The organism is Stenotrophomonas sp. 21LCFQ19, from assembly GCF_056861425.1.
Genome location: NZ_JBSPUF010000010.1, coordinates 1 through 55,471, shown reverse-complemented (window position 1 = coordinate 55,471; position 55,471 = coordinate 1). Strand labels below are relative to the sequence as shown.

Genomic DNA, 55,471 nt, shown 5'->3' with positions numbered 1-55,471 from the left:
CCCGGCGCGGCGGCCGCTCCGGCCCGCGCCCCGGGGCCCCCCGGGCCCCGCCACTACAGGTGGGGCTCTCTGCCGAGCATGGCTCGGCACTACGCTCCCTCCCTTTGGCCGCAGGCCAAGGGGAGGGCTGGGGAGGGGTGGTTTTTTGCCGGGAAAGCCTCTGCCGAGCATGGCTCGGCACTACGTGGCTTATCTGTAGCCGGCTGCCTGCAGCTCGAACAGCTCCGCGTAGCGGCCGCCTTCGATCATCAGCTCTTCGTGGGTACCGCTGGCTTCGATGCGACCGTCGGCCAGCACCAGGATGCGGTCGGCCATGCGCACCGATGAAAAACGATGCGAGATCAGCACCGCGGTGCGGTTGTCCGACAGCTCCTTGAATCGCTGGAATACCTCGAACTCGGCACGCGCATCCAGGGCTGCGGTCGGCTCGTCGAGGATCATCACCTGCGCATCGCGCATATAAGCACGGGCGATGGCGATCTTCTGCCACTGGCCGCCGGACAGGTCCACGCCGGTCTTGAAGCGGCGCCCGATAAGCTGGTCATAGCCTGCGGGCAAACCATCGATCACTTCATCGGCCAGTGCACGTCGTGCGGCATTGCGGATACGCTCCTTGTCGCTCATGGCTTCGACCAAGCCAACGCCGATGTTCTCGCCAGCGGACAAGTGGTAGCGCACGAAGTCCTGGAAGATCACGCCCATGTTGGCGCGCAGGTCGTCGAGGTCGTAATCGCGCAGGTCGCGGCCATCAAGCAGGATGCGGCCTTCGTCCGGGTCGTACAGGCGGGCCAGCAGCTTGACCAGGGTGGTCTTGCCGGCGCCGTTCTCGCCAACCAGGGCAATCACCTCACCGGCCTGCAGATGGAAGCTGAGGTTGCGGACGGCCCAGCGCTCGGCGTCCGGATAGCGGAAACCGACGTTGTCGAACACGAAGCCTTCGCGGATCGGCCGCGGTATGGCGATGGCATCCGGACGCGAGCGGATCTCCGGTTCGATGGCATAGAACGAGAACAGGTCATCCAGGTACAGCGCCTGCCCTGCGACCTGCGAGAAGCCGGTAAGCAGGCCCTCCAGCAATTGGCGCAGGCGTAGGAAACTGCCGGACAGGAAGGTCAGGTCGCCGATGCTGAAGTCGCCGCGGATGGTGCGCCAGGCGATATAGCCATAGGCGGCGTAATAGCCCAGGGTGCCCAAGGCGGCCAGCAGCGTGCCCCAGATCGCACGCTTGCGGGCCAGCGCACGGTTGGCCTTGTAGAAGCGTTCGGCCAGCAGCTTGTAGCGATCAATCAGGAAACGGTTGAGGTTGAAGATCTTCACCTCCTTGGCCGTTTCCACGCTGGCGCCGACCTGGCGCAGGTAATCAAGCTGGCGGCGCTCGGGCGTCCAGCTGAAGTTGAGCGAGTAGCCCAGGGTGTTGAAGTGCGATTCGCCGATGAAGGCCGGGACCAGGGCAATCGCCAGCAGCACGATCAACCAGGGGGCGTAGACGATCAGGCCGGCGGCGAAGCTGATGACGGTGATGGTGTCCTGCACCTGGCCGAAAAGCTGGCTCATCAGGCTCATGCGGCCCATGGTCTGGCGGCGTGCACGGTCCAGCTTGTCCTGCAGGTCGGGGTCCTCGAAATCCTCCAGGTCGAGCTCGGCGGCGTGCTCCATCAGCCGCACGCTGGTGGCGTTGGTGAACAGCTCGGACAGCAACGAATCGGCGTAGTTGATCAGTCGGCCAAGCAGGTCCGAGCCGATCGCGATGGCCAACTCCAGCAACAGCAGCTCAAGCAGGGTATTGAGATGGCCGCTGGAGAACGCCTCTGCCAGCGGCGGCATTGGACCAGCACCAGCCAGGCGCACCGCTTCATCGATGATCAGCTTGCCGACATACAGCATCGCCACCGGCATCAATGCACGGACCAGGCGCAGGCCGAGACTGGCGAGTGTCAGCCAGCGGCTGGTCTGCCACACCTGCCGCAGGAAGGGCGGCAGGTTGCGCATCGCATCGACGCGCTCGCGGAAGCTGGGTTTCTTGGCGGGAGCGGGCTCGGGGTGGGGCATGGGGGACTCAAGCGGCGAGGTGCGGGTTCAGGTTACCTGCAAATATGTTGAGTCCGCTGCCTCAAGGTGCTCAACCATCCTTGCCCAGGTCGATATCGCCCATCTGGGCATCGTCGCGACCGTCCGGGTTGTCACGGACAGCCTCGCCTGCGCTACCGAACGATCGCTTGCCGTTGTCGACATTGAGATGGCTGACCACGGTGCGCACGCCTTCGATGGCGGCGATGACCGCTTCAACCTTGTGCTTGACCTCGGTGCTGGGAACGTCGCCGGACAAGGTCACCTGGCCATCCCTGACCTGGGCCAGTACCTGCGAGGTCTGCGTTTGCTGGCCAAGGGTATGTACGACTTCATCGCCGATCAGGGTGTCGGAGCGTTCTGCGGCCATGGTTGGGTCCTTTTGATGCGGGACTTCCACGATGGCGGATGGGGTGTGAGTTTGTTGTTACTTGGGAGGCTTTGCTTCGCTCCCTCCCTTTGCCGAAGGCAAGGGGAGGGTCGGGGAGGGGGGCTTTGGCTTTGGCTTTGGCTTTGGCTCGCGCTTCTGCTTGTGCCGTCATTCCCGCGAAGGCGGGAATCGCTCTTGCTCTGCTTTTGCCATTGGAAATGGCAGGGACTGGCATAGAAGTGCAACAGCAACGGCAAATTCAAATGCAGGAGCGATTCCCGCCTTCGCGGGAATGACGGCATAAAAGCGGGGGGCGAAAAGCCCCAAAGCCCACACCGCTTACTTCAACTCCGCGGCCCTTCCGGCGGCGGGGGCTCCGATGACTGCAACGCCACCGGCAGATGCCAGCCAAAATGCATCGCCATCATCCGCAGGCCAAAACACAGTCCTGCACCAATCAGGGCACATGGCAACGGCGGCAAGCCCAGCCAATAGCCCACCGCAACCACCGCAGCACCTGCCAACGCCGCAACCGCATACAACTCGGCCTGCAGCACCAGCGGCACCTGCGCCAGCAACACATCACGGGCAATGCCGCCGCCAATGCCGGTCAACATGCCCAAGGCAGCCGCCATCGGCGGATCGATGCCATACGCCAAGGCTTTCTGCGTACCGGCTACGGCAAACAGCGCCAGTCCCATCGCATCAAACATGCGCACCGGGTACTGCATACGCTCGATCAGAGGCGCCCAGAAGAACGTGACGATGCCTGCAGCCAAGGTGATGGCCGGGTAGCGCCAATCGCTGATTGCCGCCACCGGGATAGCGCCGATCAACAGGTCGCGGGTGATGCCGCCGGCCAGTGCCGCCGCGAACGACAGCACCAGCACGCCGAAGATATCCAGTCGCCGGCGCACGCCCATCGTTGCCCCGGACAGGGCGAAGACGAAGGTGCCGATGAGGTCGAGGATCAGTACGAGGGTTCCCATGCGCCGTATTGTGCGGTGTGGTGCCGGCTGCGGCCATCAGTCCGGTCTGGATTGATGGCCTTGGGTTCGTCATTCGATCAGGGCAGCGGCGGCAGCAGGCTGGCGCCGAGTCGGTTCCAGGCGTTGATCACCGCCACGGCCATGCTCAGGTCGCTGATGCCCTTGTCGTCGAAATGCGGCCTCAATGCGTCGAAGGCGGCCTGCGAGGGCGCGCCGTCCGGCAGCCGGGTCATCGCCTCGGCCCAGCCCAGCGCGGCACGCTCGCGCTCATCGAAGAAGCGGCTCTCGTGCCAGGCCGGCAGCGTGTCGAGCTTGCGCGGTTCGATGCCGGACTTGCGCAGTGCGGTGGCATGCATGTCCATGCAGTAGCCGCAGCCGTTGATCTGCGATACGCGCAGGAACACCAGCTCCTGCAGCTCGTGCTCGATGGAACTGTCATGCACGGCCTTGCTGGTGGCCAACAGGCCCTTGAAGGCATCGGCGGCGAGACGGGTGTAGGGCACGCGGGGGAAGGTGGTAGCGGACATCAGGTTTCTCCAGACAGCCACGATGGCCGTCTTTCGTTACAAGGACGCAGCAGCGGCTTCGTGCGTGACAAGTGGGGGCAACTTTTCTGGATTGAGCACGCTGTAGAGGGCAGCGATGCGCCCATCCACCACTTCGATGGTGGTGAATGAGGCCAGCCTGCCTTCGGCGAAGCGCAGGATTGCCGGTTCGCCGTTGACGTAGCCAAGTTGGGCGGGCAGGGCAGCACCGCGGCGGGCGATGGCCCAGTACAGGCGGCCGATGCGCTCGGCGCCCCGCAGTGGGCGGATGGCAGCGGTGACGATGCCGCCACCGTCGGAGAACTGGGCAGCATTGGCATGCAGCAGGGCCTGTATGGCGGGGCTGTCGCCACGCTGGGCCGCTTCCATGAAGCGCTGCAGCAGCTGCCTATGCTGTGCCGGCGCCGGCTGGAAGCGTGGTGCACCGGCCTGCAGGCGCTGCTTGGCCCGACGCACCAGTTGCCGGCAGTTGGCCTCGCTGTGGCCAAGTAGGCTGCCGATCTGGCGGTAGTCGTGGTCGAAGGCTTCTTTCAGCAGGAAAGCGGCGCGCTCGTCCGGGCTCAGTTGCTCCAGCAGGGTAAGGAAGGCGACGGAGACTTCATTGGCGACGGCATGGATCTGTGCAGGGTCGGTCGCGGTGTCGGGCGACAGTTCGACCTGCAATGGTTCCGGCAGCCACGGGCCGGGGTAGTGCTGGCGCTCACGCTTGGCCGCGCGGAGGCGGTCCAGGCTGAGTCGGGTGGTGGCGGTGACCAGCCAGGCCTCGGCGTCGCGGATCTCGGCAGTGTCGCTGCCCGCCCAGCGCAGCCAGGCGTCCTGCAGCACGTCCTCGGCATCGGCGCGGCTGCCCAGCATGCGGTAGGCCAGTGCCAGCAGGCGCGGGCGATGGGTCTGGAAGATGGATTCGGCGTTCATGGAGGCAGGACGACGCAGGGAGCGTTGGCGTGACAGCGCTACTTTGCCTGAACCCAAGCCTGGCTGTGATTGCGGTTGTGGGGGGGGGGGGGGGGGGCCCCCCCCCGGGGGGTTGTGGGTCACGCGGAGGGGGGGGGCCCGCCCCCCCCCCCGTCGCGCCCCCCCGGGGGGGGGTGGGGGTTTACCTATAGATTCAAATGCCGACCATGGGTCGGCACTACAGGATCAATGCGCCGGGGTGCCCTTGGCGTCCATCTTGCTCAGCTGGTACAGCTCCAGGCCAATACGCTTGATCAGACCCAGCTGCTTCTCCAGCCACCAGGCATGGTCTTCCTCGGTGTCGCGCAGTTGCAGCAGCAGGATGTCACGGCTGACGTAGTCACCCTGCGCTTCGCATAGCTTCACACCGGCGGCGAGGTTGGCGCGCACCTGGTACTCGACCTGCAGGTCCTTTTCCAACATCTCCATCACGGTCACACCCGGCTCGAAGGCGTGCGGACGCATGTCGGGGTTGCCGCCGAGGAACAGGATGCGGCGCAGCAGCGCATCGGCGTGCTGTGTCTCTTCTTCCATCTCGTGGCCGATGCGCTCGAACAGCGCCAGCAGGCCCTGGTCCTCATAGCGACGGGAATGGATGAAGTACTGGTCGCGCGCAGCCAGTTCGCCGCGCAGCAGCTCCTTCAGGCACTCAATGACTTCGGCTTTGCCCTGCATGGGGGGTGCTCCTGATGATTCGATGGTGCATAGGGTGCCCCATCTGAAAACCCAATGATCTAATCGGAATCACTTTCAGTTGCGATTCCCTCTCTTTCGGCTTCACAAGCTGTCTACAATCGCGACAGAACCGCTACCGGGGGTAGGCCTGTGCTGCGTTGGCTGCTGCGTTCGCTTTGGGTTGTATTGGGGCTGTTGCTGGTCTTGCTACTGGTCATCTGGGGACTGCTGCGCGGCAGCCTGCCGCAGTTGGACGGGGAACTGGCGCTGCCGGGGCTGTCGGCACCGGTCAGCATCCAGCGTGACGCACTGGGGGTGCTCACCGTCGAGGCCGCCAACGAGACCGACATGGCCCGTGCGCTGGGCTATGTACACGCGCAGGAACGCTTCTTCGAGATGGACCTGATGCGACGCTCGGCGGCCGGGGAGCTGTCCGAGCTGTTCGGCGCCAAGGCCTTGCCACTGGACAAGCGCATGCGCGTGCACCGGCTGCGCGCCCACACCCAGCAGAACCTGGGCGCCGCCCTCGGCGACAAACGCGGCGTCATCGAGGCTTACCGCGACGGTGTAAATGCCGGCCTGGCCGCGCTGCCGGTGCGGCCATGGCCGTATCTGCTGCTACGCCAGCAGCCACGGCCGTGGGAACTGGAGGACTCGGTGCTGACCGGGCTGGCGATGTACGCCGACCTGCAGGACCCGACCAACACCCGCGAACTGGCGATGGCGCGCATCCGCAGCGTGGTGCCGCCCGCGCTGTACGCAATGCTTGCCCACGACGGCAGCAGCTGGGATGCACCCTTGTTCGGCGCGCCCCGTGGTGATGCGGTGTTACCGGATGCGGCAACGCTGGACCTGCGCAAGCAGACCGGCACTGCGCCGGCCCTCACTCCACCGCCTGCTTCGCAAGCGGTCCCCCTCTCTCCCGCTGCGCGGGAGAGAGACGTAGGTGGGTCGCCTGCGGCGACCGGTTCTTTTCCGGGAAGCAATAACTTCGCAGTAGCCGGCGCTCTGACCGAAGATGGCCGCGCCATCATCGCCGACGACATGCACCTGGGCCTGCGAGCGCCAAATATCTGGTTCCGCGCACGCCTGCGCTATGCCGACCCGACCGCGCCGGAAGGCAAGGTCGATGTCGCCGGATTCACCCTGCCCGGCCTGCCCGCGGTCATCGTCGGCAGCAACACGCGGGTGGCCTGGGCCTTCACCAACAGCTATATCGACACCGCGGACTTCACCGCCCTGCCCGCCAACGCGCCGCTGCGCAGCTACAACGAGGCCATTGCCGTTGCCGGTGCCAACCCGGAAATGCTGCTGGTGCGGGAAAGCGATTGGGGCCCGGTCCTGCACGACGAACCCGACGGTCAACTGCTCGCACTGCGCTGGGTTGGTCAACAAGCCGGTGCGGTCCGCCTGGATTTCGCCGACATGGCCAAGGCCGCCGACCTGGATTCCGCATTTGCGGTAGCCGACCGCTCGGGCATCCCTGCTCAGAACCTGCTGGTCGCTGACCGCAGTGGCCGTATCGCCTGGCGCCTCATCGGCGCGCGCCCTGCGCGTGACCCGAGTTGCCATGCCGACGCAGCGGCGCAGGCCAGCTGCTCGCCGTGGCCGATCCGCACCGACCACGCACCAGCACTGGTCGACCCACCGGACCATCGTTTGTGGACGGCCAATGGCCGCGTCCTCGACGGTGCCGCCCTGGCCGAAGCCGGTGATGGCGGCTATGACTTCGGTGCGCGCGCCAAGCAGATCCGCGACGGTCTGTTTGCCCACGAGAGCTTCAATGAAAGTGACCTGCTGGCAATCCAACTGGACGACCGCGCCCTGCTGATGGAACGCTGGTGGAAGCTGCTGCGGCAGACCATTGAGCATAGCGATGATCCTGCACTGAAGCGTCTGGAAGCCGCCAGCCGCCAATGGCAGGGCCGCGCTTCCCCCGACTCGGTCAGTTATCGGATGGCACGCGGGTTCCGCGGCATCCTGATGGACAACATGGAAGGCGCGCTACTGGCCCCGGCCAAGGAACACCTTGGCGAGCGCTACATCCCACCCAAGCTTGCCCAGTTCGAAGGCGTGCTGTGGCCCTTGCTCAAGGAACGTCCACCGCATCTGCTGCCGCCACCCTATGAGAGCTGGGATGCCCTGCTCGCCGACAGCGCCCGCCAACTTGAGAAGGATCTGGCCGCACAGGGCCCGGATCTGGCGCAACGCAGCTGGGGCGAGCGCAATACTGCAGCGATCTGCCATCCGGTCTCGGCAGCGCTGCCGGGTCTGTTCAAGCGCTGGCTGTGCATGCCGGCCCAGCCCTTGGCCGGCGATGACAACATGCCGCGCGTGGTCGGGCCTAAGTTCGGTGCCTCCGAACGCATGGTGGTGTCACCCGGTCACGAAGCCGATGGCATCGTGCACATGCCCGGCGGCCAGAGCGGCCATCCGCTGTCACCGTTCTGGGGCGCAGGCCACGACGACTGGGTGGAGGGCCGACCAACGCCGTTCCTGCCAGGCAAGGCAGCGCATAGTTTGAGTTTGAGCCCTCGCTGAGCAACCAGCACATGGCTGCAAACTGCATGGCTGCAAACTGATTGTGGGAGCGGTGTAAGCCGCGAGGCAAGATTTACCGGAACCATCGGCGCGTCTGCAACCTGATGGTGTACCTGCTTCGCGGCTGACGCCGCTCCCACAAACAGCTGACCGGCTCGCCGTCACCAATGCACTACGCGCTTACTTCAAGCGCACCGTCCACTCCACTTCAAGCTTGGCCTCGGCGTCGAACAGGCGACTGATCTGCACCCAGCTCGCGGCTGGATACTTGCCGTCGGGGAAGAAGGTCTTGCGATCGGGAATCGCCTTGATCAAGCCATCCATATCCGTAGTGAACACCGTTTCCTTGACCACCTGACTGCTGTCAGCATCAAACTCCTGCAGGATTTTCGTCAGCTTTCCATAGCAATCGCGTACCGCGACATGCATGTCCGCACCTCGGCACGGGACACCGGAGATATGCAGCGTGTCGCCATCGCGCACCACGCCGGTGTAGCCGATATCTGCTTCCCAGCTGCCAAGTTGATGCCGCTCCAACGGTGCCTCGTTCGCGGTGGCGACCATCGGACTGCTCAACAACCCCAGCATCAACAACGGCAATACGCGCATCGGAAATCCTTTTGAATTGAGAGGAACAACACCTGCGAACTGCATTTGCGAATGCACTCAGCCCGTCTTTCCCTTGCCGCGCGCACTCCAGCTCAGCAAGGGGCCGGTCATCGCCGTCGTCACCAAAGCCATGATCACCAGTACTGCGAACAGGCGGTCGCCGAGCAAGCCAAGCTCATACCCAAGATTGAGCACGATCAGCTCCATCAAGCCCCGGGTGTTCATCAACACCCCCAGGCGCAGCGAATCGTGGGCCGGCATGCCCGCACTGCGCGCAGCGGCAAACGTACCAAGCAGCTTGCCAGCGCTGGCCACCGCTATCACCAGCAGGCACAGCCACAGATCACTGACCTGCAAGGCATCGGCGCGCAGGCGCAAGCCCGTCATGGCGAAGAACAGCGGCAGCAGCAAGGTCACCGCCAGGGGCTCGACCTTGTTGATGATCAATTCGCGCAACTGCACATTGGCGTTCGCGGCGACACCGGCGGCGAACGCACCGAACAGTGCGTGGATGCCCAAGGACTCGGTCAACAAGGCGCTGGCCAGGGTCAGCAACAGCATCCCCAGCAACCATGCCCCTTCGCGGCCGGCGGCAATCTCTTGCCGTGCAAACCATGGCCGCACCACACCCAACATCAATCCGATGAAAACCGTCACACAGGCCAGACTGAAACCCGCAGCGCCCCATCCGGCTGCCTGCGTGGCTGCAACAATCAACGCAAGCATGCACCAGGCCGTGGCGTCGCCCAGCGCTGCACAGGCAATCGCGGTCTGCCCCAACGGACTGTGGGTCATGTCGCGATCTGCAAGAATGCGCAGAAGCACCGGGAAGGCAGTAATGCTCAGTGAGATGCCGATGAACAGCGCAAACGAAGTGAAGCCCACGCCTGCCGGGCCATGGGCGGGATACAACCAGATCGCCAGCAATACGCCACACAGAAATGGCAGCGCAATACCGGCGTGACTCACTGCAATCGCAAAGCGTCGCCGCCCCTGCAGCCGCCCCAGATCCAGCTCCGCGCCGGCCACCAGCAGGAACATCAGCACACCGAGCTGGCTGACCAGTCCAAGCGGCCCCAGTGAGCTCGCCGGAAACAGCGCGGCCTGCAACTGCGGGAAGACACTGCCAAACAGCAGCGGCCCCATCATCAAACCTGCCGCCATCTCGCCGATCACCGCAGGTTGGCCAAACCAGCGCAGCACGCGCCCAGCGCCTTTGGCCACCAGCAGCAACACCAGCAGCTGCAGCAGGAACAACCCCAAGGGTGAGCTCGAATGCAGTGCCGCAGAACCGATCTTGACGGCCTGCTGCACCGGCGCAGGCACGTCCATCCCAGCGTAACGGGCCAATAGCAGCGCAGCCAACAGCGGCAGTGCGGCCCAAAGCAGATAGAGCCAGCCCCAATGCACCCGCGAGCCGGGGCGATGCGTTCCTGCGTCCATGATCTTCCCTTGCGTAAGCCGGCGATGATACGGCCCACGGCTGCGCTGCGGCAGCTTGAAACGCGCGACCCGCAACACTACGGGCCGCGCGTCCTCACTCAGCCGGCCAAGGCCTGCTCGTGCACACCGGCCACGGCGCGGCCGGACGGATCGGCCATGCTGGCGAAGCTGGCATCCCAGGCAATCGCCGCGGGTGACGAACAGGCAATCGACTTGCCGCCCGGCACCGTTTCCGACGCCGCATGGCTGGGGAAGAACTGCTCGAAGACGTGGCGGTAGTAGTACGCCTCCTTGGTCTGCGGCGGGTTGTGCGGGAAACGCTTGTCGGCGGCGGCCAGCACGCGGTCGCTGACCTGTGCTTCGGCATGCGCCTTCAAACCGTCGATCCAACCGTAGCCGACGCCGTCGCTGAACTGCTCCTTCTGCCGCCACAGGATTTCCTTGGGCAGGTAACCCTCGAAGGCCTCACGCAACACCGCCTTCTCGATGCGGCCGCGGGCCTTGTCGACCATCTTGTGGCGCGCATCCATCTTCATCGCCACATCGAGGAATTCGCGGTCCAGGAACGGCACGCGTGGCTCCACGCCCCAGGCCATCATCGACTTGTTCGCGCGCAGGCAGTCGTAGTTGTTCAGCGCATCCAGCTTGCGCACCAACTCTTCATGGAACTCACGCGCGTTCGGCGCCTTGTGGAAGTACAGGTAGCCGCCAAAGATCTCGTCACTGCCTTCGCCGGACAGCACCATCTTCACACCCATTGCCTTGATCCGTCGCGCCAGCAGGAACATCGGCGTGGATGCGCGGATGGTGGTGACGTCGTAAGTCTCGACGTGACGGATCACCTCCGGCACTGCATCGAGGCCTTCTTCGAAGGTGTACTCGAAGCCGTGGTGCACGGTGCCCAGCATTTCCGCCGCCACCTTGGCCGCGGCCAGGTCGGGCGAACCCTTCAGGCCAATGGCGAAGCTGTGCAGGCGCGGCCACCAGGCCTCGCTCTGACCGCCGTCTTCGATGCGGTTGCGCGCATAGCGCGCCGCAACCGCGGCGACCAGCGAGGAATCCAGTCCACCGGACAGCAGCACGCCATAGGGCACGTCGGTCATCAATTGGCGGTGCACGGCACGCTCGAAGGCCTCGCGCAGTTCGGCCAGCGATACATCCACACCTTCCACCGCCTCGTACTCGCGCCACGGACGCTCGTAGTACTTGCTCAGCGTGTCGGTGCTGCTGTCATACCAATGGCCGGGCGGGAACTGCGCCACGTCGGCACAGGTATCGGACAGCGACTTCATTTCCGAGGCCACGCACAGCCGGCCCTGCTTGTCGTGGCCCCAGTACAGCGGCACCACGCCGATCGGGTCGCGGGCGATGATCACGCGCTGTTTTTCGCGGTCCCACAACGCAAAGGCGAAGATGCCGTTGAGCCTGTTCAAGTAGGACGCAGGTTCATCTTCACGGTACAACGCGTTGATCACTTCGCAGTCCGAACCGGTCTGGAAGGCGTAGGACTGGGTGAGTTCCTTCTTCAGCTCCTGATGGTTGTAGATCTCACCGTTCACCGCCAACGCCAGCTGGCCGTCGTCGGACAGCAGCGGCTGCGAGCCGCCGGCCGGGTCGACGATGGCCAGCCGCTCGTGCACCAGGATGGCGCCGTCGTCCACGTAGACGCCGCTCCAGTCCGGGCCGCGATGCCGCTGGCGCTGGGATTGTTCAAGCGCCTGCCGACGCAGCGCCTGCAGGTCGTCACCGGATTGCAGGCCAAAAATGCCGAAGATGGAACACATGGGAAAGCTCCTGGGTTGTGTGGGGACAAACATTGGAAGCAACGGCTTGAAGACCTGCAGCCGCTCGGTGTTCCCGCCCGGCCACAAAAAAAACCCGCATCGGCCGATGCGGGTTTTCTGGTGTCCTGAGCGTGTTGCCTGTTCTAGCTCTGGTCGCAGTCCCGCAGTGGCCGCGCACGATTATTCGCGCGCAGATTATTGCGGTTGTTGTTGTTGACGGCGGTGGCCAGGAACGAGGACATGGCGCTGACCGTATCCCGCTTTCGGCGCCCGCGCAACTGTTGCTTTGGCAACCGATTCAGCGGCCGGGCCGGCGCACTCCGCGATAATCCCCCGCCACCTTGCCCGGACCTGCTGGATGCCCCGTCCCACTCCCCGCGTGCTGCTGTACGCCCTGCCCCTGTTCATCCTGCTCGGTTGCGCGACAACGCCCAACACCCGCCCTGCCAGCGACACCGAACGCGACGCGCTGTCCGCGGCCGCCGATGGCCAGTTCGATTCCGCACTGCGGGTGGCGAAGATGTATCAGGCCTGGAACGACCCGCGCGCACTGGACTGGTACGCGCGCGCCGCGGCGACAATACCGCGCACGCACCGCAGCACCGGGGCCGAGGAGCAATTGGGCAGGCTCCTTGAGCGCGGCCGCCTGGACAGCAGTGACGAACCGCAGAAGCCGGAGGATGTGCGCTTCAAGCCATCACCACGCAAGGCATTGCGCTGGTACCAGAGTGCCGCCTACCACGGCTCGCCGTATGCCATGTCCGATCTGGCACGTTGGTACGAACGCGAGGGCGACATGGCAGGCGCACTGCGCTGGCGCCTGCGCTCGGCGGTGTACATGCGTGAGTTGTACAAGCTGGACGCACTGCGCAAGGCAACCCATGCCTCAACCGAAGCTGCGCGCCTTGCCCCCGACCAGCCCTCCACCAATGCGACCATCGCCCGCATCCAGCGGCGTGCCGCGCGCGGCGATGCCGAGGCCCAGGTCGATCTTGGCGCCTTGCACGAAGCGGGCATCGGCATGCCAACGGATATGCGCGAGGCACTGCGCTGGTATCAGCGCGCCGGCGAACAGGGCAATGTCTACGGCCAGTACTTCAGCGGCTTGGCGCTCGGTCGCGGCAGCAAAGGCCTGCCGAAAGATGAGACTGAAGCGGCGGCATGGTTCGCGCGCGCCCAGGCGCAGGAGTTCTATCTGGCCGAGGAGTCGTACTGGCGCCGGGCCATCGCGCCACCCTTCTTCATCTTCGAATAGATCGAGCAGGTCTGTACACACAACGTCCTCCGCAACAAGACTGCATCAGCACAGCGATGTCGCGCAGAATGACGCGCAAGCACCTGCAGAGTTGGACATGACGAACACTCCGGTTTTCCACGAAGAAACCATCGACCGCGCGCGCATGCAGCAGATCATCCGCGCGCACCCGCGTGCAGCGGTGTTCGAATCCTGCACGCTGGACGAAGGCGATTTCTCGCGCCTGGACATGGACGGCTTCCAGTTCAAGCAGTGCTCGCTGAGCAGGGCGAACTGGCTAGCCGCATCACTGGAAGAAAGCCAGTGGCTGAAATGCCGCGGCAGCCACTGCGACTTCAGTTCCGCGCTGCTCAGTGATTCGCGCTTCGATCACTGCGACCTCAACAACAGCTTCTGGCGACGCGCCACGCTCTCGTCGGTACAGTTCAAGGACTGCAAGCTGACCGGCGCCCACCTGCAGGAAGTAAGCGGCTGGGCGCTGGAGTTCCGCGATTGCCTGCTGGTCAGCGCCGACCTGCGCGGCATGTCATTCCGCAAAGCGCAGCTGGAAGGCATGGATTTCTCCGATGCCGACCTCTCAGGCTGCGACTTCCGCGATGCGGTGTTCAGCGGCGGCAGCCTGCGCAACACACAGACCCGCCTGACCCGCTTCGAAGGTGCCGACCTGCGCGATACCGATATCAGCGGCCTCAACTTGATGGACGCAAAGCACTTCAAGAAGGCGGTGATCTCGCAGCGGCAGGCTGCGGCGGCATTGGCGGCGTTTGGGTTGATCGTCGCCTAGGGAAAACAGGTGCTTCGGATATGCACCAGTACGGGCTTCCCGCTGGCCCAGGTCATGCCCCTCCCGGTCACTCCGCATCCAGCGTTGCGATCTCAACCCGATTCCGCCCCTCGCGCTTGCCGCGATAGAGTGCCAGGTCGGCACAGCGTACGAGCGCCATTGGGTCTTCCCCAGGCACCGGAGTGCAAACCGCCACCCCGACACTGATGGTCACCCGTTGCCCCGCCGCACCGGTCACCTGTTCCACCGCACTGCGCAGACGCTCCCCAAGCGCCATCGCCATCTGCGCGTCGCAACCCGGCAGAATCAACACGAACTCCTCGCCGCCATAGCGTGCGACCAGCTCTTCGGCACCGGTCACCTGCGCGGCCAGGGTCTGCGCAACGCGGCGCAACTGCAGGTCACCGATGTGGTGGCCGTAGGTGTCGTTGAACTGTTTGAAGTGATCTACGTCGATCATCATCACCGCCAGCGGCTCCTGCTGTTCGACGCAGCGCTGCCACGCCCGTGGCAAGGCCTTCTCCATCGCGTGGCGGTTGGCGATGCCGGTGAGTCCGTCGGTCACCGCCAGGGCAGAGAGCCTGGAATTGGCGCTCTGCAGCTCGGCGGTGCGCTCGTTGATCTTCTGCTCAAGCAGGCGGTTTTGTGCATTGATGGCACGGGTGCGGAGCCGCACCACCGCGACCACGAACAACAAGCCCGCCACGCCAAAGCCCACCCGAACCCAGGGCCGCTGGTACCAGAAGGGCGCAACCTGCAACGGGTAGCTCATCGCCTCGGTGGGTGCGCCGCCCAGCACCCTCGCCTGCAACTGGAAGATGTAAGCACCCGCTGGCAGGCGCTGGTAGGTCAGCTCACGCCCTGCCGTCCATGGCGACCATTCGTCGTGATGGCCCGGCATCCGGTAGCGGAACTCGACCTCCGGCTCCATGCTCTGCACGCCGAAGCGCAAGGCCAATCCCGCCCCCGCTGGCAAATGCGGCGTTGTCTTTGGCAACAGCGGCAACAGTACCGGCGGATGATTCGGACCTTGCAGCTCGATGCGATCCAGCCGCGCCTGCGCTGGTGCCGCGACGGACTCGATCGCAGCAGGATCCAACTGCAATACGCTGTCGCGGGTAACCACGCGCAGTTGCCCGTCGCGATGCAGGGCAACCGTCTTGAAGCCGGGCACGCGGCTATCACTGACATGCTGCAGTTGGAACGTGGTCGCACCGGGCTTGCGCCACCACAGCTGTCGCGCCGTCCAGGCGAAGCTGCCCTTGGCGTTGTCCTCGCCTTCCAGCTCCATGGGAGCCTGCAGCCCCGGCAACACGGGCAAAGCCGCGGCAACAAACCGCTCACCCTGCAAACGGTGCACCTGCTGCCCGGATATCGCGTACAGCACGCGATCACTCCGGAACAAACGAGTGCCCTTCCCTGCTGCCACAGGCAAGCCCTGCTTCGACCCAAAGCGCTGCTCAGCGAGCAATTGGCCATTTTCCGTAGCGAAGCGCCAGCGCCTAGCGCCACCGCCTGCATCGCCTGCCCACAACTCGCCGGCGACAACTTCATACACGCCCCCCGCAGCGCCCCCACCGATCTGCCACTGCCCCTGCAGCTGCCAGCGCCCGTCGTGTTGACCGAGCACGATGATCTTGGTGTTGGTCAACGCGAACATGCGCCTGGCGTCGAACGCCGAGGGCATCAGCCTGCTGACACTGTCACCCAGCGCTGGCGGCAGCAGCCGTCGTGGTTGCGTTTGCCCGGGATCGAGCACCGCCAGTCCATAGCGATCTCCGATCAGGAGACCGGCGTTTGTTCCCTCCAGCGCAAAGGTCTCCAGATCACGTCGCGGCCATTGCGAGAGCGAGAACATTGGCGTGCCCGCCGCAGAGGGTTGCGTGCTCCACACCCCCATGCTTGCCACCCACAGGCGACCGTCATACCAGGTGCTGTCGAAGATGCGTCCGCCCAGGCCATGCAGGCGCCCATAGCGCGTCCATGGCAGCGACCAGCGCAGGCGCGCGATGCCGTTCTCGCCTGAGATCCACACCGCGCCCTCGCGATCCTCCACCAGGTCGTGCATCTCACCCGCACACGCGGCAAAGCTGTCGAGCAGGTGCAGATCGGGGGAGAAACGCATGATCGTGCCGTCGAAGCTGCCGATCGCGAAGCCACCGTCGGCAAGGGCAATACCGGTGTACGGTTCGTGCAGACGGAAGGCCGCATCGGCCTCCGTGTCGAGCTTGCGCACACGCGCACCATCGCTGAAATGGAAGCCATCGGCCGCGGCAAACAGCAAGCCGCCCCGGTACGGCCAGGCCACTGGAACACGCAGCTTGGCGAGCGACTCCATGCCTTCGACCAGCACCATCGCCGCCTTGTCAGCGCGGTAAAGACCTTGCCCCGGAACCCGGAAGAAGACCTCGTCGCCAGCCACCAGCGGACGCGTACGTGCGCCGGCGGGAAGCTGCATGCGCGTGGTGCTGCCGTCCTTCTCAAGCACGAACAAGGCGCCAGCGCTTACCGCGTGCACGCCACGCGAGGTCTCCCCCAACGAGAAGACCTCGACCGGCCCTTGCAGCAGACCCGCACTGGCCAAGCGTGGCAAAAGGTCAACGAATTTGTGGGTGCCATCAGGCTGTCGCAGCAAGCGTCCGAAAACCCCTGCGCCGGCGACAACGATGCTGCCGTCGCGCGCCAGCATGATCGAGTACACCGGCGCTTCACCAGACGCCTCCAACAGCTCCCATACCCCGCTACGGAAGGCCATCACGCCTTCGCCACTGGCAGCATAGAGGTTGCCCGCGCGGTCGACGACCACGCCGGGATAGGTTGGCGCGGCAGGCAATTGGCTTGCCCCGAACTGACGTAGCAGCGGCAAGCCGTGCAGTGTTGTGCTGGCGTGCGCGAATGGCAGCAGGCACACCAGCAGCAGGGCCATCAGCCCTTTACGGAACCGCATTTGAACACTGTCCATCTCGCCCCCCCGGCAAGATTGTGCACTTGCACCGTAACAGCTTAGTCCAGCAGCTTTTCGATCAGTTTCCTGTACAGGTCAGGCAGCGCCTGCAGATCGGAGACGCGCACGTTCTCATCGACCTGGTGGATGCTGGCATTCACCGGCCCCACTTCGATGCACTGCGCGCCCAAGGGCGCGATGAAGCGGGCGTCAGACGTCCCGCCGCCGGTGCTTTCTTCCGGCGCGGCGCCGGCGAATTCGGCCAGAACGTCGCGGGCAACGCTGCGCAGGCGCCCTTCCGGCGTATAGAACGGCTCGCCGCTGCGGTGCCACTGCAGGTCGTAGTGCAGACCGTGACGGTCCAACAACGCGCCGATCTCGGCCTCCAGCTTGTCCGCATTCCAATGTGGGTTGTAGCGCAGGTTGAACATCACCTGCAGCTCGCCCGGGATCACGTTGTTGGCGCCGGTGCCTGCGTTGATGTTCGAGATCTGCAGGCTGGTGGACGGGAAGCTTTCGTAGCCATCGTCCCAATGACGGGCAGTCAGCTCAGCCAACGCCGCTGCGGCCAGATGGATGGGGTTGCGTGCCTTGTCCGGATAGGCGACATGGCCCTGCACGCCCTTGATACGCAGCTTGGCCGAAAGGCTGCCGCGGCGACCGACGCGCAGCAGGTCGCCGAGCTTGGCGGTTGACGACGGCTCGCCGGTAATGCACCAGTCGATGCCCTGCCCGCGCTCGACAAAGAGTTTGGCAACGTGGCGGACGCCATCGATGGCATCCCCTTCCTCGTCGCTGGTCAGCAGCACCGCCAGCGTGCCGGGATGGTCCGGATGCGCGGCAACAAACTGCTCAGCGGCCACCACGAAGGCGGCAACGCTGCCCTTCATGTCGGCAGTGCCGCGCCCGTACAGCACGCCATCGCGCACCTCCGGCTTGAACGGGTCGCTGTTCCAGGCCTCGACCGGCCCGGTCGGCACCACATCGGTATGGCCGAGCAGCACCAGTACCGGTGCACCGCTGCCGTGGGTGGCCCAGAGGTTGTCCACTTCGCCCAGGCGCAGGTGCTCGCAGCTGAAGCCGGCGGTGCTGAGGCGGCCGGCGATCAGCTGTTGGCAGCCGGCGTCTTCCGGGGTTACCGAGGGGCGGGCGATCAGATCGCAGGTCAGGGCTAGTACGTCGTTCATTGCAGCCTTCTTGGGTCGGTGGCTTCGCGGCTTACGCCGCTCCCACGGTTGCTGGAGGACGGATCAGGCGATGTTGAAACGGGCCTTGAAGCCGTTGTCGCTGAAACCCTGGCTCAGGGTGCCATCGTCGGTGATCACCAACGGGCGCTTGATCAGCTGCGGGTATTCGCGCAGCAGCAGCTTCCACTCGGCATCGGACTCAGGCGACTTCCGGTTGTCCGGCAACTGTCGCCAGGTAGTCGAGGATTTGTTGATCATCGCCGCGAAGCCGCCGGCTTTGCCAGCCCATTCGAGCAGGGTTTCCGGGCTGGGCTTGTTGTCGCGGTAGTCGACGAAGGTGTAGGCGACATTGAAGCGATCCAGCCATTTGGTGGCTTTCTTGCAGGTGTCGCAGTTTTTCAGTCCGTAGATCGTGGTCATGGTTCAAAGCTCGCGGTGATGTAGCCCCTCTCCATTCGGGAGAGGGGTTGGGGTGAGGGTAAGGGCGAAGCCTCGCACAGGCTTGGCACTGCAGCGCTTCGCGCCAACCCTCATCCGCCCCTTCGGGGCACCTTCTCCCGAAGGGAGAAGGAAAAACTCAGTCCGCCAACCCACGCAGCAGGTCATTGACGCTGGTCTTGCTGCGGGTCTTGGCATCCACCTGCTTGACGATCACCGCGCAGTACAGCGAGTGCGTGCCGTCCTTGGACGGCAGCGAGCCGCTGACCACCACGCTGTACGGCGGTACATAGCCATACGTCACTTCGCCGGTGGCGCGGTTGTAGATACGGGTGCTCTGGCTCAGGAACACGCCCATGCCAATCACGCTGTGGTGGCCGACAACCACGCCTTCCACTACTTCCGAACGCGCGCCGATGAAGCAATGGTCTTCGATGATGGTCGGGCTGGCCTGCAACGGCTCGAGTACGCCACCGATGCCGGCACCACCGGACAGGTGGCAATGCTTGCCGATCTGCGCGCAGGAACCCACCGTGGCCCAGGTATCAACCATGGTGCCCTCACCCACATGGGCGCCGATATTGGTGAAGCTCGGCATCAGCACCACGTCCTTGCCGAAGTGCGTGCCGCGACGGGCAATCGCGCCCGGCACCACGCGCACGCCGGCCTGGCGGAAGGCCGCTTCGTCGTAGCCTTCAAAGCGCGACTCGACCTTGTCCCAGAACGGGGCCGGGGCGCCGTCCATCACTGCCATGTCATTGACACGGAAGTACAGCAGCACCGCCTTCTTCAACCACTCGTTGACCTTCCAGCCGCCGTTGCCATCAGGCTCGGCAACGCGGAATTCGCCGGACTCCAGGCCGTCGATGACGCGGTTGACCAGCGCGCGGGTCGAACCTTCGATCTCGTCCATGGTCAGCATGGTGCGGCGCTCGAATGCGCTCTCGATGCTGAACTTCAACTCGGCCACGCCCGGTGCCGGTGGCTTGCGCAGGCTGCGCGGACCTACCGATGGCGTCACCGGCTTGGTCGACTTCGGCTTGGCAGCGGCAACCTTCTTGACCGGTGCCTTGACCGTCTTCGCAACAGGCTTGGCGACCGGCTTGGTCGCTACTGCGGCTTTTTTCTTCGGCGCGGCCTTTGCAGGCGCTGCCTTCTTGGCGGTCTTCTTGGTCACGGTCTTCCTGGTTGCGGGCTTGCTTGCCATCAGTGGGGGTCTCCTGGCTTGTTGTCGGGATCCAGGCAGGCAAGCAATGCATCACGCAGGGCCTGCATGGAGGTTTCGGTAAGGGGGTGATCGTGGCGATCGGTAAGCTGGAACTGATCCTCGGCACGCTCGCCAAAGGTGGCGATGCGTGCGTCCTGCACGCGCAGGCGCTGGTCACGCAGCACATGCGCGACGTCGGCAAGCAGGCCGGGACGATCCGGCGCCACCAGGTTCAAGACGGTCCGGCCTTCATGACTGGCGTCGAGGAACTCGATGCGCGGGGCGAAGCGGAAATGTTTGAGCTGCCGTGGCATCACCCGCCGCGAGGGACGCAGGATCAGGATATTGCCGGCCAGCGCCTTGCGCAGCACGGACTCCAGGCGCGCGGCATCGCCGTCGGCGAAGCTGCCGGCCGGGGTCACCTCGAAGGTATCGAAAATGGTGTCGCCGGGGCCGTCGAGCACGCGCGCACGGTGAATGCCGTAGCCGGCACGGTCCAGTGTCATCACGATCGCGGCGAACAAGCCGTCACGGTCGGGCGAGTGCACGAACACTTCCAGTGCATCACTCTCGGGAGTGATCCGCCGCACTTTGACCAGGGTGCCGCCCTTGTGGATTTCCACCAGGGACGCAGCCTGCCAGACCAGCTGCTCCGGGCGGAAACGCACGAAGCTCTCATCCGGCATGGCCGCGAACTGGCGGTCGATCACCGCATCCTCATGACCAAGCAGGCGCATCTGCTCACGCACGTTTTCACGCGCTTCCTGCACCCGTTCGGCTTCCGGCAGGGGGTGCTCCAAACCCTCGCGCAGCGCGCGGCGGGTGGCGAAATACAGGTCGGCCAGCAGCCTGTCCTTCCATGCATTCCACATCTTGGGACTGGTGCCGGCGATATCGGCGCAGGTCAGCAGGTACAGGTAGTCGAGACGATCACGGTCGCCGACCAGGCCGGCAAAGCGATGGATCACCTCGGGGTCGGTGATGTCCTGCTTCTGCGCGGTCACCGACATGCGCAGGTGCTGCTCGACCAGCCACGCCACCAGTTCAGTGTCCGTGCTGCTCAGGCTATGTGCGCTGCAGAATTCACGCGCATCCACCGCGCCCAGTTCGGAATGATCACCACCACGGCCTTTGGCGATGTCGTGGAACAGCCCGGCCAGCAGCAGCAACTCCGGCTTGCGCAGGCGCGGCCAGACTTCGTGCGCGATGGAGAAACGCTCGTCGGCGCGGCCGCTGGCGAACAAGGCCATGTTCCGCAGCACCATCAAGGTGTGCTGGTCCACCGTGTAGACATGGAACAGATCGAACTGCATGCGCCCGGACACTGCGGCGAATGCGGGAATCCACTGACCGAGCACGCCAAGCCGCGCCATCCGCGCCAGCGTATCGACCGCACGCGGACCGCGCAGCAAGGCCATGAACTGTTCGCGTACGTCGTCGTCCACGGCGGTGTAGTCGGGGATCTCGTCCAGCATCTCGGCCAGACCGCGGGCCGTCATCGAATGCAGGCCGCGCACATCGGCGGTGCGTGCCCAGCACGCGAACAAGGCAAAGATGCTGCGGATGTCGCCATGCGGCCAGAACGGATCGTCGGCGGACAGATAGCCGCGGCGCAGCGAGAACCCATCACCTACCGGCTGCGGCGTCGCCTCACCGTCAAACTGTTCTTCAAAGCGTTGCAGCAGGCGGTCGCTGATGCGGCGGATCACCGTGGCACTGCGATAGAAGCCCTGCATCATCTTCTCCACGCCCAGGCTTTCGGCGTCATCGCCGAATCCCATGCGCGCGGCCAAGGTCTTCTGGTAATCGAAACGCAGCCGCTCTTCCGGCCGCTGTGCGACCAGGTGCAGGCCGAAACGCAGCCGCGCCAATACCTGGCGTTCGCGCTTCAGCGCGGCGGCCTCGTCCAGGCCCAGATGGCCCAGCCCGACCAGCGCATCGATATTGCTGACACCGAAGGCACGCAGCGCCATCCAGCCCAGGGTATTGAGATCGCGCAGGCCGCCAGGGCCGTCCTTGATGTCCGGCTCCAGGTTGTCTGCGGTATCACCGAAGCGCTGGTGGCGGGCAAGCAGCTCTTCGCGCTTGGCCAGGAAGTACTCACGCGGCGGCCATACCAGGCTGGGCGCGATCGCCCGCGCCAGACCGTGCTGGGCGGTTGCGTCCGCAACCAGCGGACGCGCCTCGATCAAGGCCGTCAACACCGTCTGGTCAGCCGCGGCGTGCACGCACTGCGTGGCCGAGCGCACTGCGTGGCTGGCCGGCAAACCGGCATCCCATAGCAGGGCGAACAAGCGCGCCAAAGCGGCTTCGTGGCGTTGCTGCACGTCGGTCTCGGCCAGCACCAGCAGGTCAATGTCCGAGCGCGGGAACAGCTCGCCACGGCCGTAGCCGCCGACCGCGAACAGCGCCAAGCCTGCTGTCGCCGGAATGCAGCGTTGCCAGGCTTCACTGATCAGCTGATCGACCGCACGCGCGCGCAGGCCGGGCAGACGTTCGACATTGTCGGTCTGCTCGAAGCGCTTGCCCAGGCGGGCATCGGTGTGGGCAAGTGACTGCCGTGCATCAGCAGCCCATTGCGCGTCACCGGCAGGATCTGCCGGCGTGTCCAGAATCGGGCCCGCCGGCAAAGAGGTCATGCCTGCGCGGATTCCGCCGGGGACAACGTCAATACCTCAACGCCATCCTCGGTCACCACAATGGTGTGTTCCCACTGAGCCGAGAGCTTGCGGTCCTTGGTCACCACGGTCCAGCCATCGGGCAGCACCTTGGTGTAGCGGGTGCCTTCATTGATCATCGGCTCGATGGTGAAGGTCATGCCCTGCTTGAGCACCAGGCCCTGGCCCGGACGGCCGTAATGCAGCACCTGCGGCTCGTCGTGGTAGACCTTGCCGATGCCATGGCCGCAGTACTCACGCACCACGCTGAAACGCTCAGCTTCCGCGAATTCCTGGATCGCATGACCCACATCGCCCAGCGTCGCGCCCGGCTTGACCGCACGGATACCGCGCCACATCGCTTCCTTGGTGGTTTCCACCAGGCGCTTGGCCATCACCGACGGCGTGCCGACGTAATACATGCGGCTGGTATCACCGTGCCAGCCATCCTTGATGACGGTCACGTCGATATTGACGATGTCGCCGTCCTTGAGCACCTTGGCTTCACTGGGAATGCCGTGGCAGATGACGTTGTTGACCGAGGTGCACACGGTCTTGGGGAATCCGCGGTAGCCCACATTGGCCGGGATGGTGCCCTGCACGTTGATGATGTGGTCGTTGCAGATGCGATCCAGCTCTTCGGTGGTGACACCGGGCTTGACGTGCGGGGTGATGATGTCGAGCACCTCAGCCGCCAGACGACCGGCGATGCGCATCTTCTCGATTTCTTCGGGGGTTTTCAGTTGGATTGCCATGTGCCGATTATCCCCCATTTGGGCTTTTTCGCTAAGTATTTCACATTAATGAACGCGGAGTCAGGCGCCACTCCAGGATCCGGCCGCCACCTTTGCGACCGGAAGCGCCGACGGGCGGCCTGCCTGTGTGCACTCATGCGAGTCAGTCCTGACAAGCGCCTGGTCGCAGCGTTCGCGCGAGTGTTCTGAGCCAGCGGGGAGACCACGACCGGTCAGCGCGGCGTCCCGATTGACCGAACTTAGCAAGATCCCCCGTTCAGGCAAAACTGCCAGCGTGAACACGTGTCAGCGCTGCGCTGCCGTGCTTTGCTCTGCGCGCGCCCCGGGGCCATGCACCATGGCCTCGCCGCTGCCGCCAACCGCCGGGAGAATCGACATGCTCACGCGCACGCTCTTGATCACCGCAGCCAGCATCGCATTGACGGGAACTGCAGGCCTCACCCAGGCAGCAACCCAGACCGCACAGTTCCAGGTCCGCATCGTCATTACCGAGTCCTGTGATATCCAGGCCGTCGCCGCCAGCGACATCGACTTTGGCAGCGTGGCCCGCGCCACCGGTACTCCGCTCGACGCCCAGGGCACGCTGGAGGTGAACTGCACCAACGGCACCCCCTACACCATCGGCATGAATCCCGGCGCCAATGCCACCAGCACCACTGCCGCCGCAGACAACCGGCGCATGAGCGATGGCGCCAGCAACTTCGTTGCCTATGGGCTGTACCGCGATGCCGGCCGGCAGAATTTCTGGGGTGAGGCAATCGGCACCGACACCCTGGCCGGCACCGGCACCGCCAGTGCGCAGACCATCCCGGTCTATGGCCGCGTGCCTTCCACCGATGCGCCAGCCGGCAGCTATGGCGACACGGTGATTGCCACGATCACCTATTGAGGCCTGACCAGATGCAGCCAGCCTGCCCACGCGCGCGCGGCACCGCTCCGCGCCCCTTGCGCCGGGCGCACTGGGGCCTGCTGTTATTGGCCCCATTGGCGAGCGCAGGCAACCTACAGGTCGCGCCGATCCTGTTGGAATTCAGTGATGGCGTGCAGGCGCAGGCACTGTGGCTGGAGAACAACGGCGATCAGCCACTGCATGCACAGGTGCGCGTACAGCACTGGACGCAAAGCGATGCAGCCGACGTGCTTGAGCCATCGGAGATGCTGCTGGCGCGCCCGGCCATCGTCCAGATTGGCCCCGGCCAACGACAATTGGTTCGCGTGCTGCGGCCGGCACCCGTGCCAACAGGCGACACGCAGGAGCAGGCCTATCGCCTGTTGGTGGACGAGCTCCCCGCCCCCCACGTCAAACCCAACCAGGGCTTGAATTTCCTGCTGCGCTACTCGATCCCGGCGTTCGTCCTGCCTAGGGGGGCGAGCCCGCGCGAACCGGGAAGCAAGGCCGCTGCCGACACGAGCGGACTGCACGCCCACTGGCAGCTAGACCCAGGCCTGCTGACCCTGACCGTACACAACACGGGCGCACAGCGCGTGCGCCTGAGCCAGCTGCGCTGGCTGCCCGAGAACGGCCCACCGATTGAACTGACACCCGGCCTGCTCGGTTATGTATTGGCAGGCCAACACATGCAATGGACGCTGCCGCTACCGCACCCCTTCCCCCTCACCGGCACTTTGCAGGCCAGGCTGAACGATGCCGCCATCCCGCAGCCGCTGCGCTCTGCTGACCTTTGATCTGGCAATGCTCATGGCGAGTAGCTCCTCCCTGTCTGCCGCGCCTCCTGCCCGCCCGCATACGGCACCCACCGGCATTGGCGAACAGCTGCCGCAGGAGCTGTATCTGGAAGTCCGGATCAACCAGGGCAGCAGCACCCATCTGGCACGTTTCATCGCTACCGGACAGCAACTGTCCGCCAGCGCGGCGACATTGCAGGAACTGGGCCTGCGCCTGCCGGAGGGCGTGGAGCCCAACCAGCAGTCGGTTGATCTTGCCCAACTGCCGGATATCGAGATCAGCTACGACGCCCGCAACCAGCGCCTCGCGCTGCAGCTGCCGCTGGCCGGACTGAATCGGCCACCCACTCAACTGCGTCCGGCGACGCCTCCCAGCGTACTCGCTGCAAGCGACAGCAGCCCCGGCCTCCTGCTCAACTACGACCTGCATGCGCAACAGCAACGCGGATACCGCCGTGCCAACAGCTTCAGCGAGCTACGCCTGTTCGGCGTCGGGGCAGGCATCTGGTCAACCACACAGAACACCAGCCTGGACGCTGACCGAGGCCACTGGCAGCACCGCAACATCCGCCTGGACAGCCGCTGGCAACTCGACCTGCCCGGCCCGATGCTCACCCTGGGCATTGGCGACACCCTGACCGGCGCGCTGAAATGGTCGCGCGCCGTCCGCATCGCCGGCGTACACCTGTCACGCGATTTTTCCCTGCAGCCCTATCGCGTAACGACACCATTGGCGTCGTTCAGCGGCGATGCCCTGCTGCCATCCACGGTCGACCTGTACATCAATGGCATCCGCCAGGCCAGCCGCAACGTGCAGCCAGGGCGATTCCAACTGGATGCCGTCCCCACCCTCAACGGCAGTGGCCAGGCGCAGCTGCTGGTGACCGATATCAATGGGCAGCAGCGCATGCTGGAGTTTGCGCTATACGGCACGCCCAGCCTGCTGCAGGCCGGCCTGAGCGACTGGTCACTGGATCTGGGCGTGTTGCGCGAGGATTACGGGCTGCGTTCCTTCGCTTACGGTGACAGGCCGATGGCCAGTGCCAGCCTGCGCCACGGCGTGCACCAGCACCTGACCATCGAAGCGCATACCGAGCTCAGCACGGACCTGCAGCTGGCCGGCATGGGTGCGGTGGCCCTGCTGGGCGAGCGCGGCGGGGTAGTGAGCGCCTCCTTCAGCAGCAGTCGCGCCGGCATCATGCGCGGACATCAACACGCACTGGGTTATCAATGGAGCGCGCATGGCTTCAGCGTCTCGGCCCGCACCCAGCGCAGCAGCAGCGACTTCCGCGATGCCCCTGCGTTTCTAGCCAATGCGCTCCTGCCCCGCCGTACCGATCAATTCTTCGTGGGCCTGGGCAATGTCCACAGCGGCCAGTTCAGCCTCAGCTACATCTCCCAGCATTACCCCGGCAGCCTCCCCACCCGCCTGACCGGGCTGGGCTGGTCACGCAACCTGCATGGCAATGCCTGGTTCAGCGTGCAGCTCCAGCACGACCTCGACAACCGGCGCACGGACAGCGCCAACCTGTATCTCTCCCTGCCACTGGGGCGGCTTACCCAGCTCAGCAGCGCAGTACGCCACGGCAGCGACGGCAACGCGCTTGCCCTGCAGGCAGGTCGCAGTGTGCCGGCGGATGCGGGCGGCTGGGGCTGGCGCGCGCAGGCAAGCCTGGGCACACGCCGCAGCGCCAATGCCGAACTGAGCCATCTGGGCGATGCCGGCCAGTGGCGTATCGGCATGGACTACGATCCCGACGCCGGTACCACCGGGTACGCCGATGCCAATGGCAGCATCGTGTGGTTCGGCCGCGGCATACGTGCACTGCGCCAGGTTGACGACGCGTTTGCCCTGGTATCGACCAATGGCGTGGCGCAGGTCCCGGTACGACTGGAGAACCGCTTGATCGGCAGCACCGATGCGCAAGGGCAGCTGCTGGTCACCCCACTGCGCGCCTGGCAACGCAACCTGATCAGCATCGACACCCTTGGCTTGCCAATGGATTTGTCGCTGGATGCCCCGCAGCAGCTTGTGGTGCCTGCATCGGGCAGCGGTGCAAGCGTGGTTTTCAAGCTGCAACCAAGCCGCCCGCTGCGCCTGCAGGTCCGCGGCGCGGATGGGAAATGGCTGGGCGTCGGCAGCACGATCGCAGTCGAACTGGCAAGCCAGGTCGTCGCAACCACCGTCATCGGCCATGCCGGCGAGGTGTATCTGCAGGACCCGCCTGCCGGTGCGGTGCTGCGCATCCCGGTGGACGACAGCCACGACTGTGTGCTCCCCCTGCCCACCATCGTGCAAGGCAGCGATCCACCCGGCATCACGACACTGCAGTGCCAACCATGAGCGACGCTGCCAAGCCATCGCCGCGAAAACTGCGCATCGCGACCCTGCATATCCTGCTGCTGGCGTTGGCAGGGCTCCCGTTCTTCGCGTGGGCACAAAGCTGCCAGGTGATCCGCAGCCCGAACATCGACTTCGGCGAAATCCGCGGCACGGCCACTACCGACACAGCGGCCACTGTCGTCGTCAGCTGCCAGGGCCTGGCGCCGTTCGGCAACCAGATCACCGCCTGCATCTTCCCCGGCGAAGGCGTTCCCGGCGGCGTGGCACCACGCCGCATGACAAATGACGCAGGCGCCCTGATGAACTACGACCTCTATGCGAACCCGGCGCAGACACAGCTGCTCGGCGCTTTGGGCGGCAGCCAGCCCGTTTATGCGATCTCGATCCAGGCAGGCGCCCTGGGCCCACAACAGATCCCGTTCAACATCTATGCCCGCGTCCCGGGAGGCCAGACGGTGCCAGCAGCCTACCGATACCAGGGCAACCCAGGCACCTCCATCCTCCGTTACAGCTATGGCCCACCACTACTCGCGCCACCAACCGCAGAGAACTGCCGCGATGGCACCTTTCCCTTGTTGGGTGGTGCTGGTCAATCGCAGTTCCTTTTTGGCACGGTCAGCGCGCAAGTGCCCAGCGCCTGCCTGATCACCATCGCCACCGACCTGGACTTCGGCAGCGCCAGCCGCCTCGACGCCCCCCGCGACCAGAGCTCGCTGATCCGCATACGCTGCGCTACCGGCACGGTATGGACCATGACCCTGAGCAACGGCAACAACCCTGCCAATGGGCAGCGCAGGATGGCCTCAAATGGCAACTTCCTCCCCTACGAGCTCTACCTCGACCCGGCGCTGCTCATCCCCTGGGGCGACTCGGAGGCGACCGGCGCCAGTGATGTGGGTGAAAACGAAGATGTAGCCTTCCCCGTCTATGGCAGGGTGTTCCCACAGCCGGCCCCCATTCCAGGCAGCTACAGCGACACGATCACGGTCACGCTTACCTATTAGGCCGCCCCCCTTTAGGCCGCTGCCCCTCGCTGATCCGGCAAATTGCGCGCAGCCCAGCCAGGGGCTATACTTCGCCGGCTTTTTCGGGCGCATGCCCGTTGGAGCGCGCTGACACCGGGCGTCAACCGGTGAATCCTCACCTGTCGCCCCCATCCGTGCCGGGGTGCCCTGTTCGTCAGGGTTCGGCCACGGAGGCGCCAGGGAAGCCCAACCCCGGAACTGTTTGCGCGCTCGACATGAAAGCCGCGCATCGCAGCACGACCCCAACAAACCGGGCGCGCGCGGTGTCAGTTCCACCATCAGGAGTTTTGCAATGCCCCAGATCACCATGCGTCAGATGTTGGAAGCCGGCGTCCACTTCGGCCACCAGACCCGTTACTGGAACCCGAAGATGGGCCAGTACATCTTTGGCGCCCGCGGCAAGATCCACATCATCAACCTGGAAAAGACCGTCCCGCTGTTCAACGATGCGATGAACTTCATCTCCTCGGTTGCCCAGAAGCGCGGCACCATCCTGTTCCTGGGCACCAAGCGCAGCGCACGCGAATCCATCAAGGAAGAAGCAGAGCGTTGCGGCATGCCGTTCATGAACCAGCGCTGGCTGGGCGGCACCCTGACCAACTTCGCCACCGTGAAGAAGTCGGTTGCCCGCCTGAAGGAACTGGAAGCCGGTGAAACCGACGGCAGCTTCGACAAGCTGGTCAAGCACGAAGTGCTGGGCCTGCGCCGTGAGCGCGACAAGCTGGAAGCCTCGCTGGGCGGCATCAAGGAAATGAACCGCCTGCCCGACGCCATCTTCGTCATCGACATCGGTCACGAAGACATCGCCATCAAGGAAGCCAAGAAGCTCGGCATTCCGGTGATCGCCGTGGTTGACACCAACTACAACCCGGAACTGGTTGATTACGCCATCCCGGGCAACGACGACGCCATCCGTGCCGTGCAGCTGTACGCTCGCGCCGCCGCTGACGCCGTGCTGGAAGGCAAGGCTGCTGCTCCGAACGCCGCCACCGTGCGCGAAGAAGAGTTCAGCGAAGCCGCTGCTGGCGAAGAAGCCAAGCCGGCCCGTCGCGCTCCGGCCAAGAAGGCTGGTGCCAAGAAGGGCGACGAGGCTTCGGCCTGATCCCCCTGGCGGGTGCAGCTACTGCACCCGCTCCCCTGCGCTGGCGCCCGAGGCGCCGATCGCTGACAGGGCTGCGTAACAACGGCCGGCCATCATGGCCGGCCTACCCCTTTCTATTGATGAGGTAATTCCATGGAAATCACTGCTTCCCTGGTCAAGGAACTGCGCGAGCGCACCGGCGCCGGCATGATGGAGTGCAAGAAGGCTCTGTCCGAGACCAACGGCGACATCGACGCAGCGGCGGAAGCCCTGCGCAAGTCCGGCGCTGCCAAGGCCGACAAGAAGGCCGACCGCGTCACCGCTGAAGGCCGCGTGGGCGTCGCCAGCAACGGCGGCAACGCCGTCCTGGTCGAAGTGAACTCGGAAACCGACTTCGTTGCCAACGACGTCAACTTCAAGGCATTCGTCGATGCCGTTGCCGCTGCCGCCCTGGCATCCGGCGCCGCCGACGTTGAAGCCCTGAAGTCGGTCAAGCTGGCCAGCGGCGAAACCGTCGAAGAGACCCGCGCCATCGCGATCCAGAAGCTGGGTGAAAACATCCAGATCCGTCGCCTGGTCAAGATCAGCGGCGACAACACCGTTGGCACCTACGTGCACAGCAACGGCAAGATCGGCGTGCTGGTCGAGCTGGCCGGCGGCAACGCCGAGCTGGCTTCGGGCCTGGCAATGCACGTGGCCGCGATGAACCCGCCGCACAACAAGGCAGCCGACGTTCCGGCCGACTTCGTTGCAAAGGAAAAGGAAATCGAGCTGGCCAAGATGACCGACAAGGACAAGGCCAAGCCGGCTGACATCCTGGAAAAGATCATCAGCGGCAAGATCAACAAGATCATCAGCGAAGTGACCCTGTACGGCCAGAGCTATGTGCTGGACAGCGACAAGACCGTCGAGCAGGCCGTCAAGGCCGCTGGCGGCGACGTCGTCGGCTTCCAGCGCCTGGCTGTCGGCGAAGGCATCGAGAAGGTGGTGGAAGACTACGCCGCCGAAGTTGCCAAGGCGATGCAGGTCTAAGTACCTGCCACCCGCAACACCTGAAAAAGCCGCGGTTATCCGCGGCTTTTTCTTTGCCACGAAGTACCCGCGACAACACACGTCCGGCACTGGACTGCAAGACCCCGTCTTTGCTTAAACCATCCTGTATGCTTGCGCCACTGCCGCCTGCTTCTTCGACATGTCCCCCGAGCTCACTGCAGCCCTGTCCCTCTGCCGCAACCTGCCCTCGCCACCGGCCATCGCCGTCCGTTTGATCGAGCTTGCGCAGGACCCGGAAACCGACATCGCCAGCGCCGCTGACGTGATAGCGCTGGATATGGGCTTGAGCGCACGCATGATGCGCATCGCCAACTCCCCTCTGTACGCGAGCCGCCGCCGCATTGAAAACCTGGGCCAGGCATTGACCATGCTCGGCCTCAACGCCACCTTGCAGCTGGCGCTGGGCTTCAGCCTGTCACGCGCACTGCGCGAGGACGAAGACCACGCACAGCTGCTGCAGGCAGTCTGGCGGCGCAGCATCCTCAGTGCCCTGGCCGCGCGCTACCTGGGGCTGGCACGCAACGTCCGCAAGGTGGAAGAACTGATGCTGGCCGGCCTGCTGCAGGACATCGGCATCCTCGCCCTGTTGCAGCTGCGCAGCGACAACTACCCCAGCCTGCTTGCCGGTGCCGGCAGCAATGAGGAACTGCTCGCCCACGAACGCGCCATATTCGAGTGCAGCCACGCCGACATCGGCGCCGAGCTGTGCGAGCAATGGGGCCTGCCGCCCTATCTGGTCGACGCCATCAGGCACAGCGAAGCGCCGGCCGAACCAACCGACCTGTTCGGCCGCTGCGTTGCCCTGTCAGGCAGCATTGCGGAGATCTGGCTGAGCAAGGACACCGACCAGGCCCGCGACACCGCCCTGCGCCTGGTGCATGCACAACTGGAAATGGACAGCAGCCAGTTCGAACTGGTGCTGCAACAGGTCAGCCAGATGCTGCCGGAGATCAGCGCATTGTTCGATGTGCCGGTGCCGTCCCCCGCCCGCATCACCTACCTGCTCGATCACGCCGCCGAGTTGATGGCCCTGCGCAACCTGCGCGAGCTGCAGGATGCCGGTGCCGCCAAGCGACGTGCCGATGATTTCGAGCAGCAGGCTCGCCGCTTGACCGAACAGGCGCACCTGGACGCACTCACCGGCCTGTTGAACCGGCGCCAGCTGGAAGTGGTGCTGGCGCAGGAGTTCGACCGCGCCGGCCGCGCCGACCGGCCACTGTCGGTGGCCTTCATCGACCTGGACGACTTCAAGAAGATCAATGACCAGCACGGCCACCTGGTCGGCGACCAGGTCCTGCAGGCATTCGCCAGCCAGCTGCAGGGCCAGCTGCGCGGCAGCGATACCGTGGCGCGCTTCGGCGGCGAGGAGTTCGTGGTGCTGTTCCCCGGCACCAATGAGCAGACCGCCCTGGACGTGATCCGCCGCGTACTGGTCGCCATCACCCAGTCCCCGATCGTCACTGTTGCCGACATGCCGCTGCATGTGACCTTCTCGGCCGGCGTCGCCACCCATGGTGCATACGAGCGCTTCACCGACATGCGCGACCTGCTCAAGGCCGCCGATGACGTGCTGTACCGCTCCAAGAACCTTGGCCGCAACCGGGTCATCGCCCGCGCCCCGGATCCCCACCCCACCGCCTGCTGAACCGGATTCCGATTGACCCGGGTTTTGTCGCTGCATTGCAACAATAGATGTCACCTGAAACTGCGGCATCCGTTAGAATCCCCCGCGTTTTCCAGCCATCTGAGGTCACCATGTCCAAGCTCGCCTACCGCCGCATCCTGTTGAAACTTTCCGGGGAGGCGCTGATGGGAGACGAGGACTACGGCATCGACCCCAAGGTCATCAACCGGCTGGCCCATGAAGTCATCGAGGCCCAGAACGCCGGCGTCGAAATCGCACTGGTGGTTGGCGGCGGCAACATCTTCCGCGGCGCCGGCCTGGCCGCAGGCGGCATGGACCGCGTCACCGGCGACCACATGGGCATGCTGGCCACGGTCATCAACGCCCTCGCCATGCAGGACGCACTTGAAAAGGCCGGCGGCAAGGCCCGGGTGATGAGCGCGATCAAGATCAACGACGTGTGCGAGGACTACATCCGCCGCCGCGCCATCCGCCATCTGGAAAAGGGCCGCCTGGTGATCTTCGCCGCCGGCACCGGCAACCCGTTTTTCACCACCGATTCGGGCGCCGCGTTGCGTGCCATCGAGATCGGCGCCGACCTGCTGCTCAAGGCCACCAAGGTCGACGGCGTCTATGACAAGGACCCGAACAAGCATGCCGATGCGGTCCGCTATGACAGCCTGAGCTACGACCAGGTCATCAACCAGGGCCTGGAAGTCATGGACACGGCTGCCTTTGCGCTGGCCCGTGACAGCGACCTGCCGCTGCGCGTTTTCGACATGAGCCAGCCCGGCGAACTGCTGAAAATCCTGCACGGCGAGCCCATCGGCACCCTGGTGCACGGCCGCGACGCACACTGACCCACGCTGCCGGCGCGGTGGGCAGGGGTAATCGCCTATAATCGGCCGGTTCTAGAAACATCCAGGATTCGGCCGATGATCAACGATATCAAGCAAGATGCGCAGGCGCGCATGACCAAGAGCATCGAAGCTCTGCGCCATACCCTCACCACCATCCGCACCGGTCGCGCTTCGCCGACCCTGCTGGACGGCATCAAGGTCAAGGCTTACGGCACCGACACCCCCTTGAATCAGGTGGCCAGCATCAGCGTGTCCGAAGGACGTTCGCTGGTGATCACCCTGTTCGACAAGAACATGATCAAGGACGTGGAAAAGGCCATCTATGCCTCCGACATCGGCATCACTCCCACCACCATGGGCACGGTGATCCGCCTGAACCTGCCGCCGCTCACCGAAGAGCGCCGCAAGGAACTGGCCAAGTCGGTGAGCAAGGAAGGCGAAGAAACCAAGATCGCCATCCGCAACATCCGCCGTGACGCCAACCAGGAAGTGGCCAAGCTGCTCAAGGACAAGGCGATCACCGAGGATGACGACCGTCGCAGCCAGGACGACATCCAGAAGCTGACCGACAAGGCGATCAAGGACGTCGACGAAGTGGTCAAGCTCAAAGAACAGGAACTGATGGCGGTCTGAGGCGTGTCCTCCGTCCTGCACGACGACACCGCGGCCCCGGCATTGCCGGGGCACATTGCCATCATCATGGATGGCAATGGCCGTTGGGCGCAGCAACGCCGGCGGCCGCGCATGATCGGCCACCGTGCCGGTGCGCGCGCGGTCAACCGCAGCATCGACTTCTGCCTCGAGCGTGGCGTTGGCGCACTCACCCTGTTTGCGTTTTCCAGTGAAAACTGGGGCCGCCCGCAGGAAGAAGTCGACTCGCTGATGAAGCTGTTCCTCGGCGCACTGGACCGCGAGGTGGATGAACTCCACCGTCGCGGCGTGCGCGTGCGCTTCATCGGCGACCGCAGCCGCTTCGCCGGCAGCATCGTCCAGCGCATGGACAAGGCAGAGCAACGCACGGTCGGCAATACCGCGATGACCCTGAGCATCGCCGCCAGCTACGGTGGTCGCCAGGACATCGCACAGGCTGCGCGTGCCCTGGCCGAACAGGTCGCCGCCGGCACCCTGCGCCCCGAGCAGATCGACGAGCAGGCCCTTGGCCAGCACGTGGCGCTGGCCGACATGGCGCCGCCGGACCTGTTCATCCGTACCGGTGGCGACACCCGCATCAGCAACTTCCTGCTATGGCAGCTGGCTTACAGCGAACTGTGGTTCACTGACGTGCTGTGGCCGGATGTCGATGCGGCCGTCCTTCAACTGGCACTGGATGACTATGCAAGGCGTGAGCGCCGCTTTGGTCTGACCAGCGCCCAGATTGCCGCCGCTGCGGCAGCGAGCGCACATTCATGACAAAGACCCGCGTGATTGCAGCGCTGATCATGGCCCCGGTGGCGATCTGCGCAATCCTGTTCCTGCCAAGCCAATGGCTGGCCGCCGCTGCCGCCCTGGTGTTCCTGGTCGGCCTGTGGGAATGGCTCAAGCTCACCGGCGTGGTTGGCCTGCCGCGTACCGTGCTGGTGGTGCTGAACCTGCTGCTGATGGTGCTGCTGGTCTGGGCCTCGGATGGCAGCATGGTGCTGTTCCAACTGGCCGCGCTGGTCGGCGTCGGCTTCTGGCTGCTGGCCTTGCTGTGGCTGCGTTTCTTCGATTTTGGCGCGCATGACGAAAGCAGCGCTCGCATGCTGAAGCTCGCCGCCAGCAGCCTGGCGATCATCCCGGCCTGGGCCTCGCTGGTCCTGATCCACGCTGGCAGCAATGGCCACCTGTGGTTGTTGACCGCATTGACCCTGGTCTGGGCGGCCGATTCCGGCGCGTATTTCGCCGGTCGCACCTTTGGCAAGCACAAGCTGGCCCCGCGCATCAGCCCCAACAAGACCATTGAAGGACTGCTTGGCGGACTGGTCGCCGGCCTGGTTACCGCTGGCGTATTCGGCTGGCTTGCCGGCGTACAGGCCCCGCAGTTCGGCTGGCTGATGCTGGTCACCGCGGTGGCAGTGTTGGCTTCGGTGCTGGGCGACCTGTTTGAAAGCCTGCTCAAACGCCACGCCGGTGCCAAGGACTCGGGCCACATCATTCCCGGCCATGGCGGCGTGCTGGACCGCATAGACGGCGTGCTCGCCGCGCTACCAGTATTCGCGCTGGGCAAGGAAATCTTCGGCTTCTAAGCATGTCCACCCCTTCAATACGTCAGGTCGCCATCCTTGGCGCCACCGGCTCCATCGGCACCTCGGCGCTGGATGTGATGGCCCGCCACCCGCAGCAGATGCGCGCCAGCGTGCTGGCAGCGGGCAGCAATGTGGATGGGCTGATAACGCTGTGCCGTCAGCACCGTCCGGATCACGCCGCGATTGCCGACCCGGCGCTGTTCGCGCGCCTGCGTGACGGCCTGAAGGACGCCGGACTGACGACCGAAGCACATGCCGGCCATCAAGCCATCGACGCACTGGCCGCCAGCGACTGCTGCGATACCGTTGTGGCCGCCATTGTTGGTGCCGCCGGCCTGTCTTCCACGCTCGCCGCCGCCCGCGCCGGCAAGCGCCTGCTGCTGGCCAACAAGGAATCACTGGTACTGGCCGGCGAGCTGCTGACCCGCGAGGCCGCCAACGCCGGCGCCGAGATCATTCCGATCGACAGCGAGCACAACGCCATCTTCCAATGCCTGCGCTCACGCGACGCGCGGCTGGAAGCCGGCGTCCGCCGCATCATTCTGACCGCGTCCGGCGGCCCGTTCCGGGGGCGCGGCCGCGCCGAGCTGGAAAAGGTGACCGTGGCCCAGGCCGTTGCCCACCCGAAGTGGTCGATGGGCCCGAAGATCTCGGTCGATTCGGCGACGTTGATGAACAAAGGCCTGGAAGTCATCGAGGCCCATCACCTGTTCAACGTGCCCGGTTCACGCATCGACGTGCTGGTGCACCCGCAGAGCCTGGTGCACTCGCTGGTCGAATTCATCGACGGGTCAACCCTTGCCCAGCTTGGCTTGCCGGACATGCGCACCACCCTGGCCGTCGGCCTGGGCTGGCCGCAGCGGATCGAGTCGGGCGTCGGCGGGCTGGACCTGCTGACGCAGGGCCGGCTGGATTTCGAGGCGCCAGACATGGACGCCTTCCCCTGCCTGCGCCTGGCCTGGCAGGCGATGGAGGCCGGCGGCAGCGCCCCGGCGATCCTGAATGCAGCCAACGAAGTCGCCGTTTCAGCCTTTCTTCAGGGGCGCATAGGCTTCCTGTCGATCCCGGCACTGGTGGAACACACGCTATCTACCCTGCCCTACGTGGCGGCCGATACACTGGACGCCCTGTTGGCAGCTGATGCCCAGGCCCGCCAAATCACCGAATCCGCCATTGCCCGCCTGCCGAATGTCTGATCCCACCCTACAACCGAGCTGTGCCCATGGCTGATTTCCTGGGGTCTGTGTGGTGGATGATCGTCAGCCTGGGCGTGCTGGTGACGTTTCATGAATTCGGCCATTACTGGGTGGCCCGCCGCTGCGGGGTAAAGGTCCTGCGCTTCTCGGTGGGCTTCGGCAAGCCACTGTGGAGCCGCCGCAACCGCAACGGCACCGAGTTCGCCATCGCCGCCATCCCGCTGGGCGGCTATGTGAAGATGCTGGACGAGCGCGAGGTCGAGGTCCCGGCCGGTGAACGCGCCGTCGCCTTCAACAACAAGACCGTCTGGCAGCGCATCGCCATTGTCGCCGCCGGCCCTGCTGCCAACCTGATCCTGTGCATCGCCCTGCTATGGGCGATGTTCGTGATCGGGCGCCAGGACTATTCGGCCACCATCGGCCGCACCACCGGCATGGCCGCACAGGCCGGCTTTGTCACCGGCGACCGCATCCTTGCCGTCGAGGACCGCAGCGTCGAGACCTGGGCCGAGGCCAGCATGGCCTTCACCACCGCTGCGATGGACCGCCAGGATGCGCACGTGCGCGTCCGCGACAGCCTGGACAACGAACGCACCCGGGTGCTGCCGCTGTCGCAGCTGCCGGCGGGGTTTGATGAGCGACAGGTTCCGACGCAGGCAGGCTTCATCTGGCAGTTCTGGCTGCAACCAGCCCGTGTCGACTCGGTTTCCGCCGACTCGGCCGCCGCCGGCTTGCTGCAGACCGGCGACCTGATCCTGGCCGTGGACGGCCAGCGCGTGGACAGCGCCGACCAGGTCACCCCGCTGATCCAGCAACTTGGCCAGCGCGGCGGTCCCGGCATGGTCGAGGTCGAGCGCAACGGCGAGCGGCTGGCATTGGAGCTGACCCCGCAGGCCGGCCAAGGGCCGGACGGCAAGCCACGCTGGCTGATCGGGGTTGGCTTTGCCACCAACCAGGCCCCCGCCTACGACGCCCGCCAGCAGTACGGCGTGTTCGCCGCGCTGCCGGCCGCCGTGCGCGAAACCGGCAAATTGGCGACAGATTCGCTGGGTATGATGCGGCGCATGCTCACTGGCCACGCCTCGGTAAAGAACATTTCCGGCCCGATCACCATCGCCCGCGTGGCCAATGCCTCGGCTGAACGCGGGCTGGATTGGTTCCTGTATTTCCTGGCTTTGCTGTCGCTGAGCCTGTGCATCATCAATCTGCTGCCCATCCCCATCTTGGACGGCGGGCACCTGCTGTATTACCTTATCGAGTTGGTCAAGGGCAGCCCGCTTAGCGAGCGCGCCATGGCTGCCGGCCAATACATCGGTCTGGCGCTGTTGGCGGGGTTGATGGGATTGGCGTTCTACAACGACATCCTCAGCCTGGTCCCGCGATGAACTTTTTCCCGTTGTCGTCGTCTTACGCCGGCACCCACGCATTATCGAAATCGACTCCAACCGGACGTGATATGACGCGACTTCCCAATCGCCGCTTGCTGGCCCTCGCACTTGCTGCCGGTCTGGCCCTGCCTGTGCTTGCACAGGCGGCCGAGCCCTTTACCGCCAGCGACATCCGCGTGGACGGCCTGCAGCGCATTTCCTCCGGCACCGTGTTCACCTACCTGCCGGTGGAACGCGGCGACACGGTGGACGACGCCAAGATCGGCGACACCATCCGCGCCCTGTACAAGACCGGCTTCTTCGAAGACGTGCAGCTGGACCGCCAGGGCGACATCCTGGTCGTCACCGTCAAGGAACGCCCGGCGATCAACAAGTTGACCGTCACCGGCAACAAGGACATCAAGAGCGAGCAGCTGCTCAAGGGCCTGTCCGACATCGGCCTGAGCGAAGGCGGCACCTTTGACCGCCTGAGCCTGGACCGCGTGACCCAGGAACTGCGCCGGCAGTACAACGACCGCGGCAAATACAACGTGGAAATCACCCCGACGGTGAGCCCACTGGACCGTAACCGCGTCGACGTTGCCATTGCCGTCAAGGAAGGCAAGGCGGCCAAGATCCGCCACGTCAACCTGATCGGCACCGAAAAATTCGAAGCCAACGACATTCTCGACACCTGGGAATCCAAGGAGCACAACTGGGCCTCGTGGTATCGCCGCGATGACCAGTACTCCAAGGAAAAGCTGTCTGGCGACCTGGAAAAGCTCAACTCCTGGTACCTGGACCGTGGCTACGTCGATTTCAGCATCGACTCCACCCAGGTCTCGATCAGCCCGGACAAGCGCGACATGTTCGTCACCGCCGGCGTGACCGAGGGCGAGCAGTACAAGATTTCCGAGATCAAGGTCACTGGCGACACCATCCTGCCGCAGGAAGACGTCGAGCGGATGGTCATCCAGAAGTCGGGCGATACCTTCTCGCGCGCCCTGCTGGAGTTCAGCGCTGATGGCATCACCAACAGCCTGTCCAACGTTGGCTACGCCTTCGCCAAGGTCAACCCGATCCCGACCAGCAACCGCGCCGACCGTACCGTGGCAGTGAACATGCAGGTGGTACCGGGCCCGCGTGTGGCCGTGCGCCGCATCGTATTCAAGGGCAACTCGCGTACCAGCGACGAGGTCTTGCGCCGTGAAATGCGCCAGTTCGAGAACAGCTGGTACTCGCAGGCTGCAATCGATCGTTCCAAGATCCGCCTGCAGCGCCTGGGCTACTTCGAGTCGGTCGACGTCGAGACGCAGCCGGTCACCGGCAGCAACGACCAGGTCGACGTGGTCTACAACGTCAAGGAAACCACCTCCGGCAGCTTCGTGTTCGGCCTGGGCTATTCGCAGTCCTACGGCATGACCACCTCGGTGCAGCTGTCGCAGAACAACTTCCTCGGCGGTGGTAACCGCGTGTCGGTCGAGGCCTCGCGCAGCAGCTACCTGCAGCGTTATGGCTTCAGCTACACCAACCCCTACTTCACCGATGACGGCGTCTCGCTGGGCTACAACCTGTCCTGGCGTGAGCTCGACTACTCCGACTTCAACACCGCGCAGTACAACAGCACCAACGGTTCGGCGCAGGTGGTGTTCGGCATTCCGATCACCGAGAACGATGCGTTCTCGCTGATGTTCGGCATCGACAGCAACCAGATCACCACGTACCCCGGTTACACGCCCGCCTCGATCATCGAGTACATCGATGCCGTTGGCACGCGCACCTTCCACTCCTGGCGTTCGGAGCTGGGCTGGGCACGCGACACCCGCAACGACTATTTCATGCCGACCCGCGGCACCTACCAGCGCCTCGGCCTGGAAGCCACGCTGCCTGGCTCGACCGTTGAGTACTACAAGCTCAGCTACCAGTTCTCCAAATACTGGCCGATCATCCCGTCACTGGTGATCAATACCCGCCTGGAACTGGGTTACGGCGATTCGTACGGCAGCGACAAGGTCCGTGACATCTGCTGGAATGTAATCCCCGGCACCCCCGGCACGCCAGCCAATGGCGATACCCCGGCGGTACCTGGCACCGCTGACACCACCCAGGTGGTTGACTGCGCCACCAACCCCACCGCCAACCACCGCCAGATCAAGGCGAGCGGCCTGCCGTTCTTCGAGAACTTCTACGCTGGCGGCACCAACTCGGTGCGTGGCTTCGAGGACAACACCCTGGGACCGCGCTCGGAAATCATCGGCGGCTACTACAATGGCCAGCCGCTGGGTGGCTCGGTGAAGACGGTCGGCTCGATCGAAGCCTATTTCCCGAAGCTGTTCGACAGCCCGTCGGCACGCGTTTCGGCGTTCTTCGACTTCGGCAACGTCTACAACGGCACCAGCAACTTCAAGGCCAACGAGCTGCGCGCATCTGCCGGTGTCGCCCTGTTGTGGCGCGCCCCGGTCGGCCCGATCTCCATCAGCTATGCCTTCCCGTTGAAGAAGGAAGACGGTGACGAGATCGAGCGTCTGCAGTTCACCTTTGGTGGTCAGTTCTGACGAACTGACCCGCTCATCCGGGGCTCTGCCCCGGATACCGGCTTTCATGCCACGGCATGAAAGCCGGGCGCGCTCTGGTCTGCCGGCTTCAACCTGCAAGTCCCCCGCGCCTATCGGCGCGCCCCCTTTACCAAAGGGGGCTTTCCACCAGAACTACCGCCTCAATCTGCCCCGGGAAGCAACACCGCCCCGGGGTTTGCTTTTATGGGACACATGGCTGCGCTCGGCGCAGCGGGACATTCCATCAACGCCATGCTGCCCCATTGGCCCCCACTTCCGGCCAACCCACCTATCCCGCTGCCCTTGCCCTGCAAGGGTGATAACGTCCGTTCGCATGACCGCCATCGGCGCACACGGTAAACTTGCTGCGTGAATACTCTTACCTATACCGCTCAGGAACTTGCCGACCGATTCGGCCTGCAGGTGCACGGTGACCCGTCGGTCGCCATCCACGGCGTTGCCACGCTGGCCCATGCCGGCCCCGGGCAGCTGACCTTCCTGGCCAATCCGCGTTACCGGGCACAGCTCGCCGACAGCAAGGCGTCGATCGTGCTGCTGCGCGCCGATGACGCCGAGGCCGCACCAGGCGCCGCCCTGGTCGCCAAGGACCCGTACACCACCTTCGCCAAGATCGGCGCACTGTTCGAAACCGTCCCGGTGCGCGAGCCCGGCATCCATCCCAGCGCGGTCATCGACCCCAGCGCGACGGTAGCCGCCAGCGCCCATATCGGCCCGCACGTCTGCATCGGCGCACGCAGCGTGATCGGCGAGAGCTGCATCATCGGCGTCGGCAGCATCATCGGCGACGACTGCGTGGTCGAGGCCGGCACCGAACTGCTGGCCCGCGTCACCCTGGTTGCGCGGGTCAAGCTGGGCAAGCGCGTGCGCATCCATCCGGGCGCCGTGCTCGGTGCCGAGGGCTTCGGCCTGGCAATGGACAACGGCCACTGGATCAAGGTCCCGCAGCTGGGTGGCGTGCGCATCGGCGACGATTGCGAGATCGGCGCCAACACCTGCATCGACCGTGGCGCACTGGAAGACACCACGCTGGACGAAGACGTGCGCGTGGACAACCTGGTGCAGATCGCCCACAACGTACAGATCGGCGCGCACAGCGCCATCGCAGGCTCCACCGGCATTGCCGGCAGCGCCAAGATCGGCCGCTACTGCCTGCTCGGCGGCGCCGTCGGCGTCGTTGGCCACCTGGAAATCTGCGACCACGTCGTCATCACCGGCAAGTCGGTGGTGCGCAACTCAATTACCGAACCTGGCGAGTACTCGTCGGGCACCCCTTTGACCGACAACCGCACGTGGCGCAAAAACGCCGCGCGCTTCAAGCAGCTCGATTCGCTGGCACGGCGCATCCTGGCTGTGAGCAAGGAGAAAGAATGAACGCACCACTGCAGATGCCCATCGACGTCACCACGATCCAGACGTTGATCCCGCACCGCTACCCGTTCCTGCTGGTCGACAAGGTTGTCGAACTGGATGTGGACGCCAAGCGCATCGTCGCGCACAAGAACGTAACCATCAACGAGCCCTACTTCCAGGGCCACTTCCCGGGCCAGCCGATCATGCCGGGCGTGCTGATCATCGAAGCCCTGGCCCAGGCAGGTGGCGTGCTGACCCAGCTCAGCCTTGGCCGCGACGCGCAGTCCAAGCTGTTCTACCTGGTCAAGGTCGACAACGTGCGCTTCATGAAGCAGGTGGTGCCGGGCGACGTGCTGGAACTGCATGTGCAGGTCAAGCGCATGATCCGCAACATGGCGGTCTACTACGGCGAAGCCAAGGTGGATGGTGAAATCGTCGCACACGCCGAAGTGCTCTGCGCCGGCACCCGCGAATAATCTGCCTGGAGCAAACGATGAGCGATAACGCACCCTTGATTCACCCGACCGCGGTCATCGATCCCTCGGCCAAACTCGGCCAAGGCGTGCGCGTGGGTGCGTTCACCCTGATCGGCGCCGACGTCGAGATCGGCGATGGCACCGAAGTGGGGCCGCATTGCAGCATCCACGGTCCGACCCGGATCGGTCGCGACAATCGCTTCATCGGCCACGTCGCGGTCGGCGGCGAACCGCAGGACAAGAAGTTCGCCGGTGAACGCACCGAGCTGGTGATCGGCGACCGCAATGTGTTCCGTGAATTCGTCACCCTCAGCCGCGGCACTGCCGGCGGCGGTGGTGTCACCACCATCGGCAACGACAACTGGATGCTGGCCTACGTGCATGTCGCCCATGACTGCCATGTCGCCGACCACTGCGTGTTCTCCAACAACACCACCCTGGCCGGCCACGTCTCGGTCGGCAACTGGGTGATCATCAGCGGCTTCGCCGGTGCCCACCAGTTCTGCCGCATCGGCGACCATGCCTTCCTCGGCATGGGTGCACTGGTCACCGGCGACATCCCGCCGTTCACCATGGTCGGCATCGACGGCCACGGTCGTCCACGCGGTATCAACAGTGAGGGCCTGAAGCGTCGTGGCTTCGACGCCGAACGCATCAGTGCGATCAAGCGCGCTTACCGCACCATCTACGTTGCAGGTGTGCCGCTGGCCGAAGCCAAGGTGGCGTTGGCCGAGCAGGCCCAGAGCAGCGATGACGTCAAGCAGATGCTGGACTTCATCGAGCACGGCGAGCGTCCGCTGCAACGATGAACGCTGTAACCCAGGACTCCGGATTGGCGCTTGGCCGCAAGCCGCGCATCGCGCTGGTTGCCGGCGAGGCGTCGGGCGACCTGCTCGGCGCCGGCCTGATCAATGCCCTGCGTGCGCGCTACCCCGATGCCGAATTTGCCGGCATCGGCGGCGATGCAATGCGCAATGCCGGCTGCGAAACCTGGTTTGATGCCAGCGAGCTGGCGCTGATGGGGCTGGCTGAAATCCTGCGCCATCTGCCGCGCCTGCTGAAGCTGCGCAAGGAATTCCGCCAGCGCGTGCTCGACTGGCAGCCGGATGTATTCATCGGCATCGACGCACCGGATTTCAATCTGGGTGTGGAAAAGTGGCTCAAGCAACGCGGCCTGCGCACCGTGCATTACGTCAGCCCCTCGGTCTGGGCCTGGCGCGAGAAGCGCGCCGAGAAAATCGGCGCCAGCGCCGATCTGGTGCTGTGCCTGTTCCCGATGGAACCGCCGATCTATGCCCGACACGGCATTGATGCACGCTTCGTCGGCCATCCGATGGCTGATGAAATTCCGCTGCACAGCGATCGCACGGCAGCGCGGCAAGCGCTGGGCATTCCCGAGCAGGCAAAGCTGCTTGCGGTACTGCCCGGCAGCCGCCTGGGCGAAGTGAGCCGGCTCGGCCCGCCGTTCTTCGCCGCCGCCTGGCAGCTGTGCGAACAAGACCGCGGCCTGCATATCGTCGTGCCCGCGGCCAATGCCAAGTGCAAGGCGATGATCACCGAACAGATCCGCAGCGCAGCGCTCCCCAGCGCGCGCCTGCACCTGCTCGATGGCAAGGCACGCGAAGCGATGATCGCCGCCGACGTGGTGATGCTGGCATCCGGCACCGCGACCCTGGAAACCATGCTGGTAAAACGGCCGATGGTGGTGGGCTACCGCGTTGCCGAGCTCACCTATCGCATCGTCAAGGCGCTGGGCCTGATCAAGGTCGATCGTTTTGCCCTGCCCAATGTATTGGCCGGCAAGGACCTGGCGCCGGAGCTGATCCAGCACGAATGCACGCCAGAAAACCTGTCCGCCGCAGTACGCAACTGGTTTGAGCATCCCGATTGCGTCAGCGGTCTGCAAGACGACTACCAGCAGCTGCACCAGCAGCTACGCCAGGACGCCTCGGCACGCGCCGCCGACGCTGTCGCCGGGCTGCTGCAGGCGCCGCGCAAACAAGGCCAGCCGTGACCGTCAAGCGTACTCCCAAGGCGGCGGATGTCTCGCTGTCCTTGTTTGACGACGCTGCTTTGCTCGAACGGCAGGCCCCACGCCTGGTCGCCGGTGTCGACGAGGCCGGGCGCGGCCCGCTGGCCGGCCCGGTCGCGGTGGCGGCCGTTGTCTTCGACCCCGAACGTCCACGCATCAACGGCCTGGATGACTCCAAGGCATTGACCGCACTACGCCGCGACCAGCTCTACGACCGCATCATCGAACGTGCATTGGCTTACAAGATCGTGATGGTCGACGTGACCGAGATCGACAGCCTCAATATCTTCCAGGCCACCATGCAGGGCATGCGTCTGGCGGTGGAAGGCGTGGCACATGTGGCCCAGTTTGCCCGCATCGATGGCAACAAGATTCCCAAGGGCCTGCCCTGCCCGGCAGAAGCGCTGGTTGGTGGCGACGCCATTGACCGCAGCATCATGGCCGCCTCGATCCTGGCCAAGGTCAGCCGTGACCGCTTCATGCTGGAGCTGCACCTGCAGCATCCCGAGTACGGCTTCGACCAGCACAAGGGCTATGGCACACCCTTCCATATGGCCGCGCTGCGCGCCCATGGCCCCTGCCCGCAGCATCGGCGCAGCTTCGCCCCGGTGCGTGCTTGCCTGGAAACCGCTTGAGTCACTCGCTGCCCCCATCGGGGCAAGCAATCGATTGCATATGATCATTGCCCGCCGCAAGCCAGCCACCCGCTGATCCCCGACACAGTCCCGCGCGTCGGCCAGCTGGATCAGGCCATCGTCATCGACACCGTCTGGCCAAAACTTGCCGGCGAAGTCGCCAACTTCCTCGACTACCAGCGCCTGCGCCAGATGGAGGCCGAACGCCAGGGCCGCGGCTACCATGACATCGCCTTCAACCGCCGCAGCTGGCTGGAACTGCATGAAATCGAAGCCCCCCTGCATGAACACCAGCGGCGGGGGCGTGAAATCAACTACGCACCTGAACCACTCAGCTACTTCCGCTTCCACTGACAGCGGCAACGGCGGGGCTCCAGCCAGGCCAAGCCAAGATCAGGCTGGAGCCGTGCCGGGCGTGGCATGGACGACCAAGCCCGCCGGGCCTGCGCCCGTCCTGATAGTGTGCACCTGCGGGCCGTTGGCCCGGGCCGGCGCGGGTCGCAGGCATGTCAAGCCTTGCCCCACCCCGCCCCCGTCGCTACCCTGCACCGGCATACTTCTGGCTCCGCATGTCTACTTCTTCCCGCTTCGTCCATCTACACGTCCACACCGAATTCTCGATGGTGGACTCCACCATCCGCGTACCCGCCAAACCCGACCAGGCCGACCCCAAGAAGGCCAAGCAGGCCAACCTGCTGAGTCGCTCGGTCGAGATGAAGGCACCGGCGCTGGCGGTCACCGACCTGAACAACATGTTCGCGCTGGTGAAGTTCTACAAGGCTGCCGAAGGCGTGGGCATCAAGCCCATCGCCGGCGCCGACCTGCTGATCACCGAGGACGGCCAGGACCCTTGGCGCATGACCTTGCTGTGCCGCGACCGCGAAGGCTACCTGAGCCTGTCGAGGCTGCTGACCCGTGCGTGGATGGAAGGCCATCGCAACGAAGGCGGCGTCGCCGTGCATCCGCAATGGTTGAAGGACGGCTGCAAGAACCTGTTCGCGCTGGCCGGCCGTCACAGCCTGGCCGGGCGCCTGGCCAATGACGGCCGCCATGATCTGGCTGAGCAGCAGCTCGCCGACTGGCAGCGCGTGTTCGGTGACGGCCTGCACCTGGAACTGACTCGCACCGGTCGCGATGGCGAGGAAGCCTTCAATCAGTTCGCGCTGCAGGCTGCCGGCCAGCGCGGCCTGGCGGTGGTGGCGACCAATGACGTGCGCTTCCTGTCGCCGGATGATTTCTACGCGCATGAAGCGCGCGTCTGCATTTCCACCGGCCGCGTGCTGGATGATCCCAAGCGTCCGCGTGAGTACAGCGCCGAGCAGTACCTGAAGACGCCGGAACAGATGTGCGAGCTGTTCGCCGACATCCCCGACGCGATCGACAATACCCTGGCACTGGCCGAACGCTGCAACGTCGAGATGCGGCTGGGCACCTACTTCCTGCCCAACTATCCGGTGCCGGACGACCAGACCCTGGACAGCTGGATCCAGAAGATCTCGCGCGACGGCCTGGAAGAACGCCTGCAGGTGCATCCAATTGCGGCCGGCATGACCCGTGAGGACTATGACGCGCGGCTGGAGTTCGAGCTCAACACGATCATCAAGATGGGCTTCCCCGGCTACTTCCTGATCGTGGCCGACTTCATCCAGTGGGGTAAGAACCAGGGCATTCCGATCGGTCCGGGCCGTGGTTCCGGTGCCGGTTCGCTGGTGGCCTGGGCGTTGAAGATCACCGACCTGGATCCGCTGCCCTACAACCTGCTGTTCGAGCGCTTCCTCAACCCGGAACGCGTGTCGATGCCCGACTTCGACATCGACTTCTGCATGGATCGCCGCGACGAGGTGATCGACTACGTTGCACGCAAGTACGGCCGCGAGCGCGTCAGCCAGATCATCACCTACGGCACCATGGCGGCCAAGGCGGTAGTGCGTGATACCGGCCGTGTGCTTGGCTTCCCCTACGGTCTGGTCGACGGCGTTTCCAAGCTGATTCCCAACATCCTCGGCATCCACCTGAAGGATGCGCTGGGCAAGGGCAAGGAAGGCACGAGTTCGGAAATGGCCTCGGCCGAGCTGATCCAGCGCTACGAGTCCGAAGACGACGTCCGCGATTTGATCGACCTGGCCCTGCAGCTGGAAGACCTGACCCGCAACGCCGGCAAGCATGCCGGTGGCGTGGTGATCGGGCCGGAACCGCTGAGCGAGTTCTGCCCGCTGTACGCCGAACACGACGATGGCGGCATCGGCAAGAACCCGGTCACCCAGTTCGACAAGAACGACGTTGAAGAAGTCGGCCTGGTGAAATTCGACTTCCTCGGCCTGCGCACGCTGACCATCATCGATTGGGCGGTGAAGGCGATCAACAAGCGCCATGAGCGTGCCGGCATTCCGCCGATCGACATCGCCCATATCCCGCTCGACGACGCCCCGACCTACAAGGACATCTTCGCCAACGGCAATACTGGCGCGGTGTTCCAGTTCGAATCCTCGGGCATGCGCCGCCTGCTGAAGGACGCGCGCCCTGACCGCTTCGAAGACCTGATCGCACTGGTGTCACTGTACCGCCCGGGCCCGATGGACCTGATTCCTTCCTTCAACGCGCGTAAGCACGGCCAGGAAGAAATCATCTATCCCGATCCGCGTACCGAAGTCATCCTGAAAGACACCTACGGCATCATGGTGTACCAGGAGCAGGTGATGCAGATGGCGCAGATCGTCGGCAATTACTCGCTGGGCGGCGCCGACCTGTTGCGCCGTGCGATGGGCAAGAAGGTGCCGGCGGAAATGGCCAAGCACCGCGAGATCTTCCGCGAAGGTGCGGCCACCGGCGGCGTCGATGGCCCCAAGGCCGACGAAATCTTCGACTTGATGGAGAAGTTTGCAGGCTACGGTTTCAATAAATCGCATGCTGCGGCCTATGCATTGGTCAGCTACCAGACCGCCTGGCTCAAGCGTCACTACCCGGCCGAGTTCATGGCCGCGACGCTGTCCTCGGACATGGACAACACCGACAAGGTGGTCGGCTTCCTGGCCGAGGTGAAGAACCTTGGCCTGACCGTGCTGCCGCCGCGCGTCAACGACTCGGCCTATATGTTCGAGGCGGCCAATGCCGACACCATCCGTTACGGCCTCGGTGCGATCAAGGGCGTCGGCCAAGGCGCCTGCGAAGCGGTAGTCGAGCAACGTGAACGCGGCGGCGAATACGCCTCGCTGCTGGATTTCTGCGCACGCGTGGAATCGGGCAAGCTCAACCGCCGCACGCTGGAAGCGATGATCAACTGCGGTGCCTTCGACGGCATCGGCAAGAACCGCGCGACCTTGGCACTGCAGCTGCCGGAGGTGATCAAGGCCACCGAGCAGATGGCGCGCGAGAAGGCCTCCGGGCAGAACTCGCTGTTCGGTGCACCGGACCCGGTCAGCACCGCCAGCCAGCTCGACCTGCCCGAGAGCAAGGAATGGCCGCTGGCACAGCTGCTCAATGGCGAGCGCGAGACGCTGGGCTTCTTCCTCAGCGGCCACCCGTTCGACCCGTATGCCGATGACGTCAAGGAGCTGGTCGGCACCGACCTCGGCGGACTCGACAAACTGATTGCCCCGGCCTTCCCCTCCAAGGATGGCGAGAAACGCGCATGGCGCCAGGAATCCCCGGTGATCCTGGCCGGCATGGTCATTGGCGTCCGCCGCAAGGGCGACAGCCAGGTCTTCGTGACCCTGGAAGACGGCAAGGGCCGGGTCGAATGCAGCGCGTTCTCCGATGGCTTGGCCGAATTCGGCCACCTGATGACCAAGGACCGCATCCTGGTGGTCAAGGGCGGCCTGCGCGAAGACGAGTTCAACGGCGGTTATGCCCTGCGCATCCGCCAGTGCTGGGACTACGAGCAGCTCTGCGCCGACCACGCCTTGCGCGTATCGATGCGCGTGGACGGCCGTGGCGGCCCGATCTGGCAGCGCATCGATGCCCTGCTCGCCACCGCCCGCCCGGGCCGTACCCCCCTGCGCCTGGACCTGCTGCTCAACGGCAAGCCCGGCAGCATTGCCGGCATGCTCGACCTCGGCAGCAGCGGCTCGGTGCGGGTCACGCCCAAGCTGCTCGATGCCCTGCGCGAGGACCCGGCCGTGCGCCGGGTCAAGGTCAAGTACAGCCCGCCCTGGGCCAATTGATTGTCCGGACGGACGCGTACGGGTTGATACGGCGCGTTCGGCTACACTTCCCCCCTTTCATTGCTGACGGTTTCCGATGAATCCGAACTACCTCGATTTCGAGCAACCCATCGCCGATCTGGAATCCAAGATCAAGGACCTGCGCAATGCCAGCGCCGGGCCGGCGGTCAATGTCGATGCTGAGGTCAAGGCGCTGGAAGACAAGCTGCGCCTGCGTACTGCCCAGATCTTCCGCAACCTGTCCTCGTGGCAGGTGCTGCAGGTGGCCCGCCACCCGTCGCGTCCTTACCCGCTCGACTACATCCGCATCTTCTGCGATGAGTTCCAGGAACTGGCCGGCGACCGCGCCTTTGCCGATGACAAGGCCATCGTTGGTGGCCTGGCCCGTATCGGTGGCCGCTCGGTGATGCTGATCGGCCACCAGAAGGGCCGCGATACCAAGGAAAAGGTGCGCCGCAACTTCGGCATGCCCAAGCCCGAGGGCTACCGCAAGGCCTTGCGCCTGATGAAGATGGCCGAGCGTTTCGGCCTGCCGGTGCTGACCCTGATCGACACCGCTGGCGCTTGGCCGGGCATCGACGCCGAAGAGCGCGGCCAGTCCGAAGCCATCGCCCGCAACCTGATGGAAATGGCCGAGCTGAAGGTGCCGGTGATCTGCACCGTTATCGGTGAAGGCGGCTCCGGCGGCGCACTGGCACTGGGCGTGGGCGACCGCACCCTGATGCTGGAATACAGCGTCTACTCGACCATCAGCCCGGAAGGCTGCGCCTCCATCCTGTGGAAGGACGCCGGCAAGGCCAAGGACGCCGCCGAGCAGCTGGGCATGACCGCCCCACGCCTGAAGAGCCTGGGCCTGATCGACAAGATGATCCGCGAGCCGATCGGCGGCGCCCACCGCAACCCCACGCAGATGGGCAAGCGCCTGAAGGCCGTGCTGCTCAATGAGCTGGACGCGCTGGAGAAGCTGCCCCTCGACGAACTGCTGGCGCGCCGCTACGCGCGCCTGCGCAGCTACGGTGCCTACGAAGCGGCCTGAGCCGCTTCCGCCACTGGGCACACGGATGAGTCCGATCATTCTGCTTTCGCTGATCCTGCAGGTCGCCTGCTGCGTGCACGTCGTGCGCACCGGGCGACCGCTGTACTGGATCTTCATCCTGCTGTTCTTCTCGTACCTGGCGGTGCTGATCTATGTGATCGCCGAAGTACTGCCCGGACTGCGCAACAACCCGACCGCGCGTCGTGGCTTGCGCAAGGTCCGCGACCAGATCGATCCGACGCGCGGCAAGCGCCAGGCCGACCAGCGGCTGCGCGCGTCCGACACCGCCGACAACCGCAGGCGCCTGGCCCAGGAGCACCTGGACCGCGGCGAATATGCCGAAGCGGCGACGCTGTACGAAGGTGCGCTGCGCGGATTGCACAGCGAGGACCCGGACCTGATGCTGGGCCTGGCCAAGGCCCAGTACGGCCTGCAGCAGCCGGCACAGGCGCGCAAGACGCTGGAAGCCTTGATCGCGGCCAACCCCAACTTCCGCTCGCATGACGGCCACCTGCTGTATGCCCGCACCGTGGAGGACAGCGCGGACATCCCTGCTGCCCTGCACGAGTACGAGGCGATGATCGGCGGCTACCCGGGCGAGGAAGCACGGCTGCGCTATGCACTGCTGCTCAAGCGCGCCGGCCGCGACGACGACGCGGCCAGGCAACTGCAGAACATCCTCGACCGCGCCGAGACCTCGCCGCGCTACTACCAGCAGGCACAGCGCGCGTGGATCGATGCCGCACGCAAGGAACTGCGGCAGCTGACGCCGGCAGGCTGAGCCGTCCTGTCTGATTGTGGGAGCGGCGTCAGCCGCGAAGCTGACCCTGCCAAAGCCCTTGGCACTCGCGCAATCTGATGCTGTACTGGCTTCGCGGCTCACGCCGCTCCCACAACCAAACCGACGCCTGCACGCTGGCAGCGGATTGTGACGACGCGATCCATCGATGGACTGTGTTATCTGCCTTCTCCCCCCCCCCGGCGAGGCCAAGCAGCATGATCACCAGCCTGAAAGTCCTGTTGATCGCCATCAGCGTGCTCGCCAGCATGTACCTGATCGCCTGCGCCCTGCTCGCCTTCAATGCCCGCAGCATGCTTTACCACCCGGCCCCGCGCAGTGCCGATGTACCGCACTGGACCATGCCGCGCGGCGATGCCGACATCATCGTCTCCAGCAACAAACAGCACAGCACGCAGCTCATCCTGTATTTCGGCGGCAATGCCGAAGATGTCTCGCAGGCGCTGCCGATGCTGCAGCAGGGCTTCCCGGCGGCCGCCATCCACGCCATGCACTACCGCGGCTATGGCGGCAGCAGCGGTGCACCGACCGAAGCCATGCTTGTTGGCGATGCCTTGGCGCTGTACGACAGCACCAGCAACGGCCAAGCCCAGGACATCGTCGTGATCGGCCGCAGCCTCGGCTCCGGCGTCGCCGTGCAACTCGCGGCTGCGCGGCCGGTTCAACGCCTGGTCCTGATCACGCCTTACGACAGCATTGGCGGCCTTGCGGCACGCATGTTCCCGGCCTTCCCGGTACGCCTGCTGCTACGCGACCACTACGACTCCTGGCGTCACGCGGCACAGATCACCGCTCCCACCACGCTGATCATCGCCGGCAGGGATGAGGTGATTCCGAATGCGAGTTCGCTGCGGCTACTGCGCGAATTCCGACCCGGCGTCGCGCAGGCAGTGACCATCGCTGATGCCGATCACAATGATGTGTTCGGCTATCCGCAGTTTGCGGAGGCGTTGCGGGGGCGGTAGCGATTGAAGCCACCCCCACCCAAACCCACCCCTGCGCTCCGCGCATGGGAGGGGGCAAGGCTCAAGCCCTCCCTTGCGCGTAGCGCAGGGGAGGGTTGGGAGGGGTGCCGTTGATCTTCGCAGCCCGCCCCAAAAGAACTCAGAACGGCTTCGCCAGCACCAAATAAACAATCGCAATGAACAGCACCAACGGCAGCTCATTGAACCAGCGCAGCGTGCCCGATGACGGCAGGTCCTTGCCCTTGATCGTGCCCTTCAACCAGCGCCCGGTGAAGGTGAAATACACCATCAGCAAGACCACCAATCCCAGCTTTGCATGCAGCCAGCCGGCAGCACCCGGCGCCACCATGGTCGGGAACTCCGGCAGCACCTTGTAACCCAGCCACAGCACCAGCCCAAGGATGAAGGCAAAGCCGAACATCACATGGCCAAACCGGTACAGGCGCGTGCCCATCAACTGCAGCCGCTCCACCACCGCCGGCTGCCCCGCAGCCTCGGCCAGGTTGACCAGGATCCGCGGCAGGTAGAACACCGACGCCATCCACGCCACCACGAAAACAAGGTGGAAGGTCTTTACCCAAAAGTACGACTGCATGCGCTGGCTCCATCGGCGGCGTAGGATGAGCGCCATTTTCGCCCATCCGCACAAGACACGCACATGCAGGACAAGCAGTACGACGCCGACTACTTCCAACGCTGGTATCGCCGCGACGATATCGGCGGCGCAGCGCGCTTGGCACGCAAGGTGCAACTGGCCGTTGCCGCAGCCGAGTACTACCTGGAGCGCCCGATCCGCAGCGTGCTCGACGTTGGCTGCGGCGAAGGCGCCTGGCGCGCGCCCTTGCTCAAGCTGCGACCCAAGCTGCAGTACATGGGTTTTGACAGCAGCGAGTACGCGGTGCGCCGCTATGGCCGCACCCGCAACCTGCATCTGGCCAGCTTCGGCGACTTCCAGTGGCTGCGTCCCTGCGCGCCGGTCGACCTGCTGGTCTGCTCGGATGTCATCCATTACGTGCCCAGCCGCGAGCTGCGCAAGGGCCTGCCGGGCCTGGCCGAGCTCTGCGGCGGGGTCGCCTTCCTGGAGGCGTTCACCGCCGAGGACGAGTTCCATGGCGACCACGACGGCTTCCAGCAGCGCCCTGCGCGCTGGTACAAGCGCCAGCTGCGTGAAGCGGGTTTCCGCGGCGTCGGCTCGCACTGCTGGCTGGCGCCCGCATTCAGCGAAGACATCGCCGCGCTGGAACGGGCCGACTAAAGGCCGATACCGGCTTAACGCCGCAAATGTCATAGTGCGCTATGCTGCACAGCATCATATGACTGTACATATTGGGACGTCATGCTTTATCAACTGCATGAATTGACCCGCAACCTGCTTGCGCCCTGGGTTCACCAGGCGCAGGCAAATGCGGCGTTCTTCAATAATTCGGGCCACTGGTGGTCGTCGATGCCGGGCGCTGATCGCTTCGCGGCGATGAACGAGCTGTTCCACCGCCTCGGCAAGGATTATGAGAAGCCCGAATGGGGCATCCACGAGCTGGAGCTCGATGGCGAGATCGTGCCGATCGCCCAGCTCACCGAAGTGGAGAAGCCGTTCTGCAAGCTGCTGCGCTTCAAGCGCCACAGCAACGAAACATCCAAGGTTGAAGCCCTGCTCGCCCAGCCCATCGTGCTGGTGGTGGCGCCGCTGTCCGGCCACCATGCCACCCTGCTGCGCGACACCGTGCGCACCCTGCTGCGCGACCACCGCGTCTATGTGACCGACTGGGTCGACGCGCGCATGGTGCCGGTGGAACAGGGCGAGTTCGGCCTGGACGACTACATCGAATACGTGCAGGAGTTCATCCGCCACCTCGGCGCCGAGAACGTGCACGTGGTCAGCGTCTGCCAGCCAACCGTGCCGGTGCTGGCGGCGGTGTCACTGATGGCCAGCCGCGGCGAAACCACGCCGCGCTCACTGGTGATGATGGGCGGCCCGATCGATGCGCGTTGCAGCCCGACCGCAGTCAACAACCTCGCCACCCGCAACCCGATGTCGTGGTTCGAGAACAACGTCATCCACACCATTCCGGCGCCGTATCCGGGCCAGGGCCGCCGCGTCTATCCTGGCTTCCTGCAGCACGCCGGCTTCATGTCGATGAATCCCAGCCGCCACTTGATGTCGCACTGGGATTTCTACACGGATCTGGTCAAGGGCGACCTGGACGACGCCAACGCGCATCGCCGTTTCTACGACGAATACAACGCCGTGCTGGACATGCCGGCGCAGTTCTACCTGGACACCATCCGCGTGGTGTTCCAGGAGTTCCTGCTGCCGCGTGGCGAGTGGTATGTGCGCGGTGAACACGTCGACCCGTCGGCGATCCGCGACACCGCCCTGCTGAGCATCGAAGGCGAGCTGGACGATATTGCCGGCCTGGGCCAGACCGAAGCGGCGCAGGCGCTGTGCACCGGCATCCCGGCCTCGCGCCGCGACCACTTCATCGTCGAAGGCGCCGGCCACTACGGCATCTTCAGCGGCCGCCGCTGGCGCGAAGTGGTGTACCCGAAGATGCGCGATTTCTTCAGCGCCCAATCCGCGCAACCGGCGGCAAAGAAGGCCAGGAAAGCCAGCAGCAACGTAACCCCGCTGCGCCGCCGCGCCCAGCGCTGAGCCTTGGCTTGAAGCCCCTCTCCTTGCGGGGGAGAGGGGCAGCTTGCGAACCATTGGTTCGCTGCCCATCGAACGCCCTTGCGCCAGCGCAAGGTCCGGGGCGCGGAGCGGGGGTTAGGGTGACGGTAAATCGAAGCAAGACGGTTTCGGCAATAGCAGTCCCGCCGAAGCTGACAAGAGAACCACAAGGCCCCGGCATTCCCGGGGCCTTCTGCATTCAAGAAACCGCCTTCAAGCCCACCACCCCAACCACGATCACGGCCAGGCTCAGCAAGCGCGCCGTGCTGCGCGACTCACCAAAGAACAGTATGTTCACCAGTACCGCAGCGGCCGTTCCCAGGCCAATCCACACCGCATAGGCAATGCTCAACTGGATGTAACGGAAGGATTGGTACAGCAGCACGAACGAGGCGCCGAACCCGCCGATGAACAGGATCGCGCTCAACAAACTCTTGCGCCCGCTGTAACGCTTCAGGCCAATCACGCCCACCGTTTCCATCAAGGCTGCGGCGAAAACCAGAAACCAGCCCATATCAGCCTCCCTGCCCGTTTGCGTCAGGCGCAGTGGCCGCCTTGTCATCGGCCAGTTTCAACGCGATCACGCCCGCCACCAGCACCGCCATGAACACCCCCTTGGCCAGGCTGAAGCTGCCGTCGAACAGGAAGATGTCCATCAGCGCCGTGCCCACCGTGCCAACGGCGGCAAACACCGCATATACCGTGCCGGTCGGCAATGATTCGCAGGCCTTGGCCAGCCAATGGAAGTCCACCAGGATCACCACGATGATCGGAATCCAGTGCCACCAGGTCGCTGCCACATTGAAGCCATACACCCAGACCAGTTCGAACAGACAGGTCAGGGCCACGTAGAACCAGCCTTTACCGGCCATGACGTTCTCCAGGAAAAACCGCAACCAGCATAGCGCGTGGTAGTGCCGAACCATGCTCGGCAGAGGCTTTACCGGCAGCGTCCCGCTCCGCCTTCTTGCGGGAGCGGCATGCCTCGAAGCTCCAACCGCATCCGCCAGCGAGAAGCCAACCCCTCCCCAGCCCTCCCCTGCGCTGCGCGAAAGGGAGGGGGCGTAGTGCCGAGCCATGCTGGGCCGGGGCTCTACCAGCAATCCAGA

47 protein-coding genes are annotated in these 55,471 nt (G+C 64.8%); 29 read left to right on the top strand and 18 right to left on the bottom strand.

Going from position 1 to position 55,471, the window contains the following annotated elements:
- Positions 1 to 189 precede the first annotated feature (189 nt).
- The 6 genes from AC13FW_RS12375 to AC13FW_RS12350 all read right to left on the bottom strand — a co-directional run bounded on the left by AC13FW_RS12375 (position 190) and on the right by AC13FW_RS12350 (position 5,600).
- Positions 190 to 2,049, bottom strand: a complete 1,860-nt coding sequence (locus tag AC13FW_RS12375; protein ID WP_482989246.1) for an ABC transporter ATP-binding protein — start codon at positions 2,047 to 2,049, stop codon at positions 190 to 192.
- A gap of 70 nt (positions 2,050 to 2,119) precedes the next feature.
- Complete coding sequence (locus AC13FW_RS12370) at positions 2,120 to 2,437, bottom strand: BON domain-containing protein (protein WP_482989245.1); 318 nt, start codon at positions 2,435 to 2,437, stop codon at positions 2,120 to 2,122.
- 344 nt (positions 2,438 to 2,781) lie between these two features.
- On the bottom strand, positions 2,782 to 3,426 hold the full coding sequence (locus AC13FW_RS12365) for a trimeric intracellular cation channel family protein (RefSeq protein ID WP_482989244.1): 645 nt from the start codon (positions 3,424 to 3,426) through the stop codon (positions 2,782 to 2,784).
- Between the two features lie 77 nt (positions 3,427 to 3,503).
- Positions 3,504 to 3,953 carry a carboxymuconolactone decarboxylase family protein gene (locus AC13FW_RS12360; RefSeq protein WP_296246569.1) on the bottom strand — a complete coding sequence of 150 codons (450 nt, stop codon included), beginning with the start codon at positions 3,951 to 3,953 and terminating at the stop codon, positions 3,504 to 3,506.
- Between the two features lie 36 nt (positions 3,954 to 3,989).
- Positions 3,990 to 4,886: an RNA polymerase sigma factor SigJ gene (sigJ, locus tag AC13FW_RS12355; RefSeq protein WP_482989243.1), complete on the bottom strand. Its 897-nt coding sequence runs from the start codon at positions 4,884 to 4,886 to the stop codon at positions 3,990 to 3,992.
- 225 nt (positions 4,887 to 5,111) lie between these two features.
- Positions 5,112 to 5,600, bottom strand: coding sequence for a bacterioferritin (locus AC13FW_RS12350; RefSeq protein WP_282273472.1), 489 nt, complete (start codon positions 5,598 to 5,600; stop codon positions 5,112 to 5,114).
- Between the two features lie 150 nt (positions 5,601 to 5,750).
- On the opposite strand from AC13FW_RS12350, the gene AC13FW_RS12345 reads away from it, so the two are divergent.
- A complete protein-coding gene (locus AC13FW_RS12345; protein ID WP_482989242.1) occupies positions 5,751 to 8,141 on the top strand; it encodes a penicillin acylase family protein in 2,391 nt (796 codons plus the stop codon).
- A gap of 180 nt (positions 8,142 to 8,321) precedes the next feature.
- Here the strand turns inward: AC13FW_RS12345 and AC13FW_RS12340 are convergent, their stop codons facing one another.
- The 3 genes from AC13FW_RS12340 to asnB all read right to left on the bottom strand — a co-directional run bounded on the left by AC13FW_RS12340 (position 8,322) and on the right by asnB (position 11,977).
- Complete coding sequence (locus AC13FW_RS12340; protein WP_482989241.1) at positions 8,322 to 8,750, bottom strand: RidA family protein; 429 nt, start codon at positions 8,748 to 8,750, stop codon at positions 8,322 to 8,324.
- A 57-nt stretch (positions 8,751 to 8,807) separates the two neighbouring features.
- Positions 8,808 to 10,193: a cation:proton antiporter domain-containing protein gene (locus tag AC13FW_RS12335; RefSeq protein WP_482989240.1), complete on the bottom strand. Its 1,386-nt coding sequence runs from the start codon at positions 10,191 to 10,193 to the stop codon at positions 8,808 to 8,810.
- A gap of 98 nt (positions 10,194 to 10,291) precedes the next feature.
- The gene (gene asnB / locus AC13FW_RS12330) at positions 10,292 to 11,977 is read right to left on the bottom strand and encodes an asparagine synthase B (RefSeq protein ID WP_482989239.1); all 1,686 of its coding nucleotides are present in this window, start codon (positions 11,975 to 11,977) and stop codon (positions 10,292 to 10,294) included.
- Between the two features lie 358 nt (positions 11,978 to 12,335).
- On the opposite strand from asnB, the gene AC13FW_RS12325 reads away from it, so the two are divergent.
- Both AC13FW_RS12325 and AC13FW_RS12320 read left to right on the top strand, forming a co-directional pair.
- Positions 12,336 to 13,232 carry a tetratricopeptide repeat protein gene (locus AC13FW_RS12325; protein ID WP_482989238.1) on the top strand — a complete coding sequence of 299 codons (897 nt, stop codon included), beginning with the start codon at positions 12,336 to 12,338 and terminating at the stop codon, positions 13,230 to 13,232.
- A 97-nt stretch (positions 13,233 to 13,329) separates the two neighbouring features.
- Complete coding sequence (locus tag AC13FW_RS12320) at positions 13,330 to 14,016, top strand: pentapeptide repeat-containing protein (protein ID WP_482989237.1); 687 nt, start codon at positions 13,330 to 13,332, stop codon at positions 14,014 to 14,016.
- Between the two features lie 67 nt (positions 14,017 to 14,083).
- Here AC13FW_RS12320 and AC13FW_RS12315 read toward each other — a convergent pair whose 3' ends face one another.
- From AC13FW_RS12315 to map, 6 genes are all read right to left on the bottom strand, one after another.
- Positions 14,084 to 16,963, bottom strand: a complete 2,880-nt coding sequence (locus tag AC13FW_RS12315) for a GGDEF domain-containing protein (protein ID WP_482989236.1) — start codon at positions 16,961 to 16,963, stop codon at positions 14,084 to 14,086.
- A gap of 56 nt (positions 16,964 to 17,019) precedes the next feature.
- Complete coding sequence (dapE, locus tag AC13FW_RS12310; RefSeq protein ID WP_482989235.1) at positions 17,020 to 18,147, bottom strand: succinyl-diaminopimelate desuccinylase; 1,128 nt, start codon at positions 18,145 to 18,147, stop codon at positions 17,020 to 17,022.
- A gap of 63 nt (positions 18,148 to 18,210) precedes the next feature.
- Positions 18,211 to 18,567 (bottom strand): Spx/MgsR family RNA polymerase-binding regulatory protein, encoded by a 357-nt coding sequence (locus tag AC13FW_RS12305; protein WP_313272720.1) that lies wholly within the window; start codon positions 18,565 to 18,567, stop codon positions 18,211 to 18,213.
- 157 nt (positions 18,568 to 18,724) lie between these two features.
- The gene (gene dapD, locus AC13FW_RS12300) at positions 18,725 to 19,792 is read right to left on the bottom strand and encodes a 2,3,4,5-tetrahydropyridine-2,6-dicarboxylate N-succinyltransferase (protein WP_482989234.1); all 1,068 of its coding nucleotides are present in this window, start codon (positions 19,790 to 19,792) and stop codon (positions 18,725 to 18,727) included.
- Complete coding sequence (locus AC13FW_RS12295; protein ID WP_482989321.1) at positions 19,792 to 22,407, bottom strand: [protein-PII] uridylyltransferase; 2,616 nt, start codon at positions 22,405 to 22,407, stop codon at positions 19,792 to 19,794. The genes dapD and AC13FW_RS12295 overlap by 1 nt, the downstream gene beginning before the upstream one ends.
- A 20-nt stretch (positions 22,408 to 22,427) precedes the next feature.
- The gene (map, locus tag AC13FW_RS12290; protein WP_282267370.1) at positions 22,428 to 23,204 is read right to left on the bottom strand and encodes a type I methionyl aminopeptidase; all 777 of its coding nucleotides are present in this window, start codon (positions 23,202 to 23,204) and stop codon (positions 22,428 to 22,430) included.
- 376 nt (positions 23,205 to 23,580) lie between these two features.
- On the opposite strand from map, the gene AC13FW_RS12285 reads away from it, so the two are divergent.
- The 24 genes from AC13FW_RS12285 (at position 23,581) to AC13FW_RS12170 (ending at position 51,694) form a co-directional block, all read left to right on the top strand.
- The gene (locus tag AC13FW_RS12285; protein ID WP_296251309.1) at positions 23,581 to 24,093 is read left to right on the top strand and encodes a Csu type fimbrial protein; all 513 of its coding nucleotides are present in this window, start codon (positions 23,581 to 23,583) and stop codon (positions 24,091 to 24,093) included.
- 11 nt (positions 24,094 to 24,104) lie between these two features.
- Positions 24,105 to 24,890: a fimbrial biogenesis chaperone gene (locus AC13FW_RS12280; RefSeq protein WP_482989233.1), complete on the top strand. Its 786-nt coding sequence runs from the start codon at positions 24,105 to 24,107 to the stop codon at positions 24,888 to 24,890.
- Between the two features lie 13 nt (positions 24,891 to 24,903).
- Positions 24,904 to 27,234 (top strand): fimbria/pilus outer membrane usher protein, encoded by a 2,331-nt coding sequence (locus AC13FW_RS12275; RefSeq protein ID WP_482989232.1) that lies wholly within the window; start codon positions 24,904 to 24,906, stop codon positions 27,232 to 27,234.
- Positions 27,231 to 28,238 carry a Csu type fimbrial protein gene (locus AC13FW_RS12270; protein ID WP_482989231.1) on the top strand — a complete coding sequence of 336 codons (1,008 nt, stop codon included), beginning with the start codon at positions 27,231 to 27,233 and terminating at the stop codon, positions 28,236 to 28,238. The genes AC13FW_RS12275 and AC13FW_RS12270 overlap by 4 nt, the downstream gene beginning before the upstream one ends.
- A 313-nt stretch (positions 28,239 to 28,551) precedes the next feature.
- Entirely contained in the window at positions 28,552 to 29,361 is an 810-nt protein-coding gene (gene rpsB, locus AC13FW_RS12265; RefSeq protein ID WP_481533949.1) for a 30S ribosomal protein S2, read from the top strand.
- A 132-nt stretch (positions 29,362 to 29,493) separates the two neighbouring features.
- A complete protein-coding gene (tsf, locus tag AC13FW_RS12260) occupies positions 29,494 to 30,372 on the top strand; it encodes a translation elongation factor Ts (RefSeq protein ID WP_282267382.1) in 879 nt (292 codons plus the stop codon).
- Between the two features lie 160 nt (positions 30,373 to 30,532).
- Complete coding sequence (locus AC13FW_RS12255; RefSeq protein WP_482989230.1) at positions 30,533 to 32,038, top strand: HDOD domain-containing protein; 1,506 nt, start codon at positions 30,533 to 30,535, stop codon at positions 32,036 to 32,038.
- 110 nt (positions 32,039 to 32,148) lie between these two features.
- On the top strand, positions 32,149 to 32,877 hold the full coding sequence (pyrH, locus tag AC13FW_RS12250; protein ID WP_313169345.1) for a UMP kinase: 729 nt from the start codon (positions 32,149 to 32,151) through the stop codon (positions 32,875 to 32,877).
- A gap of 75 nt (positions 32,878 to 32,952) precedes the next feature.
- Complete coding sequence (frr, locus tag AC13FW_RS12245; protein ID WP_282267388.1) at positions 32,953 to 33,510, top strand: ribosome recycling factor; 558 nt, start codon at positions 32,953 to 32,955, stop codon at positions 33,508 to 33,510.
- A 3-nt stretch (positions 33,511 to 33,513) separates the two neighbouring features.
- Positions 33,514 to 34,287, top strand: coding sequence for a polyprenyl diphosphate synthase (gene uppS / locus AC13FW_RS12240; protein ID WP_482989229.1), 774 nt, complete (start codon positions 33,514 to 33,516; stop codon positions 34,285 to 34,287).
- On the top strand, positions 34,284 to 35,102 hold the full coding sequence (locus tag AC13FW_RS12235; protein ID WP_282267390.1) for a phosphatidate cytidylyltransferase: 819 nt from the start codon (positions 34,284 to 34,286) through the stop codon (positions 35,100 to 35,102). The genes uppS and AC13FW_RS12235 overlap by 4 nt, the downstream gene beginning before the upstream one ends.
- Before the next feature lie 2 nt (positions 35,103 to 35,104).
- Positions 35,105 to 36,298 (top strand): 1-deoxy-D-xylulose-5-phosphate reductoisomerase, encoded by a 1,194-nt coding sequence (locus AC13FW_RS12230; RefSeq protein ID WP_482989228.1) that lies wholly within the window; start codon positions 35,105 to 35,107, stop codon positions 36,296 to 36,298.
- A 26-nt stretch (positions 36,299 to 36,324) separates the two neighbouring features.
- A complete protein-coding gene (gene rseP, locus AC13FW_RS12225) occupies positions 36,325 to 37,683 on the top strand; it encodes an RIP metalloprotease RseP (protein WP_482989227.1) in 1,359 nt (452 codons plus the stop codon).
- 71 nt (positions 37,684 to 37,754) lie between these two features.
- Positions 37,755 to 40,220, top strand: coding sequence for an outer membrane protein assembly factor BamA (gene bamA / locus AC13FW_RS12220; RefSeq protein WP_282267394.1), 2,466 nt, complete (start codon positions 37,755 to 37,757; stop codon positions 40,218 to 40,220).
- Between the two features lie 369 nt (positions 40,221 to 40,589).
- Positions 40,590 to 41,612: a UDP-3-O-(3-hydroxymyristoyl)glucosamine N-acyltransferase gene (gene lpxD, locus AC13FW_RS12215; RefSeq protein WP_282267395.1), complete on the top strand. Its 1,023-nt coding sequence runs from the start codon at positions 40,590 to 40,592 to the stop codon at positions 41,610 to 41,612.
- Positions 41,609 to 42,067, top strand: a complete 459-nt coding sequence (gene fabZ / locus AC13FW_RS12210) for a 3-hydroxyacyl-ACP dehydratase FabZ (RefSeq protein ID WP_282267396.1) — start codon at positions 41,609 to 41,611, stop codon at positions 42,065 to 42,067. The genes lpxD and fabZ overlap by 4 nt, the downstream gene beginning before the upstream one ends.
- A 17-nt stretch (positions 42,068 to 42,084) precedes the next feature.
- Positions 42,085 to 42,876, top strand: coding sequence for an acyl-ACP--UDP-N-acetylglucosamine O-acyltransferase (gene lpxA, locus AC13FW_RS12205; protein WP_482989226.1), 792 nt, complete (start codon positions 42,085 to 42,087; stop codon positions 42,874 to 42,876).
- Positions 42,873 to 44,081: a lipid-A-disaccharide synthase gene (lpxB, locus tag AC13FW_RS12200; RefSeq protein WP_482989225.1), complete on the top strand. Its 1,209-nt coding sequence runs from the start codon at positions 42,873 to 42,875 to the stop codon at positions 44,079 to 44,081. The genes lpxA and lpxB overlap by 4 nt, the downstream gene beginning before the upstream one ends.
- Positions 44,082 to 44,116: 35 nt before the next feature.
- Positions 44,117 to 44,734, top strand: a complete 618-nt coding sequence (locus tag AC13FW_RS12195; RefSeq protein WP_482989320.1) for a ribonuclease HII — start codon at positions 44,117 to 44,119, stop codon at positions 44,732 to 44,734.
- A gap of 192 nt (positions 44,735 to 44,926) precedes the next feature.
- Positions 44,927 to 45,088 carry a hypothetical protein gene (locus AC13FW_RS12190; protein WP_482989224.1) on the top strand — a complete coding sequence of 54 codons (162 nt, stop codon included), beginning with the start codon at positions 44,927 to 44,929 and terminating at the stop codon, positions 45,086 to 45,088.
- A gap of 215 nt (positions 45,089 to 45,303) precedes the next feature.
- Positions 45,304 to 48,894 (top strand): DNA polymerase III subunit alpha, encoded by a 3,591-nt coding sequence (gene dnaE / locus AC13FW_RS12185; protein ID WP_482989223.1) that lies wholly within the window; start codon positions 45,304 to 45,306, stop codon positions 48,892 to 48,894.
- A gap of 76 nt (positions 48,895 to 48,970) precedes the next feature.
- Entirely contained in the window at positions 48,971 to 49,930 is a 960-nt protein-coding gene (locus AC13FW_RS12180) for an acetyl-CoA carboxylase carboxyltransferase subunit alpha (protein ID WP_482986289.1), read from the top strand.
- A gap of 25 nt (positions 49,931 to 49,955) precedes the next feature.
- Positions 49,956 to 50,711, top strand: coding sequence for a tetratricopeptide repeat protein (locus AC13FW_RS12175; protein ID WP_482989222.1), 756 nt, complete (start codon positions 49,956 to 49,958; stop codon positions 50,709 to 50,711).
- A 215-nt stretch (positions 50,712 to 50,926) separates the two neighbouring features.
- Complete coding sequence (locus AC13FW_RS12170) at positions 50,927 to 51,694, top strand: alpha/beta hydrolase (protein ID WP_482989221.1); 768 nt, start codon at positions 50,927 to 50,929, stop codon at positions 51,692 to 51,694.
- A gap of 139 nt (positions 51,695 to 51,833) precedes the next feature.
- Here AC13FW_RS12170 and AC13FW_RS12165 read toward each other — a convergent pair whose 3' ends face one another.
- A complete protein-coding gene (locus AC13FW_RS12165; protein WP_482989220.1) occupies positions 51,834 to 52,289 on the bottom strand; it encodes a CopD family protein in 456 nt (151 codons plus the stop codon).
- Between the two features lie 63 nt (positions 52,290 to 52,352).
- Between AC13FW_RS12165 and AC13FW_RS12160 the strand changes: the two genes are divergently transcribed.
- The gene (locus AC13FW_RS12160) at positions 52,353 to 52,949 is read left to right on the top strand and encodes a class I SAM-dependent DNA methyltransferase (protein WP_482989219.1); all 597 of its coding nucleotides are present in this window, start codon (positions 52,353 to 52,355) and stop codon (positions 52,947 to 52,949) included.
- Positions 52,950 to 53,030: 81 nt separating this feature from the next.
- Positions 53,031 to 54,344, top strand: coding sequence for a polyhydroxyalkanoate depolymerase (locus tag AC13FW_RS12155; RefSeq protein WP_481615752.1), 1,314 nt, complete (start codon positions 53,031 to 53,033; stop codon positions 54,342 to 54,344).
- A 217-nt stretch (positions 54,345 to 54,561) separates the two neighbouring features.
- Here AC13FW_RS12155 and AC13FW_RS12150 read toward each other — a convergent pair whose 3' ends face one another.
- Both AC13FW_RS12150 and AC13FW_RS12145 read right to left on the bottom strand, forming a co-directional pair.
- Positions 54,562 to 54,876, bottom strand: coding sequence for a DMT family transporter (locus AC13FW_RS12150; protein WP_282273137.1), 315 nt, complete (start codon positions 54,874 to 54,876; stop codon positions 54,562 to 54,564).
- A gap of 1 nt (position 54,877) precedes the next feature.
- Entirely contained in the window at positions 54,878 to 55,234 is a 357-nt protein-coding gene (locus tag AC13FW_RS12145) for a DMT family transporter (RefSeq protein ID WP_482989218.1), read from the bottom strand.
- Positions 55,235 to 55,471 lie beyond the last annotated feature (237 nt).

Excerpts from the sequence above, each read along its gene's own strand:
- AC13FW_RS12375 (WP_482989246.1), bottom strand. The coding sequence starts at position 2,049 with ATGCCCCACCCCGAGCCCGCTCCCGCCAAGAAACCCAGCTTCCGCGAG.
- AC13FW_RS12370 (WP_482989245.1), bottom strand. The coding sequence starts at position 2,437 with ATGGCCGCAGAACGCTCCGACACCCTGATCGGCGATGAAGTCGTACAT.
- AC13FW_RS12365 (WP_482989244.1), bottom strand. The coding sequence starts at position 3,426 with ATGGGAACCCTCGTACTGATCCTCGACCTCATCGGCACCTTCGTCTTC.
- AC13FW_RS12360 (WP_296246569.1), bottom strand. The coding sequence starts at position 3,953 with ATGTCCGCTACCACCTTCCCCCGCGTGCCCTACACCCGTCTCGCCGCC.
- sigJ (WP_482989243.1), bottom strand. The coding sequence starts at position 4,886 with ATGAACGCCGAATCCATCTTCCAGACCCATCGCCCGCGCCTGCTGGCA.
- AC13FW_RS12350 (WP_282273472.1), bottom strand. The coding sequence starts at position 5,600 with ATGCAGGGCAAAGCCGAAGTCATTGAGTGCCTGAAGGAGCTGCTGCGC.
- AC13FW_RS12340 (WP_482989241.1), bottom strand. The coding sequence starts at position 8,750 with ATGCGCGTATTGCCGTTGTTGATGCTGGGGTTGTTGAGCAGTCCGATG.
- AC13FW_RS12335 (WP_482989240.1), bottom strand. The coding sequence starts at position 10,193 with ATGGACGCAGGAACGCATCGCCCCGGCTCGCGGGTGCATTGGGGCTGG.
- asnB (WP_482989239.1), bottom strand. The coding sequence starts at position 11,977 with ATGTGTTCCATCTTCGGCATTTTTGGCCTGCAATCCGGTGACGACCTG.
- AC13FW_RS12325 (WP_482989238.1), top strand. The coding sequence starts at position 12,336 with ATGCCCCGTCCCACTCCCCGCGTGCTGCTGTACGCCCTGCCCCTGTTC.
- AC13FW_RS12320 (WP_482989237.1), top strand. The coding sequence starts at position 13,330 with ATGACGAACACTCCGGTTTTCCACGAAGAAACCATCGACCGCGCGCGC.
- AC13FW_RS12315 (WP_482989236.1), bottom strand. The coding sequence starts at position 16,963 with ATGCGGTTCCGTAAAGGGCTGATGGCCCTGCTGCTGGTGTGCCTGCTG.
- dapE (WP_482989235.1), bottom strand. The coding sequence starts at position 18,147 with ATGAACGACGTACTAGCCCTGACCTGCGATCTGATCGCCCGCCCCTCG.
- AC13FW_RS12305 (WP_313272720.1), bottom strand. The coding sequence starts at position 18,567 with ATGACCACGATCTACGGACTGAAAAACTGCGACACCTGCAAGAAAGCC.
- dapD (WP_482989234.1), bottom strand. The coding sequence starts at position 19,792 with ATGGCAAGCAAGCCCGCAACCAGGAAGACCGTGACCAAGAAGACCGCC.
- map (WP_282267370.1), bottom strand. The coding sequence starts at position 23,204 with ATGGCAATCCAACTGAAAACCCCCGAAGAAATCGAGAAGATGCGCATC.
- AC13FW_RS12285 (WP_296251309.1), top strand. The coding sequence starts at position 23,581 with ATGCTCACGCGCACGCTCTTGATCACCGCAGCCAGCATCGCATTGACG.
- AC13FW_RS12280 (WP_482989233.1), top strand. The coding sequence starts at position 24,105 with ATGCAGCCAGCCTGCCCACGCGCGCGCGGCACCGCTCCGCGCCCCTTG.
- AC13FW_RS12275 (WP_482989232.1), top strand. The coding sequence starts at position 24,904 with ATGGCGAGTAGCTCCTCCCTGTCTGCCGCGCCTCCTGCCCGCCCGCAT.
- AC13FW_RS12270 (WP_482989231.1), top strand. The coding sequence starts at position 27,231 with ATGAGCGACGCTGCCAAGCCATCGCCGCGAAAACTGCGCATCGCGACC.
- rpsB (WP_481533949.1), top strand. The coding sequence starts at position 28,552 with ATGCCCCAGATCACCATGCGTCAGATGTTGGAAGCCGGCGTCCACTTC.
- tsf (WP_282267382.1), top strand. The coding sequence starts at position 29,494 with ATGGAAATCACTGCTTCCCTGGTCAAGGAACTGCGCGAGCGCACCGGC.
- AC13FW_RS12255 (WP_482989230.1), top strand. The coding sequence starts at position 30,533 with ATGTCCCCCGAGCTCACTGCAGCCCTGTCCCTCTGCCGCAACCTGCCC.
- pyrH (WP_313169345.1), top strand. The coding sequence starts at position 32,149 with ATGTCCAAGCTCGCCTACCGCCGCATCCTGTTGAAACTTTCCGGGGAG.
- frr (WP_282267388.1), top strand. The coding sequence starts at position 32,953 with ATGATCAACGATATCAAGCAAGATGCGCAGGCGCGCATGACCAAGAGC.
- AC13FW_RS12235 (WP_282267390.1), top strand. The coding sequence starts at position 34,284 with ATGACAAAGACCCGCGTGATTGCAGCGCTGATCATGGCCCCGGTGGCG.
- AC13FW_RS12230 (WP_482989228.1), top strand. The coding sequence starts at position 35,105 with ATGTCCACCCCTTCAATACGTCAGGTCGCCATCCTTGGCGCCACCGGC.
- rseP (WP_482989227.1), top strand. The coding sequence starts at position 36,325 with ATGGCTGATTTCCTGGGGTCTGTGTGGTGGATGATCGTCAGCCTGGGC.
- bamA (WP_282267394.1), top strand. The coding sequence starts at position 37,755 with ATGACGCGACTTCCCAATCGCCGCTTGCTGGCCCTCGCACTTGCTGCC.
- fabZ (WP_282267396.1), top strand. The coding sequence starts at position 41,609 with ATGAACGCACCACTGCAGATGCCCATCGACGTCACCACGATCCAGACG.
- lpxA (WP_482989226.1), top strand. The coding sequence starts at position 42,085 with ATGAGCGATAACGCACCCTTGATTCACCCGACCGCGGTCATCGATCCC.
- lpxB (WP_482989225.1), top strand. The coding sequence starts at position 42,873 with ATGAACGCTGTAACCCAGGACTCCGGATTGGCGCTTGGCCGCAAGCCG.
- AC13FW_RS12190 (WP_482989224.1), top strand. The coding sequence starts at position 44,927 with ATGGAGGCCGAACGCCAGGGCCGCGGCTACCATGACATCGCCTTCAAC.
- dnaE (WP_482989223.1), top strand. The coding sequence starts at position 45,304 with ATGTCTACTTCTTCCCGCTTCGTCCATCTACACGTCCACACCGAATTC.
- AC13FW_RS12180 (WP_482986289.1), top strand. The coding sequence starts at position 48,971 with ATGAATCCGAACTACCTCGATTTCGAGCAACCCATCGCCGATCTGGAA.
- AC13FW_RS12175 (WP_482989222.1), top strand. The coding sequence starts at position 49,956 with ATGAGTCCGATCATTCTGCTTTCGCTGATCCTGCAGGTCGCCTGCTGC.
- AC13FW_RS12170 (WP_482989221.1), top strand. The coding sequence starts at position 50,927 with ATGATCACCAGCCTGAAAGTCCTGTTGATCGCCATCAGCGTGCTCGCC.
- AC13FW_RS12165 (WP_482989220.1), bottom strand. The coding sequence starts at position 52,289 with ATGCAGTCGTACTTTTGGGTAAAGACCTTCCACCTTGTTTTCGTGGTG.
- AC13FW_RS12160 (WP_482989219.1), top strand. The coding sequence starts at position 52,353 with ATGCAGGACAAGCAGTACGACGCCGACTACTTCCAACGCTGGTATCGC.
- AC13FW_RS12155 (WP_481615752.1), top strand. The coding sequence starts at position 53,031 with ATGCTTTATCAACTGCATGAATTGACCCGCAACCTGCTTGCGCCCTGG.
- AC13FW_RS12150 (WP_282273137.1), bottom strand. The coding sequence starts at position 54,876 with ATGGGCTGGTTTCTGGTTTTCGCCGCAGCCTTGATGGAAACGGTGGGC.
- AC13FW_RS12145 (WP_482989218.1), bottom strand. The coding sequence starts at position 55,234 with ATGGCCGGTAAAGGCTGGTTCTACGTGGCCCTGACCTGTCTGTTCGAA.